The 54,382-nt window shown below is 67.9% G+C and carries 37 protein-coding genes (1 of these 37 cut by a window edge); 19 read left to right on the top strand and 18 right to left on the bottom strand.

Features of this window, described 5'->3' with window-relative positions; translation table 11 throughout:
• The 4 genes in view from HNP55_RS15240 to HNP55_RS15255 are tightly spaced (at most 22 nt apart) and all read left to right on the top strand, a layout consistent with a single transcriptional unit that may run on beyond the window.
• A protein-coding gene (locus HNP55_RS15240) for an efflux transporter outer membrane subunit (protein ID WP_281385259.1) crosses the window boundary here: on the top strand, positions 1 to 687 show its 3' end. The gene continues 771 nt to the left of window position 1, outside the view; only the last 687 of its 1,458 coding nucleotides appear in the window; its start codon lies beyond the left edge, outside the window; its stop codon occupies positions 685 to 687.
• 22 nt (positions 688 to 709) lie between these two features.
• Positions 710 to 1,828 carry an efflux RND transporter periplasmic adaptor subunit gene (locus HNP55_RS15245; protein ID WP_184301056.1) on the top strand — a complete coding sequence of 373 codons (1,119 nt, stop codon included), beginning with the start codon at positions 710 to 712 and terminating at the stop codon, positions 1,826 to 1,828.
• Positions 1,829 to 1,842: 14 nt separating this feature from the next.
• A complete protein-coding gene (locus tag HNP55_RS15250; RefSeq protein ID WP_246448442.1) occupies positions 1,843 to 4,941 on the top strand; it encodes an efflux RND transporter permease subunit in 3,099 nt (1,032 codons plus the stop codon).
• Complete coding sequence (locus HNP55_RS15255; protein WP_184301058.1) at positions 4,938 to 5,360, top strand: FKBP-type peptidyl-prolyl cis-trans isomerase; 423 nt, start codon at positions 4,938 to 4,940, stop codon at positions 5,358 to 5,360. The genes HNP55_RS15250 and HNP55_RS15255 overlap by 4 nt, the downstream gene beginning before the upstream one ends.
• A 934-nt stretch (positions 5,361 to 6,294) precedes the next feature.
• Here HNP55_RS15255 and HNP55_RS15260 read toward each other — a convergent pair.
• The 5 genes from HNP55_RS15260 to HNP55_RS15280 all read right to left on the bottom strand — a co-directional run bounded on the left by HNP55_RS15260 (position 6,295) and on the right by HNP55_RS15280 (position 15,712).
• Positions 6,295 to 6,618 carry a zf-TFIIB domain-containing protein gene (locus tag HNP55_RS15260; RefSeq protein WP_184301060.1) on the bottom strand — a complete coding sequence of 108 codons (324 nt, stop codon included), beginning with the start codon at positions 6,616 to 6,618 and terminating at the stop codon, positions 6,295 to 6,297.
• Between the two features lie 461 nt (positions 6,619 to 7,079).
• Positions 7,080 to 10,691, bottom strand: coding sequence for an ABC transporter permease/M1 family aminopeptidase (locus HNP55_RS15265; RefSeq protein WP_184301062.1), 3,612 nt, complete (start codon positions 10,689 to 10,691; stop codon positions 7,080 to 7,082).
• Positions 10,692 to 10,701: 10 nt separating this feature from the next.
• Complete coding sequence (locus tag HNP55_RS15270; protein ID WP_184301064.1) at positions 10,702 to 11,601, bottom strand: ABC transporter ATP-binding protein; 900 nt, start codon at positions 11,599 to 11,601, stop codon at positions 10,702 to 10,704.
• 112 nt (positions 11,602 to 11,713) lie between these two features.
• Entirely contained in the window at positions 11,714 to 13,906 is a 2,193-nt protein-coding gene (locus HNP55_RS24690; RefSeq protein WP_184301065.1) for a tetratricopeptide repeat protein, read from the bottom strand.
• A 9-nt stretch (positions 13,907 to 13,915) separates the two neighbouring features.
• Positions 13,916 to 15,712, bottom strand: a complete 1,797-nt coding sequence (locus HNP55_RS15280) for a DUF885 domain-containing protein (RefSeq protein WP_184301067.1) — start codon at positions 15,710 to 15,712, stop codon at positions 13,916 to 13,918.
• A 422-nt stretch (positions 15,713 to 16,134) separates the two neighbouring features.
• Between HNP55_RS15280 and HNP55_RS15285 the strand changes: the two genes are divergently transcribed.
• Genes HNP55_RS15285 through HNP55_RS15295 form a run of 3 tightly spaced genes read left to right on the top strand, consistent with a single transcriptional unit; the run spans position 16,135 to position 18,364 of the window.
• Entirely contained in the window at positions 16,135 to 16,548 is a 414-nt protein-coding gene (locus HNP55_RS15285; protein ID WP_409993748.1) for a DoxX-like family protein, read from the top strand.
• 12 nt (positions 16,549 to 16,560) lie between these two features.
• Positions 16,561 to 16,707 carry a hypothetical protein gene (locus tag HNP55_RS15290; RefSeq protein ID WP_184301069.1) on the top strand — a complete coding sequence of 49 codons (147 nt, stop codon included), beginning with the start codon at positions 16,561 to 16,563 and terminating at the stop codon, positions 16,705 to 16,707.
• Positions 16,691 to 18,364: a SulP family inorganic anion transporter gene (locus HNP55_RS15295; RefSeq protein WP_184301071.1), complete on the top strand. Its 1,674-nt coding sequence runs from the start codon at positions 16,691 to 16,693 to the stop codon at positions 18,362 to 18,364. Before HNP55_RS15290 ends, HNP55_RS15295 begins: the two co-directional genes overlap by 17 nt.
• Here HNP55_RS15295 and HNP55_RS15300 read toward each other — a convergent pair.
• Positions 18,361 to 20,139 carry a methyl-accepting chemotaxis protein gene (locus tag HNP55_RS15300; protein ID WP_184301072.1) on the bottom strand — a complete coding sequence of 593 codons (1,779 nt, stop codon included), beginning with the start codon at positions 20,137 to 20,139 and terminating at the stop codon, positions 18,361 to 18,363. The two genes, HNP55_RS15295 and HNP55_RS15300, sit on opposite strands and share 4 nt — an antisense overlap.
• Before the next feature lie 219 nt (positions 20,140 to 20,358).
• Here HNP55_RS15300 and HNP55_RS15305 point away from each other — a divergent pair, with 219 nt between their 5' ends.
• Positions 20,359 to 21,144 (top strand): type III pantothenate kinase, encoded by a 786-nt coding sequence (locus HNP55_RS15305; protein ID WP_184301075.1) that lies wholly within the window; start codon positions 20,359 to 20,361, stop codon positions 21,142 to 21,144.
• A gap of 2 nt (positions 21,145 to 21,146) precedes the next feature.
• Here the strand turns inward: HNP55_RS15305 and HNP55_RS15310 are convergent, their stop codons facing one another.
• The 8 genes from HNP55_RS15310 to HNP55_RS15345 form a co-directional block, all read right to left on the bottom strand.
• Complete coding sequence (locus HNP55_RS15310; protein WP_184301077.1) at positions 21,147 to 24,455, bottom strand: ATP-binding protein; 3,309 nt, start codon at positions 24,453 to 24,455, stop codon at positions 21,147 to 21,149.
• A 39-nt stretch (positions 24,456 to 24,494) separates the two neighbouring features.
• Positions 24,495 to 25,499: a PEP-CTERM sorting domain-containing protein gene (locus tag HNP55_RS15315; RefSeq protein ID WP_184301079.1), complete on the bottom strand. Its 1,005-nt coding sequence runs from the start codon at positions 25,497 to 25,499 to the stop codon at positions 24,495 to 24,497.
• Positions 25,500 to 25,596: 97 nt separating this feature from the next.
• The gene (locus HNP55_RS15320; RefSeq protein WP_184301081.1) at positions 25,597 to 26,409 is read right to left on the bottom strand and encodes a potassium channel family protein; all 813 of its coding nucleotides are present in this window, start codon (positions 26,407 to 26,409) and stop codon (positions 25,597 to 25,599) included.
• A 72-nt stretch (positions 26,410 to 26,481) separates the two neighbouring features.
• Positions 26,482 to 27,783, bottom strand: a complete 1,302-nt coding sequence (hslU, locus tag HNP55_RS15325; protein ID WP_184301084.1) for an ATP-dependent protease ATPase subunit HslU — start codon at positions 27,781 to 27,783, stop codon at positions 26,482 to 26,484.
• A complete protein-coding gene (gene hslV / locus HNP55_RS15330) occupies positions 27,780 to 28,352 on the bottom strand; it encodes an ATP-dependent protease subunit HslV (RefSeq protein ID WP_184301087.1) in 573 nt (190 codons plus the stop codon). Before hslV ends, hslU begins: the two co-directional genes overlap by 4 nt.
• A gap of 58 nt (positions 28,353 to 28,410) precedes the next feature.
• Positions 28,411 to 30,207 carry a hypothetical protein gene (locus tag HNP55_RS15335; RefSeq protein WP_184301090.1) on the bottom strand — a complete coding sequence of 599 codons (1,797 nt, stop codon included), beginning with the start codon at positions 30,205 to 30,207 and terminating at the stop codon, positions 28,411 to 28,413.
• A gap of 147 nt (positions 30,208 to 30,354) precedes the next feature.
• Positions 30,355 to 31,146, bottom strand: a complete 792-nt coding sequence (gene dksA / locus HNP55_RS24865; RefSeq protein WP_184301092.1) for an RNA polymerase-binding protein DksA — start codon at positions 31,144 to 31,146, stop codon at positions 30,355 to 30,357.
• A 142-nt stretch (positions 31,147 to 31,288) separates the two neighbouring features.
• The gene (locus tag HNP55_RS15345) at positions 31,289 to 32,344 is read right to left on the bottom strand and encodes a CobW family GTP-binding protein (RefSeq protein ID WP_184301095.1); all 1,056 of its coding nucleotides are present in this window, start codon (positions 32,342 to 32,344) and stop codon (positions 31,289 to 31,291) included.
• A 128-nt stretch (positions 32,345 to 32,472) separates the two neighbouring features.
• Here HNP55_RS15345 and HNP55_RS15350 point away from each other — a divergent pair, with 128 nt between their 5' ends.
• From HNP55_RS15350 to HNP55_RS15380, 7 genes are all read left to right on the top strand, one after another.
• On the top strand, positions 32,473 to 33,360 hold the full coding sequence (locus tag HNP55_RS15350) for an HlyC/CorC family transporter (protein WP_409993749.1): 888 nt from the start codon (positions 32,473 to 32,475) through the stop codon (positions 33,358 to 33,360).
• Positions 33,360 to 34,853 (top strand): apolipoprotein N-acyltransferase, encoded by a 1,494-nt coding sequence (lnt, locus tag HNP55_RS15355; RefSeq protein WP_184301101.1) that lies wholly within the window; start codon positions 33,360 to 33,362, stop codon positions 34,851 to 34,853. Before HNP55_RS15350 ends, lnt begins: the two co-directional genes overlap by 1 nt.
• Positions 34,854 to 34,929: 76 nt before the next feature.
• Positions 34,930 to 35,871, top strand: a complete 942-nt coding sequence (gene glyQ, locus HNP55_RS15360) for a glycine--tRNA ligase subunit alpha (RefSeq protein WP_184301104.1) — start codon at positions 34,930 to 34,932, stop codon at positions 35,869 to 35,871.
• A gap of 5 nt (positions 35,872 to 35,876) precedes the next feature.
• Positions 35,877 to 37,985: a glycine--tRNA ligase subunit beta gene (gene glyS, locus HNP55_RS15365; protein WP_184301107.1), complete on the top strand. Its 2,109-nt coding sequence runs from the start codon at positions 35,877 to 35,879 to the stop codon at positions 37,983 to 37,985.
• 37 nt (positions 37,986 to 38,022) lie between these two features.
• Positions 38,023 to 38,679, top strand: a complete 657-nt coding sequence (gene gmhB, locus HNP55_RS15370; RefSeq protein ID WP_246448443.1) for a D-glycero-beta-D-manno-heptose 1,7-bisphosphate 7-phosphatase — start codon at positions 38,023 to 38,025, stop codon at positions 38,677 to 38,679.
• Entirely contained in the window at positions 38,679 to 39,449 is a 771-nt protein-coding gene (locus tag HNP55_RS15375) for a 1-acyl-sn-glycerol-3-phosphate acyltransferase (protein WP_184301847.1), read from the top strand. Before gmhB ends, HNP55_RS15375 begins: the two co-directional genes overlap by 1 nt.
• 27 nt (positions 39,450 to 39,476) lie before the next feature.
• Entirely contained in the window at positions 39,477 to 40,361 is an 885-nt protein-coding gene (locus HNP55_RS15380) for a M48 family metallopeptidase (RefSeq protein ID WP_184301849.1), read from the top strand.
• A gap of 284 nt (positions 40,362 to 40,645) precedes the next feature.
• On the opposite strand, the gene HNP55_RS15385 is transcribed toward HNP55_RS15380, so the two are convergent.
• Positions 40,646 to 41,497, bottom strand: a complete 852-nt coding sequence (locus tag HNP55_RS15385) for a DMT family transporter (protein ID WP_184301110.1) — start codon at positions 41,495 to 41,497, stop codon at positions 40,646 to 40,648.
• Positions 41,498 to 41,667: 170 nt separating this feature from the next.
• Between HNP55_RS15385 and HNP55_RS15390 the strand changes: the two genes are divergently transcribed.
• On the top strand, positions 41,668 to 42,588 hold the full coding sequence (locus tag HNP55_RS15390) for a LysR substrate-binding domain-containing protein (protein WP_184301112.1): 921 nt from the start codon (positions 41,668 to 41,670) through the stop codon (positions 42,586 to 42,588).
• A gap of 4 nt (positions 42,589 to 42,592) precedes the next feature.
• Here the strand turns inward: HNP55_RS15390 and HNP55_RS15395 are convergent, their stop codons facing one another.
• Positions 42,593 to 43,663 carry an MBL fold metallo-hydrolase gene (locus HNP55_RS15395; protein WP_184301115.1) on the bottom strand — a complete coding sequence of 357 codons (1,071 nt, stop codon included), beginning with the start codon at positions 43,661 to 43,663 and terminating at the stop codon, positions 42,593 to 42,595.
• A gap of 75 nt (positions 43,664 to 43,738) precedes the next feature.
• On the opposite strand from HNP55_RS15395, the gene HNP55_RS15400 reads away from it, so the two are divergent.
• Entirely contained in the window at positions 43,739 to 44,164 is a 426-nt protein-coding gene (locus tag HNP55_RS15400) for a MerR family transcriptional regulator (protein ID WP_184301118.1), read from the top strand.
• Here the strand turns inward: HNP55_RS15400 and HNP55_RS15405 are convergent, their stop codons facing one another.
• Both HNP55_RS15405 and HNP55_RS15410 read right to left on the bottom strand, forming a co-directional pair.
• Positions 44,165 to 46,498, bottom strand: coding sequence for an ATP-binding protein (locus HNP55_RS15405; RefSeq protein WP_184301121.1), 2,334 nt, complete (start codon positions 46,496 to 46,498; stop codon positions 44,165 to 44,167).
• Positions 46,495 to 47,358 (bottom strand): DNA-binding response regulator, encoded by an 864-nt coding sequence (locus HNP55_RS15410; RefSeq protein WP_246448444.1) that lies wholly within the window; start codon positions 47,356 to 47,358, stop codon positions 46,495 to 46,497. Before HNP55_RS15410 ends, HNP55_RS15405 begins: the two co-directional genes overlap by 4 nt.
• Positions 47,359 to 47,552: 194 nt before the next feature.
• On the opposite strand from HNP55_RS15410, the gene HNP55_RS15415 reads away from it, so the two are divergent.
• Together HNP55_RS15415 and HNP55_RS15420 are read left to right on the top strand one after the other, a co-directional pair.
• Positions 47,553 to 49,325: a ShlB/FhaC/HecB family hemolysin secretion/activation protein gene (locus tag HNP55_RS15415; RefSeq protein WP_184301124.1), complete on the top strand. Its 1,773-nt coding sequence runs from the start codon at positions 47,553 to 47,555 to the stop codon at positions 49,323 to 49,325.
• A gap of 56 nt (positions 49,326 to 49,381) precedes the next feature.
• Positions 49,382 to 54,382: YDG domain-containing protein (locus tag HNP55_RS15420; RefSeq protein ID WP_184301128.1), on the top strand; the 5,001-nt coding region annotated here is incomplete at its 3' end.

Below are 54,382 nucleotides of genomic sequence, written 5' to 3' on the forward strand. Positions count from 1 at the left end.
GCCCTGAGCGATCGGCCCGAGCCGGCGCTGCGCGCCCTGCTGGCCGCTGGTCATGCGCGCCTGCCGGTGCTCAGCGGCGGCGGCCTGAGCGTCCACGCCCTGCCGGCCCAGACCCTGGCCCAGCGCCCCGACCTGGCCGCCGGCGAGGCCCAGCTGCGTGCCGCCTGGGCCGAGCGTGGTGCCGCCGAGGCTGGGCGTTACCCCCAGCTGCGCCTGGGCGGCTCCATCACCCTGGCGGCCTTGCAGCTGGCGGGTGGCCCGCGCGCGGAGGGCAGCGGCTGGAGCTTTGGCCCCAGCCTGACGCTGCCGCTGTTTGACGGCGGCGCCCGCCGCGCCGAGGCCCAGGCCGCCCAAGCCCGTTTCGACGAGGCCCAGGCCGGCTATCGAGGCCTGGTCTTGCAGGCCGTGCGCGAGGTGGAGGAGGCGCTGGTGCGCCTGGACGCCGCCGGGGCGCGCAGCCAGCACGCCCAGGCCAGCGCGGCCGGCTACACGGCCGCCGCCCAGGCCAGCCAGGAAAGCTGGCGCGCCGGCCTGAGCGGCGCGCCCGAGCTGGAACAGTTGCGCCGCCAGGCCTTGGCCGCCCAGGCCGCCCTGGTGGCCCTACAGGCCGAGCGCCTGAGTGCCTGGATCGCCCTCTACAAGGCCGCGGGCGGCGGCTGGCAAGCCGACGCCGCCGCCATCGATTGAACCCATTCATCTGAGACTCACCATGACGCTAACTGTTTATCAACGCGGCATAGCACTCTTTGCCGCAAGCCTGCTCGTCGGCCCAGCCGCCGCCGACCCCGCGCCCAAGGCCAAGCCGGCCCTGACGGTGCAAGTCATCAGCCCGCAGAGCGCCGAGTGGGCGCAGACCCTGGCCGCCAAGGGTTCGGTGGCGGCCTGGGCCGAGGCGCAGGTGGGGGCCGAGCTGGCCGGCCTGCGCCTGGCCGAGCTGCGCGCCCAGGTGGGCGATGCGGTCAAGCGCGGCCAGCTGCTGGCGCGCCTGAACAGCGAGAGCGTGCAGGCCGAGCTGGCCCAGTCGCAAGCCGCCCTGGCCGAGGCTCGCGCGCAGCTGGCCGGTGCGGCCAGCGATGCCACGGCCGCGCGAGCCCTGCAGGCCAGCGGCAGCACGGCGCTGAGCGCCCAGCAGCTGCAGCAGCTGCTGACCCAGGAGGCGACGGCGCAAGCCCGCTTGGCGGCCGCCAAGGCCCGGGTGGATAACGATCAACTCAGGCTGAGCCAGACCCGCATCCTGGCGCCGGATGACGGCGTCATCACGGCGCGCGCGGCCCAGCTGGGCATGGTGGTGCAGCCGGGCCAGGAGCTGTTCCGCTTGCAGCGCCAGAACCGCCTGGAGTGGCGCGCCGAACTGCCGGCCGAGAGCCTGGGCCAGCTGCGCCCCGGCCAGCCGGTGCTGGTGCAGGGCGCCCAGGGTCAGAGCATTGCGGCCCGGCTGCGCGTGGTGGCGCCCAGCGTGGACCCGCAGACCCGGCTGGGCCTGGTCTATGTGGACCTGCCGCCCAGCGCTGCCGCTGCCGGCCTGCGCGCGGGCAGCTTTGCGCGCGGCGAGTTCAAGCTGGGGGCCAGCGCGGCTTTGAGCCTGCCGCAGAGCGCGGTGCTGCAGCGCGATGGCTTCAGCTATGTGTTCCGCGTCGGCGCCGACCAGCGGGTGCAGCAGCTCAAGGTCAGCACCGGCCGCCGCCTGGGCGAGCGCATCGAGCTGGCCGCCGGCTTGGGTGCCGACGCCCGCGTGGTCGCCAGCGGCGTGGGTTTTTTGCGTGATGGCGACAGCGTCAAGGTGGTGGCTGCTGCGGCCGCTCCGGCCACCGCGCCTGCCAAGCCCTGAGCCGAGGTGATGCCATGCTGAACGTCTCGTCCGCCTCCATCCGCAACCCCATCCCCGCCATCCTGCTCTTCATGCTGCTGAGCCTGGGGGGCTTGCTGGGCTTTCACTGGATGAAGATCCAAAACTTCCCCGACATCGACCTGCCCACCATCGTCGTCACCGCGACCCTGCCCGGTGCCGGCCCGGCCCAGCTGGAAAGCCAGGTGGCGCGCAAGATCGAGAATCAGATCGCCACGCTGCAAGGCGTCAAGCATGTCTACACCACGCTGCAGGACGGCGTGGTCAGCATGATGGTGGAGTTCCGCCTGGAAAAAACCACCCAGCAGGCGCTGGACGAGGTGCGCGATGCCGTGGCCCGCGTGCGCTCCGACCTGCCCGCCGAGCTGCGCGACCCGGTGATCGCCAAGCTGGAGCTGGCCGGCTTGCCCATGCTGACCTATACCGTCGCGTCTGCACGTTTGGATGAGGAGGCCTTGAGCTGGCAGGTGGATAACAAGATAGCCAAGCGCATGCTGGCCGTGCAGGGCGTGGGCGCCGTGACCCGGGTGGGCGGCGTCAGCCGCGAGCTGCGGGTGGAGCTGGACCCGGCCCGCCTGCTGGCCCTGAACATCAGTGCCGCCGCCGTGTCCCAGCAGCTGCGCCTGGTGCAGCAGGAGGCTTCGGGCGGCCGGTCCGATATCGGCGGCGCCGAGCAGTCGCTGCGCATCCTGGCCACCGTGCAGACGGCGCAGGAGCTGGCCGCCATGGACGTGGCCCTGCCCGACGGCCGCAGCGTGCGCCTGGACCAGCTCGCCAGCGTGCAGGACACGGTGGCCGAGCCGCGCTCCGCCGCCTTGCTGAATGGTCGGCCGGTGGTGGGCTTCGAGATCAGCCGTACCCGCGGTGCCGGCGAGGTGGAGGTGGCCCGTGGCGTGCGCGCCGCGCTGGAAGAGCTGCGCGCCAGCCACCCCGAGCTGCAGTTCGAGGAGGCCTTCAGTTTCGTTGAGCCGGTGCAGGAGAACTACGACGGCTCGATGATCCTGCTCTACGAGGGCGCCGTGCTGGCCATCATCGTCGTGTGGTTCTTTCTGCGCGACTGGCGCGCCACGCTGGTGGCGGCCACGGCCCTGCCGCTGTCCGTCATCCCGACCTTTGGCCTGATGTATCTGCTGGGCTTCTCGCTCAATATCGTCACCCTGCTGTCGCTGTCCCTGGTGGTGGGCATTCTGGTGGACGATGCCATCGTCGAGATCGAGAACATCATGCGCCATCTGGCCATGGGCAAGACGCCTTACCAGGCCGCCATGGAGGCGGCCGACGAGATCGGCCTGGCCGTCATCGCCACCACCTTCACGCTGATCGCCGTCTTCCTGCCCACCGCTTTTATGAGTGGGGTGCCGGGCAAGTTCTTCGTGCAATTCGGCTGGACGGCGGCGTTGGCCGTGTTCTTCTCCCTGGTGGTGGCGCGCATGCTCACGCCCATGATGGCCGCCTATATTTTGAAGCCCTCCGCCAAGCCCCATGCCGAGCCGCGCTGGTTGGGCGTCTATATGGGCTGGGCGCGCTGGTGCCTGCGCCACCGGCTGGCCACGCTGGCCGCGACGGCGGCCTTCACCGCAGGCTCGCTGGGCCTGGTGGGCCTGCTGCCCACCGGCTTTTTGCCGCCCGATGATTTGAGCCAGACCCAGGTCACCGTCACCCTGGCGCCCGGCGCCACCTTGCAGGAGAGCAGCGCCTTGGCCGAGCAGGCGCGCCGCATCGTGGCCGCCCACCCCCATGTCAAACGGGTTTACACGACGATAGGCGGTGGCAACTCGGGCGGCGACCCCTTCGCCCTGGGCGGCGGCGCCTCGGTGGGCACGGCCACGCTGACGCTGGCCATGACGCCCAGGACCGAGCGCAGCGGCATCAGCAAGCAGCGCATCGAGAGCGAGCTGCGCGAGGCGCTGGAGCAATTGCCAGGTGCCCGCGTCAAGGTGGGCTTCGGCGGCTCGGCCGAGAAATATGTGCTGGTGCTGGCCGGCGAGGACGGCGAGGTGCTGGCCCAGCACGCGACCCTGGTGGAGCGCGAGCTGCGCGCCATCCCGGGCATAGGCGGTGTGTCATCCAGCGCCGCGCTGACTCGGCCCGAGCTGATCGTGCGGCCCGATTTCGCCCGCGCCGCCGACCTGGGCGTCAGCGCCGCGGCCATCGCCGAGACCTTGCGCGTGGCCACGGCCGGCGACTATGAGCAAGGCCTGGCCAAGCTCAATCTGAGCCAGCGCCAGGTGCCCATCGTCGTGCGCCTGCCGGCCGCCGCGCGTGCCGACCTGGCCCTGCTCGGCCAACTGCCGGTGCCGGGCCGCGCCGGGTTGGTGCCGCTGGCCAGCGTGGCAAGCCTGGAAATCAATAACGGGCCTGCGCAGATCAACCGTTATGACCGCCTGCGCAACGTCAACTTCGAGATCGAGCTGAACCAGCAGCCCCTGGGCGAGGTGGCCAAACAGGCCCAAGCCCTGCCCAGTCTGCAAAACCTGCCGCCCGGCGTGATCCAGACGGCGGTGGGCGATGCCGAGGCCATGGCCGAGCTGTCCGCCAGCTTCGGCCTGGCCATGCTGACCGGCGTGCTCTGCATCTACATCGTGCTGGTGCTGCTGTTCAAGGACTTTGTGCAGCCGGTGACCATCCTGGCGGCCCTGGTGCTGTCGGTGCCCGGCGCCTTTGTGGCGCTCTACATCACGCAGACGGCGCTCTCCATGCCTTCGATGATAGGCCTCATCATGCTGATGGGCATCGCCACCAAGAACTCCATCCTGCTGGTCGATTACGTGGTGATGGCGCGGCGCGACCATGGCATGGGCCGCTTTGACGCCATCCTCGACGCCTGCCACAAGCGCGCCCGCCCCATCGTCATGACCACCATCGCCATGGGCGCTGGCATGTTGCCCATCGCGCTGGGCATAGGCGTGGACCCGAGCTTCCGCGCCCCCATGGCCATCGTCGTCATCGGCGGCCTGATCACCTCCACCTTTTTGAGCCTGCTGGTGATCCCGGTGTTGTTCAGCTATGTGGACGATGCGATTGCCTGGGTCGCGCGCCGCGGCCGTGCTGCGATGATGGGCGGCGATCAACCAGAGACCACGAGCCCATCATGAGCAAACTCACACGCGGCGCCGCCGCCCTTCTCAGCTACCTGGCCCTGCTGGGCGCGGCCCCGGCCTTGCAGGCCGCGCCTCTCACCACGGCTTCCGGCCTGGTCTACGAGGAGCTGAAGGCCGGCAAGGGTGCCCACCCGACGGCGGCCGACAAGGTCAAGGTCCATTACGTGGGCCGTTTCCTCGACGGGCGCGAGTTCGACAGCTCGCTCAAGCGCGGCCAGCCGGCCGAGTTCCCGCTGGGCAAAGTCATCAAATGCTGGACCGAGGGCGTGCAGCTGATGCAGGTCGGCAGCAAGGCCCGCCTGCATTGCCCGGCCGCCCTGGCCTATGGCGAGCGCGGCGCGGGTGGCGGCGAGATCCCGCCCAACACGCCTCTTGTGTTCGAGGTGGAACTGCTGGGCATCAGCAAGCCTTGAGGCATGGAGCGGCTAACAAAGCTCAGCGCAGCTGATCCTGGCTTGTGCAGTGTTCGACGCTGTTTGAAACTTAAGAGCATGTTGCTGAATTCGGTCGGACGGCGAATGTCAGTTAGGTTTAACGCCCTGTCGAGGCGGTGCGTAGCGCCATCACCTAATTTTCTTTCTCGACGGCCCAGCCGGGAGTTCGCCCCGGCAGGCGACCTCCTTTCTTTGCTTCGCCAAAGAAAGGAGGCAAAGAAAGGCGACCCGAAGCCTGGCCCCTGACGGGGTGCGTTGCGGTGCTCAGCTTCGCTGGGCCGCGCCCAACTCACTGCGCTACGCTCCGTTCAGACAAGGGGCGCGAGTCAGACAACGAAGTCGCTGCGCGACGCCCAGCGAAGCTTGCGCTCCTCACCCAGGCTCAACGGGACCGAGCCCCGTCACGCCTCGCTACGCATCGGCTTGAGGGGCTGCGCGCGCCAAGCGCCTGCAGCGTTAGCTGCGGCGCTTGTCGAGGCGACGCGCAGCGAGCCGTGTGGCCTCCGAGTTCCCCGTGTTGCCTGGGCTGCGGTGCTTGGCTTTGTCGGGCGGCGCGAAGCGCCATCGTGCACTGACTTCGCGCCCCCTGTTTGAACGGAGCGTAGCGGAGAGAGTTGGGCGCGGCCCGGCAAAGACGAGTGCCGCAGCGGACCCCGCAGGGGCCAGGCATTCGGGGCGGTTTCTTTGCCTCCTTTCTTGGGCGCCCAAGAAAGGAGGTCGCCTGCCGGGGCGAACTCCCGGCTGGGCCTAGGCAGAGGGTGAGGCTGCAAACAATCAGCACCACCTACTCCAAGAACGAGGCACTGATAAGTTCACACAAGAATCAAACACTGCACTAGGCGCGCCGTCGAAGACAGTACAGCTGGTGCGGCGAGACGGCGTAACGACGCCAGGAGAGTTTTGTTAGTCGCGCTTATTTGAAGAGCCTGCTCAGCCAGGACTTCTTGCGTTTGTAGTGGCCGCGCTGGGAAGCGTAGGGCCGCTGCAGCTTGTTCAAGGCCAGCTTGAGCAAGCGCTCCAGCACCCATCCGGCCAGGCCTTTGCCGGCGCTGCCCTGCCGGCCTTGGCCTGGGTAGGGGCCATAGCCGCCCGGCCCCGCTTGCGGCCGGCCCGCCAGCAAGCGTTCCAACTCCCCCTTGGCCAGCCAATGGCCACCGCATTGGATGCATGAGTTCAGGCGGGCGCCTTGGCGTTCGAAGAAGCGCAGGGAGACGTGGTAGCAGTTGGGGCAGTTCATGGGCAGGCGTGATGGGTCTGGGCTTGAGGGTTTTGGCCTTGCATAGCTTGGCAGGGCGCAGATGGGGTTTGGCTCGGGCCCTGCAAGTGCCGCAGCGCCAGGGCTGGGCGAGCAGCGTGCGGTGAGCGTTTTTGGCTGCGCTCCTTGGCGGACTCAATGGTTTTGCACCAGCGTTTTGCGGCATTGCCCGGCCCGCGTTTGGCCGGTATTTGGGGGTCTCAATGGTTTTGCCGGCGTTTTTGGGCCCGGCCTCGTTTTTTCAGGGACGGTCTCGATGGTTTTGAACGCGTTTTTGGGCCTGTTCTGCCCTGTTTTTGAGCCGGTTTTTCCAATGCCAAAGGCCCACCGGATTTGCAGCCGGCGGGCCTTTGTTTGCGGGCATTTGTCGCGCAGTCGGAAAGCCGCTTTTTCTGAAAGTCAGCAGCCCTTACTTTCCGCCTGCCTTGTTGTCTGCCAAGTCGTCAGCGCAGCTCGACCTTGACCAGGTTGTCGTCCGAGTTGCGGTCCAGCACCAGGTTGTAGGGGTCGGCGCCGACAAAGGCCGGGGCCCGGTCCAGCAGCAGGCGGATCTCCTGCCGGCCGGTCTTCAGCGCCTGCCTTTCCATGCGCAGCACGGCGGCCTGGCTGAAGCCCTTCTTGCCCGGCTCCGCGCTGAAGGCGCCGATGTCCAGGGCCTCGCTTTGCAGCGGCACTTCGGTCTCGTGGCCCTTGCCATCGGCGTAGAACTTTTTTGCCTCGACCGTGAAGCCCACCTCGAACCTGCCGTCGGCACGCTTCTGGGCCCAGGCCTGGCTGGCCTTGATGTCGTAGAGCGTGATGCGCTCGAACAGGTCGGCGATCAGCTGCTCATGCTGGGGGCCGGCCTCGGCGCGCAGCAGGCGCAGGAAGTCGCGGCTGTCGGCATAGGGCGCGGGCTTGAAGGCGAACTCGGCCAGCAGCTTGCGCAGGGCGCGGTTGACGACGTCTTCACCCACCGCCTCCTTCAGCGCATACATGGCCACGGCGCCCTTGCGGTAGTGGATATAGGGCTGGTTCTCCACCCGGGCCAGGGGCAGCTCCTCCACCAGTTCGCTGGCGCGCGAGCGCAGATAGCTGTCCAGCTCGTACTTCAGGAATTTGCGGATCTGCGCACGGCCGTAAAGCTTCTCCATCACCAGCAGGGCGGAGTACTGGGCAAAGGTTTCGCTGAGCAGGGTCATGCCCTGCTTGTTGGCGCCGTTGATCTGGTGGGCCCACCACTGGTGCGCGATCTCGTGGGCCGTCACCATCGTGACGAGATCCACTTTTTCCTCGCTGTCCTCGTCCTTGAAGTCCTGGATGAAGCCGATGGCCTCGGAGTAAGGCATGGTGCCGGAGAAGGCCTGGGCAAAGCGCTCGTAGGCGGGGAACTCCAGGATGCGCGCATGGCTGAATTGGTAGGGGCCGAAGGCGCGGCTATAGACCTCCAGAGAAGCCTTCATCGCAGCCAGCATGCGGCCCACATTGTGCGCATGCGGCGGGTGGTAGAAGACCTGCAGGGCCACGGGCTTGCCCTGCGGGCTTACCCAGTTTTCCTGTTGGATCTGGTAGCGCGCCGATTGCAGGGAGAAGAAGTTGGCCACCGGCGCCTCGCTGCGCGTTTCCAGCGTGCGGCGTGCGCCCGGGCCGCTGCCGCTGATGCGGTCGCTGATGATGCGGCCGGGCGCCACCGGGGTCTGGTCGGCATCGGTCGTCAGAGTGATGTGGGCGCTGACCCAGTCGCTGTCGCGGCGCAGATAGTTGTGGGCGCGAGCGCTCTCGTCCTCCAGCTTGGCCACCCGCTGTTCGGGCGGCAGGCCGTACTTTCTGCGCTTGGCCCGGTCGTCCAAAAAGTAGCGGCGCTGCACGCCCAGACCTGGGGTGAGCATGGCGTGATTGACGAAGCTGCCATTGGCCACGATCTGCGTCAGTGGGCGGTCGTTCACAAAGCCCTTTTCTTCCAGCAGGGTGCGAAAGCGCAGGCTGCGGCGTTCGCCCGGCTGCATGGGCGTGGCCAGGCGGTAGATGCGGTAGTCAAAGCGCTTCAGGTCTTGCTCCAGCCTGGCACCGTCCAGTTCCAGGGCCTGCATCTGCAGGCCCCGCATCCAGGCGATATGCACCTGGCTGATGGGCTGGCCGCTGCGGTTCTCCAGCACATAGCTGCCCTGGGTCTCGGCACGGGTCTGGCGGGGGAAGAGATCCACCTGCAACTCCAGCTCGGCGATGGTGGGCTGGGGCAGCTCGGCGTAGGGCAGCAGGGTTTTTTCGTAATCGGCCTGTCTTTGTTCGGCGGCCGGGGCGGGCTCGTACTCGTTCAGCACATGGGTGTTGTAGAACACCCAGGCGCCGCAGCCCAGCCAGGCCAGGCTGCTCGCCCCCAGCAGCAGGCCGGCGCGGCCCCTGAGGCGGTGGCGCAGGGCTTGCAGGCGGGGGCGCAAGCGGGTCTCCGCACCGCGCCGCCACAGCAGATGCGTCAGCGCCAGCAGCACGGCGCCAAAGGCCAGCCAATAGGCTTGCAGCCAGGCGCGGCCTATCCAGAAGCGGCCCATGGCATTCATGTCCGACAAGGGCACGGCGGGCGCTTCGCCAAAGGTGTAGAGCTTGTCTTCAAAACCCAGCGTGGCCATCACCATGGTGGCGACCGTGAAGACCAGCATCAGGGCCCAGCCCACATATTTGTGGGGTGACAGGGCTTGAACAAAGACCGACAGAATCGCCAGCAACAAGGCCGCGATCAGGCCCGGCAGCACAAGCCATAGCAGATAGCCCAGGGGCTGCAGATCGAAGTAGCCTTTGGCCAATTGCAAAGCCATGCCGGCGGCCGAGGCCACCAGATAGCAGCCCAGCAGCACGCCGCTGATGGCCAGGACCTTGGGCGCCAGAAAAGCCCAGTTGGGCGCGGCGCTGGCGTCGACGATCTCGTGCATGCGGCGCTCGCGGTCACGCCAGACCAACTCGCCCGCATAGTAGACGGCGATCAGTACGAGGATGAAGCTGAAGCCGCCTTCCAGCACCGTCACCACCGAGCGGGTGACGGGGAAGTAGCTGACGCCACGCTCCGTGGCGCTGATCAGCAAGGAAGCCAGCGCATTGAAAAGGCCTATGGCCAGCAAGACGAAGAAGGCCGGGCTGCGAAACACAAAAGCCATGTCGAAGCGAGCCAGGGCCAGGAATTGGGCCAGGCCGGTGCCGCGCCCTCGCTTGGGTGCTGCCAGGGGCTTGAGTTGAGGCGGCGGCTCGTTCGTGGTCTTTGCCTTCTTTGGGTGAGACCGCGTACGTTTGGGCTCGAAGCTGAACAGGCGGTAGGCCAGGGCAAAGAGGGCCGCGGCGGCGGCCAGCCAGATCAATCGGTTTTGCAGCAGCAGGCCTTGCAGCGGGGGCAGCAGGCTGTTGCGCTCGACCGTGGTCCAGTACTTGGTGGCCTGGCCCAGGGCACCGATGCCGAAGGGGTCGCTGAGCGCCGCCAAGGTGTTGAAGGCCGGGTCGCGCAGCAGGGCGCGCGAGGCGCCGAACAGCACCAAAAAGGCCACGGTGCCCACATAGCTCCACATCATCGAACGGGTCACGGTGGCCAGGGCGAAAAAGCCTGCGCCCAGCACCAAGAGCGTGGGCAAGCCCATCACCAGGCTGGCGTAGAGGTAGTGGCTGAGCACCAGGGGGCCGATCTGCTCGGCATCCTGCCAAGGCATCAGGGAGCCGATGGCAAAAGCCAGGGGCACGGCCAAGGTCACGAGAAAGGCCACGGCCATGGCGCCGATGAAGCGGCCCAAAAGATAGTCGAACTTGCGGATGCGGGTGGCACGCAAGAGCGGGGCGAAGCCGCTTTCTTCATCGCGCAGCACCACATTGGCGACAAAGGCGGTGACGATGAAGATGGCCATCACATGCATGGTGGCCATGGTCTGCAGCAAGGCGTAGGGTGCGTTCAGATGGGTGCTGCCCCTGGGGCCGCCGATCTGGATATTGGGCGAGGTGACGGCGCCAAAAGTCAGCAGGAAAAAGATCAGAAAGCTCAATACAAAGAGTGGCGAGCGCAGTTGGTAGCGCGCCTCGAAGGCGGCGATTTTCCTCAGCATGTTTCGCTCCTCAGGCCTGGGCTGGTGCCTGCGCCCTGGCCTTGCGTGCCTGGGTCAGGGTGGCGAAGTAGAGGTCCTCCAGATCAGCGCTCACGGCTTCGAAACCGTCGCCGGGCGACTGATCGGCCAGCACATGGATGCGGGTCTGGCCGCCGCGCAGGCGGTTGGAAATCACCTGGTGATCTTGCTGATAACGCGGCAAGTCAGCGCTGCGAATATTGCGCCGCCAGACGCGCCCGGCCAGGCCGAGGGTCAGGTCTTGCGGGGCGCCGGTCTGCAGAATGCGGCCGCCGGCCAGGATGGCCATGCGCGGGCAGAGGTCGGCCACGTCCTCGACGATATGGGTGGACAGAATCACCACCACCTGCTCGCCGATGGCGACCAGCAGATTGTTGAAGCGGTTGCGCTCCTCGGGGTCCAGGCCGGCGGTGGGCTCATCGACGATGATGAGCTGGGGCTGGCCGATCAAGGCCTGGGCCACGCCAAAGCGCTGGCGCATGCCGCCCGAGTAGCCGGCCACGGCCTTGTTGCGCACCTCCCAGAGATTGACCTGGGCCAGCAAGGTCTCCACCGTGTCCTTCCGCACACCCCGGTCGACCACGCCCTTGAGCACGGCCAGATGGTCCAGCAACTCATAGGCCGAGACGCGCGGGTAGACGCCGAAGTCCTGCGGCAGATAGCCCAGCGTGGCGCGCAGGCGCTCGGGGGCTTTCAGCACATCGATATCGCCAAACTGGATGCTGCCCTGGCTGGGCGTCTGCAGGCTGGCGATGCAGCGCATCAGGCTGGACTTGCCCGCGCCGTTCGGCCCCAAGAGGCCGAACATGCCTTTGGGGATTTGCAGATTGACGTCGGCGAGGGCTTGGGTGCCGTTGGCATAGGTGTGGCTCAGGGCCTGGATGGTGAGCATGGCGTCCGTTTCTTTGGGTGCAGAAGACGGGGCGCAGTGTGCTCAGCCAGCCGCCGCCAGGCCAGGCGCATGCGAGCAACGGTAGAAAGGCTGGGATGAGCTGCAGCGGGGGCTAGCGCAAGACCCTGTTTTGCAGCCCTTGCCGCAGCGCCTGCTCAAAGGCCCGCACCACGGCCACATCCTGGTCGGCCCGAGGCGCTGCCGCGGCCAGGGCCTGGCGGCGGGCTTGGCTGGCCGCGGCCGGCTCCTGGGCCAGGGCCAGGGCCTTGGCGATGTAGTCGGCCCGGCTGTTCACCACGCCGTCCGCCATGTCCACCTTGCGCAGCAGGCCGGCGGCCAGGCGCTGGCGCATCTGGGGGCCTTCCCAAGTGACGATGGGAATGCCTTCGCGCAAGGCCTTCCAGGCCGTGGTGTAGCCAGAGAAGGCGGGGCAGTCGAGGAAGACGTTGCAGCGCTGCAAGGCCAGCCTGAACTGGCCCTCGTCCAGCCGGGGCAGGAAGCGCACAAAGTCCTGCGCATCCAGGCCTTGCTGGGCAAAGGCGGCGGCCAGGCGCTCGCGCAAGATTTCGGTGGCTTCGTCCTGCCCGGCGTCCACCGGAATCGCGAAGCGGCAGGCGCCCAGGCGGCGGGCGATCTCGGGGTAGAGCGTGTCGTGCTCCGGGTCGAACTTGAGCAGGCTTTGCGGGATCAGAAAAACCGGCGCGCCCGCGGCATCGGCCAGCAGCGCGTCCAGGGCCGCGCTGGGCCGGGCCTGCACCTCGTAGGCCTGGGTGCAGCAGCCGCTGCCGGGCAGCTGGATCAGGGTCTCGCTGTAATGGCTTTGGGCGTCCGCGGGCTCGATCAGCTCACCCGAGAAGAACAGGTCGATTGCGGCGATGCCGGTCGTGATGGGGTGGCCCCAGCCGGCCGCCTGCAGCGGCGCCAGCCTTTGCTGGGCCAGGCGGTAGCAGAGCGTGTCCATGCCCAGCTCGGGGTAGAAAAGAACGTCTTGCGCGTCCTGCGCGATCAGGCCGGCCCAGCCGGCGCCCTCGGTCAGCGAGGCGGCATCGCGCCAATGCGGAACGGCGGCTTTGGCGAAGCGGGTTTCGGCATCCTCAAGAGCGCCGAGGTGGTAGATCGTGACTTCAAACATCTGCGGGTCCAGATGCTGGATCAAGCTCTTGAGCACGATGTCCCAGACGGAGTGGCGGCGGATATGGGCCGAAACAATGCCCAGGCGCAGGGGGGCGCTTGGATTGCGGGGCGGCAGGGCCCTGGCCTCGGGGGCGCTCAGCGCGGCAAAGCGCTGTAGGCGCTCCCGGTGATTGCCCGGCCGGTAGGCCAGGGCAAAGGGCAGGGTGAGCAGGTTGAACGGCCCCGGCCTGGCCGCGCGCCAGGGTTCTAGCATGGCCAGGCCGGCGTCGAAATTTGTCAGTGCTTGTGCGGCGTCAGCAGCGCTGCCCACCATTTTGGGCAGGGCGAACACCAGCTCGGCCAGGCGGTAGGCGGCGCTGTTCGGGGCCGCGGCGCTGCAGCGGCCCAGCAGGGGCTGCATCGCCTTGAACTTGCTTTGCCTGTGCAGCACCAGCAGCAGATTGCACAAGGCGTCGGCCGACTGGGGTTGTAGTGTGAGGGCGCGCTCGAAGGCTTGCTCGGCCTCGGCCAGGCGCTGCTGGCTGTGCAGCAGGCTGCCCAGGGCGTTGTGGGCCTCGGCCAGCTTGGGGGCCCGCTGCAGCAGCTGGCGCAGCAACTGCTCGGCCTGCGCCAACTGGCCCAGATCGCTGAGGGCGAGGGCGTAGTTGTAGAGCACGTCCAAACGCTGCGGTTCAGCGGCAAGAACTTCCTGGTAGAGCGGTATGGCCTCCTTCAAGCGCCCCAGCTCGCGCCAGACATTGGCCAGATTGCTGCGGGTGGAGAGGCTGGCCGGGCGCAGGCGCAGCGAGGTTTGCAGCGCGGCCGCCGCCTCTTCCAGGCGGCCGGCGCGCCGCAGGGCCACGCCGAGGAAATCGTGGGCGCCGGGTTTTTGGGGGGCCAGATCCACGCAGCGCTGGCAGGCGGCCAGGGCGTCTTTTTGCTGGATCAGCAGCACCCGGGCCAGCGAGAGCCAGGCCGGCAGAAAGCGCGGTAGCTTCTCGATCTGCGCGCGCGCCGCCGCTTCCAGCTCGGCCTGCGCGCCGCCGGCCTCCAGCGCGCCCAGCAGGCCGCGGTTGGCATCCTCGCGCAGCGGGAACTGCTGCAGCAGTTCGCGGTAGAGGGCGGCGGCTTCGGTGGGCCGACCTTGTTGTTCCAGTTGGGCGGCTTTGCGCAGCAGGGAGGCGGGGTTCATGCGGGCATGCTAACCCGCAGCTAGCCACCTCTCGATCTTGGCCTCCAGCAGGTCCAGCGGCAGGGCGCCGTCCTCCAGCAGCTGGGCATGGAAGTCGGCGTGGCTGAAGCGCTCGCCCAGGCGTTTCTGGGCCTGTTCGCGCAGCGCCAGCATCTTCAGCTGACCGATCTTGTAGGCCAGGGCCTGGCCGGGCCAGGCCATATAGCGCTCGGTGGCGCGGCGCGCCTCGGCCGCGTCTATGCCTTCGGTCTGCTGCATGTACTGCATGCTTTGCTCGCGCGTCCAGCCCAGGGCATGCAGGCCGGTGTCGGTGACCAGGCGCACGGCGCGGTGCAGATCGGCGCTCAGATGGCCCAGCCGCGTCATCGGGTCTTCGTACAAGCCCATCTGATAACCCAGGGTCTCGGCGTACAGGGCCCAGCCCTCGACAAAGGCGTCGTTATAGATGTAGCGGCGCCAGTCGGGCAGGGGCAGCTCCTGCTGCAGCGCGATCTGGAAGTGGTGGCCGGGCTGGCCCTCGTGCAGGAACAAGCTCGTCATGCCCGGGGTGGCGATCTCGCGCGGGTCCATGATGACCTCGAAGAAGACGCCGGGGCGCGAGCCGTCGACGGCCGGGCTCATATAGTGCGCGCTGGCCGTGGCCTTGCTGATTTCGGGCTCGGCCCGTATCTCCAGCGCGGCCTTGGGGCCGCGGTGGAACAGCCGGGGCAGGGCGGCCACGACTTGCTCGTTGATGCGGGCGTAAGCGTCCAGCACCTCCTGCTCGGTCCTGAAGGGGCGGTACTCGGGCCGCATGGGCTGCTCGCGCAGAAACTCGCTCAGCGAGCCCTGGCCGCCGAAGAGCGCGTGGATCTTGGCCATCTCGGCGTGGATGCGCGCCACCTCGCTGAGGCCCAGCGCATGGATGCTGTGCGCGTCCATGCGGGTGCTGGTGGCTTCATGGATGCGCTGGGCATACCAGGCCGCGCCATTGGGCAGGCCGCTCAGGCCGGCGCTGGCGCGTGTGTGGGGCAGATAGTCCTGGTGCAGAAAGCGCAGCAGGGCCTGCATCGAGGGCAGCAGGCGGCTGCGGATTTCCTGCTCGTAGCGGCGGCTCAGGTCCGCCCGCTCGGCCGGGCTGAAGCTGGCCGGGAACTGGCGCAGCGGTTGGGCGTAAGGGTGTTGATCCAGCGCCGCGGAGGCCAGCGGCTGCAGGGTCAGCAAGGCCTGTTCGATCAAGGCGCGCGGCTGCACGATGCCGCTGCGCAAGCCCTGCCGCATATTGGCCATGGCCTGGCGGTTCCATTCCGGCAGGCGGGCCAGGCGCCGCAGAAAGTGCCGGTACTGGCGGGGCGTGTCCAAGGCCTGTGTGCCCTGGCCCGAGGCCATCTGCGCCAGCGTGACGGGCATGCCGCCGTAGTGGTCGATGGGCAGCAGGGCGGCGGGGAAGGCCAAGTCCTCCAGCCTCAGCTGGGCCTGGCGCCGCAGCAGCTGCAGCGAGAGCTGTTGCCGGGGATCGAGCTGGGCCTGGGGCAGGCTGGCCAGCTCGCGCAGCAGGCGTTGCTGCAAGGCTTTTTGCTGGCGCTGGTGGGCCGGGGCGATGGCGATTTCCAGCTTGTCCTCGAAGCGCTCGCCGCCCATCAGCTCGCTGCCCATCAAGGGGCTGAGCGCGAGGCTGTTCGCCAGATAGCGGGCGCCGATCGCGTCGAGGCGGGCGCCTGCGGCCTTGTCGTCCTGCGGCTTGGCCGGGGCGGCCCAGGCTTGGGTGCCCAGGCCAAGGCCACCAGCGGCCTGCAGCAAGCGGCGGCGTGAGAGGGGTTTGTGCATGGCTGGGATCTCCCTGTCGTTCTTGGTGGCGGCACCGCGGTGTCGGTTTGCGCGCGCTCGGGCGGGCAGCCAATGTAGGGCGCCGCTCCGCCGCCCCGTCCTAGGATTTACCCAGCAGCCGGCGGCCCATAATGGCGCAGCTTCGCGCGAGCGAGCCGGTGTTTGATTGAACCTAGATTCGGCAGTTGGCCGCTCGCTCTGACCTGGAAATATCGATGTCTACTGTGTTCTTGCCTGTTAACAGCGATCAAATTTTGGGTGACAGCGCTACACGCCCGCCTGTCTCGCCAAACGGCGCGCTGGCTGCGTTGCTTCTCCTTGTGGGCAAGAGCCCACCGCGTCGGCGCGCCTTGCCAACACACCGCCTGGCGAGCCCTTCGGGCGCGCCCAACCGCCGAATCTAGGTTGAAGGGACGGAGGCCATGGCATTGGGTGAGGACATGGCAAGCCAGGCGCCTGGCTTGCCGGCAGGCATGCAGCAGGGCTTGCGCTTGCTGCGCTGGAGCTTGGTTTCGGTGTGGTTGCTGACTTCGGTGTTCAGCGTGCTGGAGCTGAACGGGCAGAGCAGCGCCTTGCTGGTGCAGGCCGGCGTGCGGGACGCGCAGCTGCGCACCGTGCTGGTCCTGGGCGGCGCCGGCGTGGACCTCTTGCTGGGCCTGGCCATGCTGCTCTTCCCGGGCCGCCGCAGCTATGCCGCGGCCTTTGCCGGCATGGTTTTGATGACCGTGCTGGCCGGCGTCTTGCTGCCCGATCTCTGGCTCCATCCCCTGGGGCCCTTGATGAAAAACCTGCCCATTGCCGCGGCCCTGTGGCTGTTGTGGCGGCAGGGTGCTTAGGCAAACACAGGCATGGATGCGGTCGAGGCCCTTCTTCAATTCAACAAGGGGCGCGAACCCGAGCGCCTGGCGCTCAAATACCAGCGCATGCGGGCCGACGCCCACGCCTTCGATGCCGCGTTTGACGCCGGAGCATTCGCCCATGTTCGGTCTGTTTGACAACTTGCCGCAGCGCGCCGTCGTGCCGCGCCCGGTGCGCGCGGGCGACTGGGTGGCCGGCCTGTGCGTGGCCGGCATCCTGCTGCCCGAGGCCGTGGCCTATGCGGGCCTGGCCCGCCTGCCGGTCGGCTATGCCTTGACGGCGATGCTGGTCGGCCTGGCGGTCTATGCCTTGTTCGGCGGCAGCCGCTTCGCGATTGTTTCGCCCACCTCGTCCACCGCCACCCTGTCGGCGGCGGCGGTGCTGAGCCTGCCGGGGGCCGGTGCCGGGCTGTTCTACGGCCAGGCCTTGCTGGCCCTGGTGCTGCTGGCCGGCGCCCTGCTGTGCCTGCTGGCCTGGGGCCGGCAAGGGGCTTTGTCGGCCTTTGTCTCGCGGCCGGTGCTGCGCGGCTTTGCCTTTGCCCTGGCCCTGTCCATCGTCATCAAGCAGCTGCCCGATGCCCTGGGCCTGGCCTTGCCGCCCGAGGTGGCGCACGAGCCCCTGCCCCTGCTGCTCTACGCCCTCGGCCACCCCCAGCTCTGGCATGGGCCCAGCGTGGCCGTGGCGTTGCTGGCGGGGCTGTGCATCGGCTGCTTGCGGCGCTGGCCGCGGGTGCCGGCGGCCATGGTGGCGATCGTCTTGGCCATCGCGGCGGCGGCGCTGCTGGACCTGGCCGGGCATGGCGTGGCCGAGGTCGGGGCCTTGCCGCCGCTGCGCTTCGCGCCGGGCTGGCCCCAGCTGCCCCTGGCCGATTGGCTGCAGCTGGCCGAGCTGGCTTTTGGCCTGGTGGTGCTGATCTTTGCTGAGTCCTGGGGCAGCATGCGCACCCTGGCCCTGGCCCATGGCGACCGCCTCGACCCCAATCGCGAGCTGCTGGTGCTGGGCGCCTGCAATCTGGCCTCAGGGCTTTTGCAAGGCATGCCGGTGGGGGCGGGCTTCTCGGCCAGCGCGGCCAATGCGGCGGCGGGTGCGCTCAGCCGGGCCGCCGGTGCGGTGGCCCTGGGCGTGATCGTGCTGGTCCTGCTGCTGGCCCTGCCGGCCCTGCATCTGCTGCCGCGGCCGGTGCTGGCCGTGGCCGTCATCGGCGCCCTGGCCCATGCCCTGCACCCCAAACCCCTGTTGGCGCTGTGGCGCATGAACCGGGACCGCCTGCTCTTGCTGGGGGCCATCGCGGCCGTGCTCTTGCTTGGCGTGCTGCACGGCATGCTGGCGGCGATTGCGCTGTCCCTGGTGGCCGCCCTCAAGCGCTTCAGCCAGCCGGTGGTGCATGAGCTGGGCGAGCTGGGCCAGAGCCGCAACTTCGTCGTCATCAACAACGGCAATGGCGCCCAGGCGGTGCCGGGCCTGCTGGTGCTGCGGCCCGAGGAGCCCTTGTTCTTTGCCAGTGCCGAGCGGGTGGTGGCCGATGTGCTGGCCCAGGTGGCCCAGCGGCCGGGCCTGCAATGCCTGGTGCTGAGCCTGGAGGAAAGCTCGGACCTGGACAGCACGGCCGTGGAATGCCTGCAGGAGCTGGCCCAGCGCCTGCGCGAATCCGGCCAGACCCTGCTGCTTTCGCGGGTCAAGGAGCGGGTGCGGGAGCTGCTGCAGGCCTGGGACCCGCAAGGCCTGGGCGCGCCGGAGCGCATGTTCTGGAGCGTGGCGGATGCCGTGCAAGCCAGCCGTTCGCTCCGGACTTAGAAGGTCTCCCAATCGCCATCGTCGGCCGCCGGCTTGGGGGCTGGGGCGGGCTTGGCCGCGGCGGGGGCTTTGGCCGTAACGGGCGCAGCCAGCGGGATGGGCGCGCTGCTGGCGGCCTTGCTCGGTGGGCTGGCCTTGTTGAGCTTGGGCCGGCTGGCAGGGCTGGGCGCCGCGCCGGGCTTGACGCTGGCGGGAGCCCGAGCCGGCGCGGCCGGGCGGCTCGCGCGGGCCTCGCCGCCTTGCAGCTTGAAGCCGCTGACCAGCTCGGCCAGCTTGCCGGCCTGCTCGCGCAGGGACTCGGCCGCGGCGGCGCTTTGCTCCACCAGGGCGGCGTTCTGCTGGGTCATATGGTCCAGCTGGCCGACCGAGCCGTTGACGGCGCCTATGCCCTCGCTCTGCTCCACCGTGCTGGCGCGGATCTCGCCGATGATGTCGCTGACCTTGCCCACGCTGCTGACGATCTCGGTCATGGTGCTGCCCGCGTCCTGCACCAGGCGGGCGCCGGCCTCGACCCGGTCCACGCTGGCGCCGATCAGGGTCTTGATCTCGCGCGCGGCCTCGGCGCTGCGCTGGGCCAGGCTGCGCACCTCGCTGGCCACGACGGCAAAGCCGCGGCCCTGCTCACCGGCCCGGGCGGCTTCCACGGCCGCGTTCAGGGCCAGGATATTGGTCTGGAAGGCGATGCCGTCGATGACGCCGATGATGTCGTTGATGCGCTTGGAGCTGCTATTGATCTCGTCCATGGTGGAGACCACCTGGCCCACCACCTCGCCGCCGCGCTGGGCCACCTGGGCGGCGCTGCCGGCCAGCTGGTTGGCGGTGGCGGCGCTGTCGGCGCTTTGCTTGACCGTGCCGGTCAGCTCGCTCATGGCGGTGGCGGCCTGCTGCAGATTGGAGGCGGTCTGCTCGGTGCGCTGGCTCAGGTCCAGATTGCCGCTGGCGATCTCGCTGCTGGCGGTCTGGATGCTGTCGGCGCTGTGACGCACCTCGCTGACGATGCGGTTGAGCGAGTCCTGCATGGCGCTGAGGGCGCGCTGCACCTCGCCGATCTCGTCGCCGCGGTCCACCTCGATCACACCGCTCAGATCATTGCGGCCTATGCGCTCGGCCTGCCGCACCAGGCGGGCCAGCGGGCTGGTGATGGAGCGGGTCAGGAAAAAGGTCGAGATCGCCAGGCAGCCGACGATGCCGAACATCACGCCGGCCGCCGCCCAGACGGTGCGCATGCGTTCGGCACCGGCGGCCTCGCGGGCCGCCTGGGCCCGCTCATGCTCGAGATTGACGAAGTCCTGCTGGGCGACCAGATAAGCCTTCAGGGCCGGCTGGGCCTGCTCTTTCAGCGCCGTCACCGCGGCGGCCGAATTGCCGGCTTCCTTCAGCTTGATGGCCGCGCTGCGCGCCGCGATATAGGCTTCGCGCAGTCCGGCGATCTTGGCCATGGTGTTCTTCTCGCCCTCGCTGAGGGCCAGGGTCTCCAGGCGCTGCTGGATCTCGGCCACCTGGGCCGAGGCGGCCGCGATCTCCGGCTTGAAGGTCTCGGCCACCACCGGGTCGCTGCTGAGCACGCCGGCGATGGCGCGGGCCGCATTGGCCTCGGTCAGGCCGCGCCAGCGCAGGGCCAGCTCGTAGATGTCTTGCTGCCCTTGCTGGGCCACCATGCTCTTGGCCAGCAAGGCCTGGGTGCGGAAGTAGGTGCCCCCCGCCATCAGGATGACAAAAAATGCCAGCACGATGATGGGGAGCCATAGCTTGGTCGCGATGGAGATGGATTTCATGGGGGCTCCTGCCGTGTTTTTGAGGGGGGCTGCCCGCGCCGAGTGGAGGGGGAATTCCAAGCATAACGAGCCAAGTGCACGCCTTTGGTCCGAAAACCGCTGCATTTAGCCACCGCTTCGCGCCTTTGCCCCTGCCGCGCCTGTCCCTGCTTCTCGGCTTGGGCAGGCCTGCCGAGCTGTTAGGCTAGGTGACTTTTGCCAAATTTTTGCCGCCGCACCATGAGCTTCTTGGCCATAGACATCGGAAACACCCGCCTGAAATGGGCGCTTTATGCCTCGCCGCAACCCGGCTCGGCCCTGTTGGCCCACGGGGCGGTGTTTCTGGAAAACATTGAAACCCTGGCCGATGGGGATTGGCGCGCCCTGCCCGTGCCGCACAGCGTGCTGGGTTGCAATGTGGCGGGGGACGCGATGCGCCGCCGGGTCGAGGAGCAGCTGGAGATCTGGGAGGTGGAGCCGCGCTGGGTGGTGGCGAGCAGCCATGCCGGAGGGGTCACCAACGGTTATGACGTGCCCGGCCGCCTGGGCGTGGACCGCTTTGTGGCCCAGATCGGGGCGCGCTGGCATGTGCTGAACCGCTTTGGCGCCAAGGCCGGGGCCGCCCCCTGCGCCGCCCTGGTGGTGATGGTGGGCACGGCGGTGACGGTGGACGCGCTGGACGCCGGCGGGCGCTTTCTGGGCGGCCTGATCCTGCCCGGCCACGGCATCATGCTGCGCGCCCTGGAGGGCGGCACGGCCGGCCTGCGCGTGCCCACCGGCGAGGTCAGCGAGTTCCCCACCAATACCTCGGACGCGCTGACCAGCGGCGGCACCTATGCCATCACCGGCGCCATCGAACGCATGCACCGCCACCTGGAGAAGCGCGCCGGCCACAGGCCGCTAACGCTGATGACGGGCGGTGCGGGCTGGAAGGTGTCACCGACGCTGGAGATCCCGCACGAGCTGGTCGAGTCCTTGATCTTCGACGGCATGCTGGCCCTGCAGTCGCACCGGCTGGCGCTGTAGCGCTAGCGAGACTCCCTTCGCAGCGCGCGATTGACCGGGTTGCGCTGCACAAAGCTGTCCAGAAAGGCCTCGGGCACCTGCTCGGCGGCGCAGTGGGCCAGCCAGGCCCGGCCATCGTTGTGCAGGGCCCGGGCGGCCTCCGCCTGGCCGCTCAGGGCCAGGGCCTGGGCGCAGGCCAGCCAGTACTCGCCCTTGTAGATGATCTCGGTGTCGAATTGCTGGGCCAGGCTGCGTGCCGCCTCGACATGGCCCAGCGCTCGCGCGGGCTGGCCGGCGCGTACCGCGCAATCGGCGCCCCGCACATGGGCGGCCAGCGCCAGGCCGAAGCGCTCATGCGCGGCCGCCCAGGCCGCCAGGCCGCTGGCCATGGCCTCGCCCGCCTCGGCGGGCAGCAGCGGGCAGGCTTGCAGGCAAACCACGCGGTAGGGGATGTCCTCGCGCTGCGGTGCCAGCAGGGCCAGGGCCTCGTCCGCCTGCCGCCGGGCCAGCGCCAGCTCGCCGGCCAGGCGGGCCAGCTCGGCGCTGTGCGATAGCCACAGCCCGCGCCGCGCCGGCAAGCCGACGGGAGGCGGCTCGTGCCGCTGCAGCAGCTGGCGCGCCCGCCCATGCTGGCCCAACTGGGCGTAGGCCAGCGCCAGGCGGTGCGAGACGCTGAAGGCCGCCGCTGCATCGGGCCCGACATCGGCCATGCCGGCCAGCGCATCCTCCATCAAGGCCAGCGCGGCCCGGTACTCGCCCAGGTCGCGGCGGCGCCAGCCCAGCGTGGCCTGGCGATGCAGCAGCAGGCCGGCCAGCGCTTGCTGCGAGCGCATCAGCTGCAGGCCGCGGTCCATGGATTCGGCGGCGCGGCGCAGCCAGCCGCGCTTGGCCTGGGTCTGGCCCAGGCTGAACAAGGCCGTGGCGGTGGCCTCGTGCAGGCCCTGGGTGCGTGCCAGCTCGCATTGGCGCTCATGCACCTGGGCGGCCTCGACCAGGCGGTTGCCGTAGTCCAGCGCCAGGCCCAGGCTGTTGTAGTAGGCGCATAGCAGGGTCGGTGGCGCCGCTTGCTGAGCCCAGTCGCGCAGCGGCTCCAGCAGGGCCAGCGCGGCGCCGATTTCGCGTGCGTTCAGCAAGCCCTCGGCCAGCGGCAAGGCCAGGCCCAGGGCCAGCTCGGGGCGGCCCTCGCGCTGTGCCAGTGCAATGCCTTGTTCGCAGGCGGCGCGGCGCGGCCCGAAGTCGTCCACCCGCTGCGCCAGCGCATGGGCCAGCACGGCCAGCGCGCGCAGTTGCTGGCCATCGTCGCGGGCCAGCTGCAGGGCTTGCTGGGCCAGCTCCAGCACCTGGGGCCCCAGGCTTTCGCACAGGGCCGCCTGGGCCAGGGCCAGGCCGGCTTCGAACTGGGCCTGGCCGTCGCCGGCCGCGCGCGCGCATTCGGCGGCCTGGCGCAGCAGCTGGCCTTCTTCCAGCCGGCGCAGGGTCTGGCGGGCCTGCACGGCGGCCTGGCTATAGGCGGCGGCCGCGCGCGGCCAGTCCTGGGCGGCGCGCCAATGCCCGGCCAGGCGCACCGCCGGCGTGCGGCCCTGGCGCTCCAGAAAGGCCGCGACCTGGCCATGCAGGGCGCGCGCCACCGGCAGCGGCACCGAGGCGCGCGCGGCCTCGAAGATCAGGTCGTGGGCAAAGCCGCCCTCGCGCAGCAGCTGGGCTGCCTCCAGCTCGGCCCAGGGTTCGGCCAGTTCAAGCAAACGCAGGCCCAGGACCTCGGCGGCCAGCTCGGCCGAGAAGTCCTGGCCGGCGATGGCGGCGCAACGCGTCAGTTGCACGGCCGGCGCCGAGAGCCGGCCGATGCGGCGCATGATCAGCTCGCCAATCCGCGGCGGCGCGGCCAGTGCCAGGCCGGGCTGGCTCAGCCAGGCTTTCACGCTTTCCAGCACGAATAGCGGGTTGCCGCCGCTGTGGCGGTACAGCGCCTGGGCGTCGATCGCGCCGGGTTCGGCCAGGCCCAGCGAGGCCAGCAGTTCAGCCACCTGGGCCAGGCTCAGCGGCGCCAGCGGCATTTGCGCCAGCGTGCCGCCCAGCTCTTGCAGCAAGGCCAGCGTGGCCGGCGCCAGCTCGGCCGGCCGGGCCGCGGCCAGCCAGCGCAGGCCCGCGCTTTGGGCCAGCACGGGCAGGGCGGCCAGGCTGGCTGCATCGGCATGGTGCAGATCGTCCAGCAGCAGGGCGCTGAGGCCTGTGTCGCGGCTCTGCTCGATCAGGGCCAGCACGGCGTTGAGAAAGCGCGCACGCTGGGCTTCGTTGGCCAGGGGCCTGGCCTCGCCCAGCTCGGGCAGCAGGCGCGCCAGCTCATGCCGCAGGGCCGGCGGCGGCGGCTCGGGCCGGCGCGCCAGCAGGGCCCGCAGCAGGCGGCTCAGCAAGGCATAGGGCAGCTGTTCATCGCCGGCGCGGGCCGCCAGCGGCAGGCAGCCCTCGCGCACCAGCGCCAGGTCGGCCAGCAGCCGGCTCTTGCCCAGCCCGGCCTCGCCCAGCAATAGCAGGGCCTCGCCCTGGTCCCAGGCCTGCAGCAGGCGGGCCCACTCGGCGTCGCGGCCGATCAGGCGGGGCGGGCGCAGCACGCTGGCCGGCACCGGCCGTGGCCCGGGCGGCAGCGGCTCGGTTTGTTGCTCGATCTGGTGCAGCAAGGCCAGGGTTTCGGCCCCGGGGCGTACGCTCAGCTCGTCTTTCAGCAGGCGTTCGCAGTCGTCAAAGGCGGCCAGGGCGGCGGCCCGATCGCCGCGCAGATAGTGCAGGCGCATCAGGCGGCGATGCGCATGTTCTGAGCCGGGTTGCAGCGCGAGCAGGCGCTGGGCCAGTTGCAGCGCTTGGGCCAGATGGCCTTCCCGCTCGGCCAAGCTGGCGGTTTGGGCCAGGGTTTCGGCCTGCTGTTGGCCCAGTTGCTGGCGTTGTAGCTGCAGCCATTGCTGCAGCGCCGGCTGTTTGTCAAAGCGCTGCGTGCCCAGCAGCGGCGCTGGCGCCGGCCCGTGCAACACGTCCACCCACACGGCCGCATGCAGCGCCAGATCATCCGGCCCATTGCTCTGCAGCAGCGGGGCCAGCAGCGCGCGTTGCGCCCACAGCAGCTGGCGCAGATTGCGGCGGGCGGCGGCTTCGTCCTGGGCGGGGTAGAGCAGGGCGGCAGCCTGGCCCCGTGTTTGCGTACCTTCCAAGGCCAGCAAGGCCAGCAGCACGGCGATGCGCGGCCCCAGGGCTTGCGGCATTGCGTTGGCCACGGCCAGACGCGGGGCGCCGCACAGGTGCAGGCGCACAGCGGGTTCGGCGCAGGCGGGAGCGTCGGGCATGGCTCAGTGTCGCATGCGCCCCAAGCGCAGTGCCGGTGCTCAGTGCCGCCGCCGCAGGCCCGCCAGCAAGGCCAGCCCGCCCAGCAGCAGCAGGCCGCTGGCGGGCTCGGGTACCACCGCAGCCACGCCGTAGTTCAGGCCCGAGTCGGCGCTGAGGCTGTAGTCGCCGACGGCGCGGCCGTCTTGCAGATAGACCCCGCTCATGCCGCCCCATAGCAGGGTGTGGGACATATCGGCCGTGCCGGCAGACTGGCCGCTGCCCGCCATCTTGTAGTAGGCGATGGTGGCGTTGGCACTGCTGAAGCTGCGCAAATGGTAGGCCATCGTGGTGGCGTTGCCGAAGATGAAGTCCACCCGGATCGGCAGCGCGGTGATCGCGCCGGCCTGGTAGTTGCGGTTGCTGCCGGGGTCGGAGCTGGCGGCGGCGCAGGCCAGGTGGCCGGCCATGCCGACCGCCGTGCAGGCATCGTCCCAGGACTGGGTGGTCCAGTTCAGTCCCGTGCCAGCGACGACGACCGAGGCCGTGCTGCTCATCTGCATGTACAGCGAGGAGCCGTCGGGGTTGCGGATATTGACGGAGGGGCCGCTGACCATCGCGCCGACATTGCCCGTGAGCTGCAGGCTGGCCTCGAAATAGCCGCGCTGGCCGGCCAGGCCGGCGGCGTTGAGAGTCAGCCGGTCCTGCCAACTGGCATTGGCCTCGGCGCTGAGTCCGGCGGTAGCGATGCGTTCGTAGAGATTGCCCTGGCTGTCATGGTTGTGGGCATAGACCTGGGTGGCGCTGGAGGCGCTGACCGCCAGGTGGCCGGCGCTGGCGTAACCCGACACGCTCAGTGCGCCGGCCGCCGAGGGTCCGGTGACATGACCATCGGCGCTGCCGGACGAACTGGTGTGGCCCGGCTTGATGTCGTTGAAGTTGATGGTTTGCTGGGCGTCCAGGCCGCGGCCATACAGCGTTACCGAGGTGCTGGCCATCGCGGGGGCGGCCAGCAGCGAGGCCAGCAGGCCCAGCAGCGGGGTGAGGGGGGTGCGAGAGGGGTGCATGTGGGGCTCCTGACAAAGGGAGCCTCATGCTGGCAGGCCTGGCGTTAGTTGGGCGTTAGGCCACAAGCGCGTTCAGCGCATGAGGCGCGACAGGTCTTCATTCCCGGCCAGCTTTGCGCACGGCCGCCAGCTCCTCTTTGATGCTGGCCAGTTCCTCGTGCACGCTGCGCAGCTGGGTGTGCATATCGCGCAGGATGTCCTGCTCCAGATGGCGCTCGGCGCTCTCCACCCACATGGCGGCGATGGCCGCCGTGACCAGGGACAGCACGGCATAACCGAGCAGCACGACGAATACGGCAAAGATCTTGGCCGCCGGCGTGGTGGGCACGATATCGCCATAACCCACGGTGGCCGCGGTGGTGAAGGCCAGCCAGAGCCCGTCGCTCAGGCTGTGGGCGCGCGGCTCCAGGGCCCAGAAGCCCACGCCGCAGAAACCCAGCACTAGCAAGGCCAGCGTGAGCAGATAGCCCAGGCCGCCGCGCGTCACCCAGGACTTGATGGCCCAGACCATGCGCAGCAGGGTCAGCATGGACACGAACAGGCGAATCGCCAGCGAGGCCGGCGAGGCGGCGCTGGGCGGGATCAAGGCCGCCGTCAACAAGCCCAGCACCAGGATCAGGTCCAGCGCATTGCTGCGCAGGTATTGGCGCGGGTGGCTGAGCTTGCGGGCCACCCGCCACAGCGAGGCCGCCGTCATGGCCGCGGCGATCAGGTAGATGGCGACCGCCAGCGGCGTGGGCAGGTTCTCCAGCAGCTCGATATAAAAGGCCGGGATGGTGCACAGCAGGGCGATCAGCACCGGCCAGCGCCAGGCTTTCTCGGCCCGGCCGGCCGCGCTATTCAGCGCCGGCGGCAGGGCCAGCCCCCAGCTGCGGGTGGTGAGGTGGGGGGCTTTGCGTTGCTGCGGCATGAGGCCCAGCTTAAGCGCTCGGCGGCCTTGCGCTCTTGAGATGAATCAAGCGCGCGAGACCGCCCTCGGCAATCAAAGAATGAAGCGCGACAGGTCTTCGTTCCTGGCCAGCTCGCCCAGCTTGGCATTGACCTCTGCGGCGCCGAGCTTGACGGTCTGGCCGCTCAGCTTGGGGGCGTCGAAGCTGATCTCGTCCAGCAATCGCTCCATCACCGTGGCCAGGCGGCGGGCGCCGATGTTCTCGGTGCGCTCGTTCACCTCGTAGGCGATCTCGGCCAGGCGGCGGATGCCGGATGCGTCCAGTTCCAGCGTCACGCCCTCGGTGGCCAGCAAGGCCTGGTACTGCTTGACCAGGCTGGCATGGGTGCTGCTGAGTATGGCCTCGAAGTCGTCCACCGACAGCGAGCCCAGCTCGACCCGGATCGGGAAGCGGCCCTGCAGCTCGGGGATCAGATCGCTGGGCTTGCTGAGGTGGAAGGCGCCGGAGGCGATGAAGAGGATGTGGTCGGTCTTCACCAGGCCGTACTTGGTGCTGACCGTCGTGCCCTCCACCAGGGGCAGCAGATCGCGCTGCACGCCCTGACGCGACACTTCAGCGGAGCCGGTGTCGCTGCGCGAGCAGACCTTGTCGATCTCGTCGATGAAGACGATGCCCATCTCCTGCGCGGCGGCGAGGGCGGCGGTCTTGATCTCGTCCTCGTTGAGCAGCTTGGCGGCTTCTTCCTCCACCAGATGCGTCAAGGCTTCCTGGATCTTGAGCTTGCGGGCCTTGCGTTTGCCGGCACCGAGCTGGGAGAACATGCTCTTGAGTTGCTCGGCCATCTCCTCCATGCCTTGCGGGCCCAGGATCTCCATGCTGGGCTTGGCTTCCAGCAGTTCGACCTCGATTTCCTTGTCGTTCAGCGCGCCCTCGCGCAGGCGCTTGCGCATGATCTGGCGGGTGCTGTTGTCGGCCTCGCTGCCGGGCAGCAGGATGTCCAGCACCCGGTCCTCGGCGGCGTCCTCGGCGCGCAGGCGCTGGCGCTTCAGCTGTGTTTCGCGCTCCTGCTTGATGGCCATCTCGACCAGGTCGCGGATGATGGAGTCCACGTCCTTGCCCACATAACCCACCTCGGTGAATTTGGTGGCCTCGACCTTGATGAAGGGGGCGCCGGCCAGCCGGGCCAGGCGGCGCGCGATCTCGGTCTTGCCCACGCCGGTGGGGCCAATCATCAGGATGTTCTTGGGCGTGATCTCGCCGCGTAACTTCTCATCCACCTGGCTGCGGCGCCAGCGGTTGCGCATGGCGATGGCGACGGCGCGCTTGGCCGGGTGCTGGCCGACGATGTGGCGGTCCAGCTCGGACACGATCTCCTGCGGTGTCATGGCACTCATTCCAAAATCTCGAGGGTGTGGTTTTGATTGGTGTAGATGCACAGATCGCCGGCAATCTCCAGCGACTGCTTGACGATGTCGGCCGCGCTCAGCTCGCTGTGCTTGAGCAGGGCGCGCGCGGCGGCTTGCGCGTAGGCACCGCCCGAGCCGATGGCGATGATGCCTTGCTCGGGTTCCAGCACATCGCCGTTGCCGGTGATGATGAGGGAGGCCGTGCGGTCGGCCACGGCCAGCATGGCCTCCAGGTGGCGCAAGACGCGGTCGGTACGCCAATCGCGCGTCAGCTCGACGGCGGCGCGCACCAGATGGCCCTGGTGCTTCTCCAGCTTGGCTTCAAAGCGTTCGAACAGGGTGAAGGCGTCGGCGGTGGCGCCGGCAAAACCGGCCAGCACCTGGTCGCGGTGCAGCTTGCGCACCTTGCGCGCGCTGGCCTTGACGACGATATGGCCCAGGGTCACCTGGCCGTCGCCGCCGATGGCGACCTGCATGCGGCCGTCTGGCAGGGCACGGCGCACGCTGACGATGGTGGTGCCGTGGAAGAGGGGGGAGGATTGTTGGGCTGAGTCCATGGCTGCACAGATGGATGTGGAAGCCATATTTTCAAGCACCCGCCAGGGCCGGCTGACTTCAGGTCTGCCGCACCTTGATCTTGGCGTGTTCGTTGATGCCCATGGCGGCGAAGAACAGGGCGACCAGGCGGTGGGTGTCGGTGAAGCTGACGCTGCGGTTCTCGCTCTGGCGGGCCAGCACCCAGTTGAGCAGGTCGCCGGCGGCCATGAAGTCCAGACGGATCAGCTTGCCGCAGATCACCTTGGCCTGGGGCGCGCTGCCCAGGGCTTCGGTCATCTGGTTCAGCAGGACGGAGATGTCGCCGCTGAGTTGGCCGCACAGTTCCAGCTCGACATTGCCGGGTTGGCCGCCCAGCTCGGAGACCTGGGAATCCAGGAAGCTGCTGGCGACCTCGCTGGGCGCGATATGGGTGGCCGGCCCCTGGGTGCTGGCGCTGCCGCCGCTGACGCGCACGCGGCAGCTGCAGCGCTCCCAGGATGGGGGCGAGACTTCGTAGGTGACGCAGTAGTCGATGGCGGCTTCGTCGAACTGGTCGGGCCGGTTGGCCAGGCGCAAGGCTTCCAGGCGCAGCATCCACAGCGAGCTGTCGACCTCGCGGGCCGAGACCGGGGTCAGGCTGCGCAGCAGCTGCAGCAGGTGGTCGCCGGAGCGCCAGCGCATGTCCAGGGCCTGGTTCGCCCATTCGCGGAACAGCTCGCGCAAAGCCTGGCAGGCATCGAGGTCCAGGCGGTTCAGGGCGGCCCAGTCCATCACCCAGGGCATGGGCATCAGCAGGCTGCGGCTGCGCAGCGCTTGCACAGCCTCCAGCGTCAGCAGCTCGGGCGCGGTCCAGCTGCCGCCGCCGGCCTTGGCCATGGGGGGGCGCACCTTGCGCTGGGTCTCGGCCACCAGCTTGGGCAGGGAGAACCACTGCGGTGCGGAGCGGCCGAAGATGTGTGCAAACTCCAGCGCCAGGGTCTCGAACTTGGCTTGCTGGCCGGTGGCGCGGTAGAGGTCGAACAGCACCAGCCAGGTATTGCCCTGCAGATTGCGGGCGCCACCCGGGCGGATCAGCTCGGCCAGGATGCGTTCGCAGCTTTCGTTGTCGGCGTTGGCAAAGGCGATGACGGCCTCGTCCAGCTCGGCATCGTGGGCCAGCTCCTGGGACTCGGCCGGGGCGGCTTCGCTGAAGGAGAGGTTCAGCGGCAGGTCCAGCAGGGGCAGTTCGGGCAGGCCGGTCAGCGGGCTGGACTTGGCGTCCGACAGCGGCGAGAGCGCCGCACCCATGACCACGGCCGCGTGAGGCGGCTGCAGCTCCAGGCGTTCTTTCTCGTCCGCGCTGGCGTGTTCACTGACCCGGGCAAAGCCAGGCGCCAGGCCCAGGGCGGCATGGGCTTGCTCGGCGGCCGCGGCGACGGTGGGGGCGAATTGCAGCGGCCGGGTGGCGGTCTCCATATAAGCCGGTGGCTGGATCACCGTGGCCTGCAGCGGTTGGTTCAGGGTGGGGGCGAAGTTCTCGCCCACCATCTGTTGTTCGATCTGGTCGATCTTGGCCTTGACGCCCAGATCGATCTTGGAATTGATCTCGCTATTGCGATCGATCTCGTCGATGCGCGAGGAGGAGGCTGAGCCCAGGGCCGCCAGTTGTTCGGGGCTCAAGCCCTCGCGGCGGATGCGGCGCAGCATGTCCAGCTCGCGCTTGCGCACAAAGTCATTGCGGCGCTTGCGATCCACCATGGCCCGCAACTCGGCCTTGGCCTGGTCGCCCTCGGGGTCGTCCTGGCGTGAGTTGATCTCGGCCCAGTCCGTGGCGGGGTGGGCCACAAAGCGCGCAACCTTGCGGAAGAAGCTCTCGCCGTCTTTCGGTTCTGTCATGCGCCTTGGACCTATTCTTTTCGGTGGCTGGGGCGGCCGGTGGGCCGCCACATAACGGGGGATTCGTTCTACGCGATGCCGGTAAGAAATTCGCGTGGCCTTGTCATCTTTTTTACAAGCCTGTGGACTGCTTGCTCTTGCCCTGGGTCAATCTCCGAACATCTTCTGCTTCATCTCGCGGCGCTGCTGGGCCTCCAGCGACAGCGAGGCGGTGGGGCGGGCGATCAAGCGGCCCAAACCGATAGGCTCACCGGTCTCGTCGCAGTAGCCGTACTCGCCGGTGTCCAGGCGGGCCAGGGACTGGATGATCTTCTTCAGCAGCTTGCGCTCGCGGTCGCGGGTGCGCAGTTCCAGGGCATGCTCTTCCTCGATGGTGGCGCGGTCGGCCGGATCGGGGACGATGGAGGTGTCTTCACGCAGATGCTCGGTGGTCTCGCCGGCATTGGACAGCACGCCGTCCTTCAGCGCGGTCAGCTTGGCGCGGAAGAACTCGATTTGCTTGGCCCCCATGTACTCGTCTTCGGGCATGGCCAGCACTTCGGCGTCGCTCAGCTCGGCGCCGGATTTGGTCTTCCAGGCATTGGCCAGCTTGGGGTCGGCCTTGGCGTTGCGGTTGGTGTTCAGGGGGCTTTCGATCACAGGTGAACTCATTTGTCGCGTGGGCGGCTTGGGTGGGGCGAATCGGTCGGCGAAACGGCTGTTGCCGGTCGGCGGCGGGCTGGGTTCTAGCAAGGCCACAGCGGGCGAGCCCGTGCCCTCGGATGCAGCGGCCTTGGCCTGCGCCTTGCTGGGCGGCTTGGTTGTGGCCGACTTGGCTGTTTTGGCAGCGGGTCGGCTGGCAGCTTCTGCGACCGCGGCCCTTGCGCTGGCAAGGGGGGCGGTGGTTTTCGGGGCCTGGGTCTTGCTCACGTTTCTCTCCTCGCTCTGACAAGCATCCATGCGCTGTCAGGCTAGATATCAATCGGGACCAGCTTTGCTTTCTTCTTGGCGCTCAATCTTCAGCATTTTGGGCGCCGCGGATTGTAGCCATGCTAAGGCGGCGTTCGAAATGCGGAATTTTTCGTTGATTTCGCTCCGTGCATCAGACCAGGCAACCCTCCATGCCCTGCAAGAGGATTTCCTTGGGCAGATCGATGCCGATGAAAACCATTTTGCTCGCCTTTTTCTCGCCCGGCATCCATTTCGGGCCCAGGTCCGAACCCATCAGCTGGTGCACGCCCTGGAAGATGACTTTCTTGTCCGAACCCTTCATATAGAGCACGCCCTTGTAACGCAGCATTTTGGGGCCATAAACCTGCACGATGGCGCCCAGAAAGTCTTCCAGCTTGGCGGGGTTGAAGGCGCGTTCCGAGCGGAACACAAAGGACTTCACATCGTCGTCGTGCGAGTGGTGATGGGGGTGATCGCAGTGCTCACCATGCTCATGGTCATGATCGTGGTGGTGATCGTGATGCTCATGTTCATCGGCCTTCAGGAAGTCGGGGTCGATTTCCAGCTTGGCATTCAGGTTGAAGCCGCGCAGGTCGAAGATCTGGCTCAGTGGCGCCTCGCCGAAATGGGCTTTTTGCACCGGCGCGCGGGGGTTCATATGCTTGATGCGGTGCGTCAGGGCCTCGACCGCGGCGGCATCCACCAGATCGCTCTTGCTGATGAAGATCTGGTCGGCAAAGCCGATCTGGCGGCGCGCTTCCTGGCGGCTGTCCAGCTGCGTTTCGGCGTGCTTGGCGTCGACCAGGGTCAGGATGGAGTCCAGCAGATAGCTCTCGGCGATCTCGTCGTCCATGAAGAAGGTCTGCGCCACCGGGCCGGGGTCGGCCAGGCCGGTGGTCTCGATGATGACGCGGTCGAACTGCAGTTCGCCCTTGCGGCGCTTGGCGGCCAGTTCGGACAAGGTGGTGCGCAGGTCTTCACGGATGGTGCAGCAGACGCAGCCGTTATTCATCTGGATGATTTGCTCTTCGGAATCGACCCGCAGGATGTCGGTGTCTATGGTTTCCTCGCCGAACTCGTTCTCGATCACGGCGATCTTCTGGCCATGGGCCTCGGACAGCACGCGCTTGAGCAGCGTGGTTTTTCCGGAACCCAAAAAGCCGGTCAGGATGGTGGCGGGGATCAGCCCCTTGCTGGTAGTCGTCATGGTGGCGGGCGCTTGTCTTTAAAAAAATTCCAGGCCGGAATATGGGGGCGAGCGACTGTGTTGCAAGTGCCTCGTCATGTCAATGGGTTATTCTGTGAGCCCATTGCAAAACGGCACACAGTCATCCAGTGTCTGATCCCCAGTCTAGTCGGCCCTCTCATCGAGGGGGCCAAAAAAACATCGCCGAGCCCCGTGGCGTCCTCGAACGCCTGCTGGAATTCCTCCACCCGGGCCCCGACTCCAAGAGCGAGCTCATGGCGTCCCTGGCTGACGCCGAGAAGCGCGAGCTGATCGAGCCCGAGTCGCGCCAGATGCTGGAAGGCGTGCTGCGCATGGCCGAGCTGAGCGCCGGCGATGTGCTGGTGGCTTCGCCGCATATGGACTTGCTGGATATTGACGCGCCCTACGACGATTTGCTGCGTGTGGTGATCTCCACCGGCCATTCGCGCTTCCCGGTATTCGAGGACAGCCGCGACAACATCATCGGCATCCTGCTGGCCAAGGACTTGCTGAAGATCCAGCGCGCGCCCGAGCTGAGCCTGCGCGCCTTGCTGCGCCCCTGCGTCTTCGTGCCCGAGAGCAAGGGCCTGAACGAGTTGCTGCGCGACTTCCGTTCCAACCGCAACCATCTGGCCATCGTGATCGACGAGTTCGGCAATACCGCCGGCCTGATCACCATCGAGGATGTGCTGGAGGAAATCGTCGGCGAGATCGAGGACGAGTTCGACGACAAGAACGGCGAGTCCAGCATCTACACCCTGGCCGATGGCAGCCAGCGGGTGGCGGGTGATACCGAGATCGCGGCCGTCAACGCCTCCTTCGGCCTGGACCTGCCCGAGGACGATTTCGACACCATAGGCGGCCTGGTGGCGCAGGCGCATGGCCGGGTGCCGCGCCGCGGTGAATCGGTGGAACTGGGCGGCTTGCTGTTCTCGGTGATGCTGACCCGTGGCGGCTCGGTGCGCTGGTTCAAGGTGACCCGCCTGACCGAGGCCGCCAAGCCCGCCAAAGCCTGATGCAGGGTCGCGGCTCCAGGTTTTTTGCCCTGCTGGCCGCCCTGGCCCTGGGCCTGGCGCACACGGCCTCGTTCGCGCCGAGCTATGCCTGGTGGCTGCAAATCCTGGCCCTGGCCGGCCTGGCCCGTCTGAGCTGGGCCGCCACGCCGCGCCGCGCCGCCGCCCTGGGCGCCGCCTTCGGCATCGCCTGGCTGAGTTCGGGCCTGTGGTGGTTGCACATCAGCATGCATCAGTTCGGCCACATCCCCTGGTTGCTGGCCGCCCTGGCCGTGCTGCTGCTGGCCGCTTTTCTGGCCAGTTACTACGCCGCTGCCCTGGCCCTGGCCGCCTGCTTGAGCCGAGGGGCGGGCTGGGCCTGGCGCGGCCTGATCTGGAGCGCCTGCTGGGCCCTGGCCGAGCTGGCGCGGGCGACTTTATTTGGCGGCTTCCCCTGGATCGCCAGCGGCTACGCCCACAGCAGCGGGCCCTTGGCCGCCTGGGCGCCCTGGATCGGCGTCTACGGCATCGGCGCCTTGGCGGCCGCCGCCGCCTTCGCCCTGGCCGCCGCCAGCCGCCGGCATTGGCAGCCCGCTCTGGCTTTGAGTTTGCTGCTAGGTCTGGCGGCTATCGGCCTGCCGCAGGACTTCAGCCGCAGCACGGGGGCTATCAGCGTTAGCCTGTTGCAGCCCAATGTGCCGCAGGATCAGAAATTCGACCGCAGCTTGATAGACGCCAATCTGGACGGGCTGGCCCAGCAGATCGAGTCCGCGCGGGGGCAGCTGGTGCTGACGCCGGAATCGGTGGCGCCTGTGCCGCTGGCCTATCTGGACGGCGACTATCTGCAGCGCCTGCAGGCAGCCGCCGCCGAGCGCCCGCTGCTGCTGGGCACGTTTCTGGGCGATGAGGAGCGGGGCTATACCAACTCTCTGCTGAGCTTCGGCGCGCACCCGCGCTACGACTACGGCAAGCGCCATCTGCTGCCGTTTGGCGAGTTCATCCCCTTTGGCTTTCGCTGGTTCGTCAAGCTGATGGGCATCCCCATGGACGACCAGCAGCGCGGCCAGCACCAGCGTGCCTTCGAGGTGGCGGGCCAGCGGCTGCGCCCGCTGATCTGTTACGAGGATTTGTTCGGCGAGGACTTTGTGGACAGCATGGTGGGCGAGGGCGCGGCCACGGTGCTGGCCAATGTCAGCAATCTGGCCTGGTTCGGCACGCTGATGGTGCAGGACCAGCATCTGCAGTTCTCGCAGATGCGGGCGCTGGAGTTTCAGCGCCCGTTTGTGCGCGCCACCAATACCGGCGCCACCGCCGCGCTGAACCACCGCGGCGAGGTGATCGCCCGCCTGCCCGCCGCCCAGCGCGGCGTGCTGGAGGTGAGGGTCGAGGGCCGCAGCGGCAGCACGCCGTATGCGCGCTGGCTCAAGGCCTGGGGCCTGGCGCCTTTGTGGCTGCTGTGCACGGCGATTCTCGGCCTGGCCGCCTGGCGGCTGAAGAGGCGCGGACCGGCCTCGTAGAATCGGCTCCAATTTCGAGCGCCGGACGGCGCTCGCCATCTTTTGTTTCTTAACCGGCCCCGCGCCACGACAACACATGCTGAGCTTCCAGCAAATCATTCTGACCCTGCAGGACTACTGGTCCAAACAGGGTTGCGCGCTACTCCAGCCCTATGACATGGAAGTCGGCGCCGGCACCAGCCACACCGCCACCTTTCTGCGTGCCTTAGGGCCCGAGCCCTGGAAGGCCGCCTACGTCCAGCCCAGCCGCCGCCCCAAGGACGGCCGCTACGGCGAGAACCCCAACCGCCTGCAGCATTACTACCAGTACCAGGTCGTGCTCAAGCCGGCGCCGGCCAATATCCTGGAGCTCTACCTCGGTTCGCTGGAGGCCCTGGGCTTCGACCTGAAGAAGAACGATGTGCGCTTCGTCGAGGACGATTGGGAAAACCCCACGCTGGGCTGCTGGGGCCTGGGCTGGGAGGTCTGGCTGAACGGCATGGAAGTGACCCAGTTCACCTATTTCCAGCAGGTCGGCGGCATCGACTGCAAGCCCATCACCGGCGAGATCACCTACGGCCTGGAGCGCCTGGCCATGTATCTGCAGGGCGTGGAGTCGGTCTACGACCTGGTCTATGTCGAAGGCCGGGACGGCGCGCCCGACATCAAGTACGGCGATGTCTTCCACCAGAACGAGGTCGAACAGTCGACCTATAACTTCGAGCACAGTGACGTCGAATTCCTGCTGACCGCATTCGCGGCCCATGAGAAGCAGAGCAAGCATCTGATGGAGCAGGCCCTGGCCCTGCCGGCCTACGAGCAATTGCTCAAGGCCGGCCACAGCTTCAATCTGCTGGACGCGCGCGGCGCCATCAGCGTCACCGAGCGCGCCGCCTATATCGGCCGCATCCGCAACCTGGCCCGCGCCGTGGCGCAGAGCTATCTGGACAGCCGCGCCCGCCTGGGCTTCCCCATGGCCCCCAAGGCCTGGGGTGAGGAAGTGCTGGCCCAGATCGAAAAGAAAACCAAGGCCGCCTGAACACCATGACCGCCAATCACAAAAACCTGCTGATCGAACTCTTTGTCGAAGAGCTGCCGCCCAAGGCCTTGAAGAAGCTGGGCGAGGCCTTTGCCGAAGCGCTGGTGGACAGCCTCAAGGCGCAAGGCCTGGCCGCTGCCGATGCGGCCGCCACCGCTTTTGCCTCGCCGCGCCGCCTGGGCCTGCACCTGACGGAGGTGGCGCCCAAGGCCGCCGACCGCGCCCTGCAGCAAAAGCTGATGCCCGTGACCGTCGCCCTGGACAAGGAGGGCAATGCCACGCCGGCCCTGCTGAAGAAGCTGGCCGCCCTGGGTTTCGACGCCAGCGCCGTGGCCCAGCTCAAGCGCGCCCCGGACGGCAAGGCCGAGGCCTTGTTCCTGGACACCGTGCAGGCCGGCGCCACGCTGGAGCAGGGCTTGCAAAAAGCCCTGGACGAGGCCCTGGCCAAGCTGCCCATCCCCAAGCTCATGACTTACCAACTGGCCGACGGCTGGAGCGATGTGAAGTTTGTGCGCCCCGCCCATGGCCTGCTGGCCTTGCATGGCCATGAGCTCGTGCCCCTGCGCGCCCTGGGCCTGACGGCCGGCCGCGAGACCCGCGGCCATCGCTTTGAAGCGCAGGTCGAGCGCATTGCCATCGACAGCGCCGACAGCTACGCCAGCCAGCTGCGCGAGCAGGGCGCCGTGATCGCCAGTTTTGACGAGCGCCGCGCCGAGATCCTGCGCCAGCTGGAGGCGGCCGCCGCCAAGCTGGGCCTCAAGCCCATTGAGGACGCGGCCTTGCTGGACGAGGTGACGGCCCTGGTGGAGCGGCCCAATGTGCTGAGCTGCCAGTTCGAGCCCGAGTTCCTGGCCGTGCCGCAGGAATGCCTGATCCTGACCATGAAGGCCAACCAGAAGTACTTCCCCCTGCTGGATGGCGACGGAAAACTAACGCATCACTTCCTGGTGGTCAGCAATATCAGTCCCATCGACGCCTCGGCCGTCATCGGCGGCAATGAGCGGGTGGTGCGCCCGCGTTTGTCGGACGCCAAATTCTTCTTCGACCAGGACCGCAAGAAGAGCCTGGCCGAGCGGGTGTCAGGTCTTGCCAAGGTGGTTTACCACGGCAAGCTGGGCACGCAGGGCGAGCGGGTGGAGCGGGTGCGGGCAATCGCGCGTGCCATCGCCGGCCTGCTGGGCGGGCCTGAGCTGAGCGCCCAGGTGGATCAGGCGGCCCATTTGGCCAAGGCCGATCTGCTGACCGATATGGTGGGCGAGTTCCCCGAACTGCAAGGCGTCATGGGCGGCTATTACGCCCGCCACGATGGCTTGTCCGACGATGTGGCCGTCGCCATCGAAGACCATTACAAGCCCCGCTTTGCCGGTGACGAGTTGCCACGCAACGAGGTCGGCCTGGTCGTGGCCATGGCCGACAAGCTGGAGACCCTGGTGGGCCTGTTCGGCATCGGCCAGCTGCCCACCGGCGACAAAGACCCCTTCGCCCTGCGCCGCCATGCCCTGGGCCTGGTGCGCATGCTCAGCGAACGCGCCGGCACGCTGAGCCTGGACGCCTTGATCGCCGCGGCCGTGCCGGCCTTCGGCGACCTGATCCAGAACCCGGCCGCGCCGCTGGCCGATTTCGTCTACGACCGCCTCTCCGGCGCCCTGCGCGAACAAGGCTTCAGCGCCCAGGAAGTGGATGCCGTGCTGGCCCTGCGCCCGCAGCGCCTGGGCGATGTCGGCCAGCGCCTGGCAGCGGTGCGCGCCTTTGCAAGCCTGCCCGAAGCCGCCTCGCTGGCCGCCGCCAACAAGCGCATCGCCAATATCTTGAAGAAGAGCGAGGCAGCGGTGCAGGCCGGTGTCAACCAGGCTTTGCTGCAAGAGCCCGCCGAACAGCAGCTGGCCGCCGCGCTGCAAGCGGTGCAGCCGCTGGCCGACGGCCTGTTCGCCCGCGGCGAGTACGCCGCCTCGCTGCGCGAGCTGGCCTCGCTGAAGAGCCCGGTCGATGCCTTCTTCGACGGCGTGATGGTCAATGCCGAGGATCCGGCCCTGCGCGCCAACCGCCTGGGCCTGCTGAAGAGCTTGTACGAGGCGATGAACCGGGTGGCCGAGCTGGCCCGCCTGGCCTCCTAACAGCGAACGCCCACTCACCAGCGAGCCTCCAGCCACCATGCCCATCCGTAGTGATCACAACACCGGCCATCCGATGAAGCTGGTCATCCTCGGCCGGGATGGCACGCTGAACCAGTACCGCGACGACCACGTCAAGTCCATCGACGAGCTGCAGCCCCTGCCCGGTGCGCTGGAGGCCGTCGCACGGCTCAACCATGCAGGCTGGAGCACGGTGATGGCCACCAACCAGCCCGGCATCGGCCGCGGCTTGCTGGACATGGCCTCGCTGAACGCCATCCACATCCGGCTCAACCAGATGCTGGCCGAGAAGGGTGGGCGCCTGGCCGCCGCCTTCTTCTGCCCGCACACGCCGGACGAGGGCTGCGACTGCCGCAAACCCCTGCCCGGCCTGGTGCACCAGATCGGCGAGCGCTTTGGCGTGGACCTGTCCACCGTGCATATGGTGGGCGCCAGCCTGGGGGATTTGCAGACGGCGCAGGCGGCAGGCTGCATCCCGCATCTGGTGCGTAGCGAGCGCCTGGGCCATCTGGACGAGGCGCAGCTGGCGGCGGTGGCGGCCCAGGTGCCGGGCAGCAAAGTGCATGCCAGCCTGAGCGCTTTTGCCGAAACCCTGATTCAAAAAGACCGCCGCGTCAAAGCGGACGCGCGCGGTGAAAACCTGGGCCCCGACTCCGGGGCTGGAGACCTGACTTGATTGCCACTCTTTTTGCCGCCCTGCGATCCTTTCTCTACGTGCTGTTCCTGATCGTCACCGTCATCCCCTGGGGCATTGCGGTGCAGCTGATCGGCCTGGTGGCGCGCGGCAACCCGGTCTACTGGGCTTGCGCCAACTGGTTGCATGTGTCCATCCTGGGTGCGCGTTATATCTGCGGCGTGCGCTGGCGTATCCAGGGCATGGAAAACCTGCCCAAGAACGAGCAGGGCAAGTATGTCGGCGCCGTGCTGCTGTCCAAGCACCAGAGCACCTGGGAGGCCCTGGCCTACCCGGCCCTGATGCCCAACCCGCTGGCCTATGTGTTCAAGCGCGAGCTGCTCTACATCCCCTTCTTCGGCTGGTCCATGGCCCGCATGGACATGATCCACATCAACCGCGCCAAGCGCAGCGAGGCCTGGCGCCAGGTGGCGGCCCAGGGCAAGCGCCTGGCCGAACAAGGCCACTGGATCATCATGTTCCCCGAGGGCACCCGCGTGGCGCGCGGCGCCAAGGGCGAGTACAAGACCGGCGGCACCCGTCTGGCGATTGGCAGCGGCGTGCCCGTCGTGCCCATCGCCGCCACGGCGGCGCGCTGCTGGCCGCGCAAGAGCTTTTTGCTGCGCCCCGGCGTGGTGGACATCTCCATCGGCAAGCCCATCCCCTCGGTCGGCCGCGAGCCGGGCGAGCTGATGAGCGAGGTCGAGGCCTGGATCGAGGCCGAGATGCGCCGCCTGGACCCGCAAGCCTATCCGCCGGCCGCCGGGGCCTGAGGCGCACCGGTTTTGGCCAAGACACCCATGGGCAAGCGGCTCGCCAATCTGTTGCAGGAGGCGCAGCTGTCCTTGTTCGGGCCCGAGCAGTCCTTGCTGCAAAGCGTGGCGGGCGCTGCCCTGCCGCTGCCGCCGCCCGCGGCCAGCCCTGTGGTTCAGCCGCCGCCCGCGCAGCCACTCGCGCCGCTGGCCAATCCACGCGCCCAGCGCGAGATGAGCTTGGGTGGCCATGCGGTCGCCTATGAATTGAAGCGGGCGCGGCGGCGCAGCATAGGCTTTGTCGTGGGCGCCGAGGGCCTGCGGGTCAGCGCGCCGCGCTGGCTGCCGCAAGCCGATATCGAGCGCGCCCTGCAGCAGAAGTCCGACTGGATATTGCGCAAGCTGGTGGAGCAGACCGAGCGCGCCCGCCGCGTGCAAGCCGCCCGCATCGAGTGGCGCGACGGTGCCAGCCTGGCCTTTCTGGGTCAGCCTCTGCGCCTGCGCCTGGACCCGGCGCTGGCCGGCCTGCACTGGGACGAGGCGGGCCGCGTGCTGAGCCTGGGCCTGCCCAGCGATGCCGAGGAAGAGCAGGTGCGCGAGCCGGTGCAGCTCTGGCTGCAGCAACAGGCGCGGGCCTTTTTCGAGCCGCGCTGCCAGCACTTTGCCGCCGCCCTGGGCGTGCAGATGAAGCAGCTGCGCCTGAGCTCGGCCCAGACCCGCTGGGGCAGCGCCAGTGCCGATGGCAGCATCCGCCTGAACTGGCGCCTGATCCATTTCGGCCCCGCCATCATCGACTATGTGGTGGCTCATGAGCTGGCCCATCTGCGCGAGATGAACCACAGCCCACGCTTCTGGGCCGTGGTGCGCTCGGTGCTGCCCGAGTTCGAGGCCGCCCGCGAGCAGCTGCGGGCCGAATCCATCATCGCCCAGTGAGCGGCCCCGGCAGGGCTGGCACGAAATTCCTTGATCCGTGTTGATTAAAGGTTATGTGTGTGCGCAAACCCCGTCCTACCAAAGAGGGGTTTGCCCCGGAGCCGCAAGACGGGCAGACTATGCGTCGACGCTGTCATCGCGCAGATTCCGAGATTGCCCGGCCTGGCCGGCTGTTTCACTCAAGGATTTTCAGGCCCGGCAGTCAAGCCTGCTTTGAGATGGATCCCAAAAGAAAGGCTGCAATGCCACCGTCCGCATCTTGCGGCGGTGGCATTTTTTGGGACTCATCGTCTTGGACGAGTCACCCACCAGGCCGAGAACGTGATGAGCAATCCACCCGCCCAACCCAGCGGCGTCAGACTGTCACCCATCCACAGGACGGCGATGAGCGCACCCCACAGCGGCTCACTACCCATGAGCAGCGCGACCCGCGAAGGACTGGCGCGAGAGCCTACATGGTTCTGCACAAAAAAAGCCAGCAAGGTACACGCGAGCACCAGGTAAGCCATGGCGCCCCAGAATGATTCGCTGGTGGGCAGCGATTGCCAAGCCGGTCCCGGCATGGTGAGCGTCAATGTAAGCGCGCCCAGGGTCATGACTCCCATTTGCACGGCCGTCATCGTCAGGGCAGGCAAGCCATGGCGTTGACCATGGCTCCGAGTCAAGCAGACCATCACTCCGCGCAGGAACGCTGCGATCAGCATCAGACCATCGCCCAAGGCCAGCGACGAGACCGACCCACCATGCTGGAAGGCAAGCAAACCTGCCCCCAGCAATGAAAGGCAGGCGGCCCCGACCACGGCATTGCTCGGCTTTTCACCCAGCAGCCACCATTCGCAAAGAGGCGTGAATGCCACGCACAGGCTGATCAAGAAGGCCGCATTGGATGCCGTGGTCAGGGAGACCCCAAACGTCTCGCAAATGAAGATGGCCAGCAGGTTGGCACCCAGCACAGAGGCGCCTGACAGTGCAGCCGGCCATGCCGGTATGGCAAGGCCGCGCAAGGCGGGCAATAGCAATAAAAAGGTCAAGCCAAATCGCAGTACCAAGAATTGCAGCACCGGCATCTGCGCCGTCGCCAGCTTGGCAGCGCTGTAACTACCGCCCCAAACGATGGCGACCAAAAGCAGCAGCATCTCGTCCGTTCCGAAAGACCTGTGGGAATCAAGGTGACTTGCAGCTGGGCTTGTGCTGGGCTTGAGTGTTGGCGTTGTCAAGGTGAGGCTTTTGTCAATGCGATCATCCGCATTGTCTGGAGACCATCACTTGCCGACTAGCTTGGCCCGCAGAACAGGAACTTTGCACCGTGAGAACAAATGACTTTCTTGATGTGATGCATGAGCTGGTCACTTTTGTTCGGGTTGCCGAGTTGGGCAGTTTCTCCGCCGCAGGTCGCCAGCAGGGTGTCACACCCTCTGCCCTCAGCCGCCAAGTGACGAGGCTGGAAAAATACATGGGTGTGACCTTGCTGCAGCGATCAACGCGCCAGCACCGCCTCACCGATGCAGGATTGGCCGTTCTTGAACATGGGCGCTCCATGGTTGCCGCTGCGCAAGCAACATTGCCGGTTGCGGAGGCTTATGTTGGCATGCCCAAGGGCCGGGTTAGGATCAGTGCGCCAAAGGCTTTTTCGCGCCATGTCTTGCAGCCTGTTTTGCTGGACTTCCTCGCCAAGTACCCCGCCGTGGACGTACACCTGCTGGTGGCTGACCGCTGGGTTGATCCCTTCCGGGAAGGTGTGGACCTGGTGATCCGCCTCACCGACGACCCTCCGCAAGGATTGGTCGCCAGGGCCTTGATGCCGGTGCGGCAAATTGTGCTTGCCAGTCCCGCGTATCTAACGGCCCATTCGCCCGTCTACATGCCCCAGGATTTATTGGGGCACAGCTGTCTGGCTATCGGTGAACAAGAGCGGGACAGCCGCTGGCGCTTTGTACGGGGCGACGACAACGTTGAAGTCGCAGTCACCGGCCGGTACACCGTGAACCACAGTGAAATGCGCTTGGCGGCCGTTGAAGCCGGTCTGGGCATTGGCTGCGTTCCAGATTTCGTTGCCGGAGAAGCATTGGCCGCCGGCCGCGTTGTGCGGCTCCTGTCTGACTGGTCCGTTGACACCAATTACCAGGGTATGGCCTATTTGCTGTTTGCTGGCTCCCGCTATACCGCACCCAAGGTTCGCATCCTCATCGATCACCTGGTGGCAGGCTGCATGCCGACAGCAGCCTGACCGTTTAAGCCAGGGGGTCAAGCGTACTAAAGCGGTAAACGCCGTCCGCATCCCGCTTGCGGCTCAGCCGGCCGGCCAGCCACAAGGCGTTCAGATGGGCGACCGATTCGCCCATGGCGAAGGTGGTCTGGTGCAGGTCCAGCTTGCGCTTGAACAGCAGCTCCAGCAGCTCAGCCGCGTGGCAGGGCTTGGCGCGGCAGGCGGCCAGCACCTCGGCCAGGCGCTCGCGGTGGTGTTCTTGCAGCTGATCGACCCGGGCGTGCAGGCCGCTGAAGGGCTTGCCATGTGAGGGCAGGACCAGGGTCTCGGCCGGCAAGGCCAGCAGCCGGGCGATGGAGTCCAGGTATAGCGTTAGCGGGTCGGCCTCGGGCTCCACATCGACCACACTGACATTGGTGGAGATGCGCGGCAGCAGCATATCGCCGGAGATCAAGACGCCCAGGCCGGCGCAGTGCAAGCTCATATGTTCGGGCGCATGGCCGTAGCCGGCGATGCAGGCCCAGTCCCGCCCGCCTATGCGCAGCTTGCCGCCCTCCATCAGGCGCTGAAAACTGGCGGGCACGGCCGGCACCATGCTGGGGTAATAGCTGCTGCGGGCGCGGATCTTGGCCAGTGATTCCTCGTCGCTCAGGCCATGGCTGGCGAAGAAGGCTGCCGCCGTCTGCCCGCCCATGCCCACGGTGGAGGTGCTGGCCAGGCGGGCCAGATGGAAGTCGGTGGCGCTGATGGCAAAGCGGCATTGCCATTTGTCCACCAGCCAGGCGGCCAGGCCGATATGGTCGGGGTGGAAATGGGTGACGATGACGCGCAGCACCGGCAGGCCGTCCAGATGCTGTGCAAACACCTGCTCCCACAGCGCCCGGGTGGCCTCGTTGGCGACGCCGCAGTCGACGATGCTCCAACCGGGCCGGCCGTCGATTTCATCGCGCAATAGCCAGAGGTTGATGTGGTCCAGCGCAAACGGCAGGCCCATGCGAACCCAGCGCAGGCCGGGGGCGATCTCCAGCACGCCGCCGGGGGCGGGCAGGGCGTCGCCCAGGGGGTAGTGAAGTTCGTGTTCGCGCAGATTGGCCATGGTCGTGAGAGCGGGTGCGGCAGGTAAACTGCCGTTTACGTTAACGTCAGTCCAGCCAGTTTAGCCATCCTCCTCATGAGCGCCAAAGCTTCCCCCCTCGCAGCAGCTGCCGAAAGCCAGGCGCGCCTGTTCACGATCACCGAGTTGGCGGCCGAGTTTGACATCACCCCGCGCGCCATCCGCTTCTACGAGGACATGGGCTTGCTGGAGCCGGCCCGGGCCGGCCGCAACCGGGTCTACACCCACCGCGACCGCACCCGGCTGAAGCTGACCCTGCGCGGCAAGCGCCTGGGCCTGACGCTGCAGGAGATCAAGCAGCTGGTCGATATGTACGACGCCAAGACCGGCGCCGCGCCTCAGCTGAAGGCCTTTCTGGAGGTGCTGCGCCAGCACCGCCGCCAGCTGGAGCAGCAGCTCGACGACATCGAGGTCACGCTGGCCGAGATCGCCCAGCATGAGGAGCGCTGCGTGGGGCTGTTGAAGGACGGCGAAGCTGGCTGATTAAGCCAGTGCCGCCCACCAATCCTGCTCCTGCACCGGCTTGCACAGCCAGAAGGGGGCGGGGTAGGGCGGCAGGCGGCGGCTGCAGCAGAGGATGCGCATGCGGCCATGGCGGCCGCGCAGCTCGCCCAGGGCCTGTAGCGAGGCGCCGGGCAGGGCCTCGGGCTCGACGATCAGCAGGTCCAGCGGCGCCTCGATGGCCAGGGCCTCTGGCAGGTCGGCCGCCTGCAGGCAGTCGTAGCCGCTCAGGCTCAGACGCTCCATCAGGGCCTCGCGGGCGCTCGCGCAGGGGTCGAGCACCAGGGCGAGCCGCGCCTCCCCGAGCTGGGGCTGGCGCAGCAGCGGCGGCCACAGCACCTCGTCCTCGCTGGCCAGCTGCAGCGGCATGTCAAAGCTGAACTCGCTGCCTTCGCCTAACTGGCTGCGCACGCGGATGTCGCCGCCCATGGCCTGCACCATCTGGCGCGCGATGCTCAGGCCCAGGCCCAGGCCGGGCAGATGGGCGCTGCTGCTGGCGCGCACAAAGGGTTCGAACAGCCAGGGCAGCTCGTCCGGCGCGATGCCGCGGCCCTGGTCGCTGACGCGGATCTGCAGTCGCGCCGGCGCCCGGCACTCGGCCTGCAGGACGATCGTGCCCTCGCGGCTGAATTTGGCGGCATTGGACAGCAGATTGAACAAGACCTGGCGCAGGCGTTTGGCATCCAGCTCGACCACGCAGGGCAGATCCGCGGCCAGGCGCAGCTCGATGCGGCAGCCGGCGCTGCGCGCCAGGCCCTGGGCCTGCTCCACCGTCTCGTGCAAAAGCCCATGCAGGTAGACGGGGGCCGGCAGGATCTCCAGCGCGGCGCTGCTCTCCGGCGCCTTGGCGAAGCGCTGCAGCTCGTCGATCATGTCCAGCAGCAGCAGGCCGCTGCGCTCGATGGCGCGGCGGTCGGCCTCCAGGCTCTCGCCGGCCCGCAGCTCGCGTGCCACATGCACCACCGAGGCCAGGGGCGCGCGCAAATCGTGCCCGATATAGCCCAGCAGCCGGCCCTTGGCGGCGTCGCTGGCCTGGGCGTGGCGGGTGGCCTGGGCCAGGGCCTGGGTGCGCTCGGCCACGGCGGCTTCGAGGCCGCGCTCGTAGCGCTGGTGCTGGGCGTGGAAGCGGCGCATCAGCGCGATCAGCACCAGCAGGCAGCCCAGCTCCGTCATCAGCGGCGGCGCGTAGTCGCTCAACAGCCCATGCGGCGTCAGGCCCAGCAGGCCCAGATAGCGAGGCAGCATCCCCAAGGCCTGGGCACCCAAGGCCGCCAGCCAGGCCCAGGCCAGGCGCTGGCCGGAGCGGGCCGCCCGCACGCAGGCCAGCAGCATGCCCAGCAAGAGGGCGCTGTTGAGCAGGGAGTTGCCGAGCGTGCCCAGGCGGTAGTCGCCGAACAGGCACAGACCCAGGCTGAGCAGGCCCAAGCCGGCGAGCAGGCTCAGGCTCCGGTGCAGGCGCGGCTGGCGCCGGCGCAGGCGCAGCAGGCGGCGCACCGCCAGCCATTGGCCGAGCACGGCCAGGCCGCCCAGGATGGCCAGGCTGCGGGTGGCCCAGTCGGTGGCGTTCGGCCACAGAATCATGAAGCTGGTGCCGCGCATGCCGGACTCGTACAGGATGGCCAGCAGCAGATGCGCGGCGATGTAGAGGGCGGCCGGCTCGCGCAGCACCCGGCTCATCATCAAGCTCAGCAGCATCAGGATCAGGGCGATGCCGACCAGCAGCCCGTCCAGCCACAGGCCGCCGGGTTGCCGGTTTTGCAGCGTGCGCGGCTCCCAGAGCGTGGCCTCCAACGCCACCGAGCTGCGGCTGGCCACGCGCAGCAGCAGGGTCTGCGTCTGGCCCGGGGCCAGCTCGATGATGAAGGCACTTTCCCGCAAGGCCAGCTCGCGTTCGCCAAAGGGGCGGCTGGTGCCGGCGCGGGCCGGCTGCCAGCGGCCGTCGGCCAGCGGGCGGTAGAGCGCCACCTCCTCCAGCCGGGCCGGCTCCATCAGCAGATGGCGGTAGACGGTCTGGCTGCCGGGGTTGTGCAGGCGCAGGCGCAGCCAGAAGGCCGCGGCGCTATAGCCCGGGCGCTTGTCGGCCACTTGCATGGGCCGAAAGGCCTGGCGTTCGGCCTCTTGCGGGCCCTGGCGCGCGCCGGCGTCCACCCAGATCTGCAGATAGGGCAGCAGGTCCAGGCGCTCCTGCCCCGGGGCTTGCAGCGGCAGCGGGGCTTGGGCTGCTGCTTGCGCCTGGGCCTTGCCGCCGAACAGCGTCGCGATCGGCAGCAGGCCGAGGGCGAGGATCAGGAGGAGGTAGCGAAAAAGGCCGCTCAAGGTTGAGTCGCTTCGCGCAGGCCTTGCCGATAGGCCTGGGGGCTCATGCCGGTGCGCTCACGAAACGAGGTGGCGAAGTTGCCGGGGTTGCCAAAGCCCACGGTGAAGGCGATGTCCTGTACCGACATGGCGGTGTCGGCCAGCAGGCGTTGGCCGGTGCTGACCCGTTCGTCGCGGATAAAGCCCGAGACGGTCTGGCCCAGATGTTCGCGGAACAGGGCCAGCAGGCGTTTCTCGTGCAGGCCGACCTGGCGGGCGATCTGGGCCACCGTGGGGGTTGTGCTCAGATGGGCGCGTATGTATTGGGTGGCCGCCTGCACCAGCAACTCGTCCGGGTTGCGGTCGGGCGGGGGGGCGGCCGTTGCGCTGGCCCTGGGCTGGCGAATCTGCTCGGCCAGGCGCAGATGCACATGCACCCGGGCCAGCACCTCCTCGGGGTGGAAGGGCTTGGCGATGAAGTCCACCGCACCCAGCGCCAGGCCCTGGATGCGGCGCTCCGGCGTGTTGTGCGCGCTCAGAAACAGCAGCGGGATGTCGCAGGTCAGCGGATCGGACTTGAGCAGGCGGCACAGGGCGTAGCCGTCCATATCCGGCAGGCCGATGTCCAGCAGCACCAGATCCGGCTGCAGGGCCTGGGCGCGTTGCAGGCCGGCCTGGCCGTTATGGGCCAGGCTGAGGCGGAAGTCGGGCTGCAGCAGCTGGTTGAGCCAGCGCAGCTCGTCGGGCTTGTCGTCCACCAGCAGGATCAGGGGCGGCAAGGGGGTCGGGGCGACCCGATCGGCGGCCTGCGCGGCATGCGGAGGCTCGGGCGTGCTGGCGGTGCTGATGGGCTCGTACATATGGGTCGGATTGTCCGGCAAGGGGTCAGGTCTTGCCAGCCCGCGAGCAGGTGGTATGGCCTGTGGTTTGTGCGCTAGGCGGATTGATTCCTTGCTTGAGAGCCGCTTTCCCGCCGCTATTCCTTTTGCCAAGGGCGATGGGCAATTTGCCAAAGGTCGGGACAGAAGCTCGCGCCGATAAAGCGGACTGCTAACACCGCGATGGAGGAAATCCGATGAAGACCACGAAGACCCAAAAACGCTGGAACGCCAGCCTGGGCGCCACTTTGGGCGCCACCCTGGGGTTGTTGGCCGCAGCGCCGCTGGCGCTGGCCGCGCCCGACGCCGGCCAGCTGCTGAACGAGCAGCAACGCCTGAACAAGCCCGGCCAGCAGCCCGTCAACAAGCCGGCGTTGCTGGACGCCGAGGCCGCCCAGGCGGCCCAGTCCGGCGGTTTCAAGGCGCAAATCAAGCAGGTGCGCTTCACCGGCGCCGAGGGCCTGGCCAGCGAGACCGAGCTGCAAGCCTGGGTGGCGGACCGCCTGGGCCGCTCCCTCAACCATGCCGAGCTGCAGGCGCTTGCCGCTCGGGTAACGGCCCAGTTGCAGGCCCGCGGCTATATGCTGGCGCGGGCCTATCTGCCGCCGCAAGACCTGAGCGAAGGTGTGCTGGAGGTGGCCGTGCTGGTGGGGCGTTTGGAATCGGGCGCTGGCCGGGTGCAGCTGCTGGGCAAGGATGGCGGCCTGAACACCCGCTTGAATACTAGGTTGGCGGCGATTGCCAACGCCGCCCTGCCGCCCGGCGCGGTGCGCGGCGAGCAGATCGAGCGCGCCATTTTGCTGATCAACGATGTGCCCGGCGTCAGCGCCCGTGCCAGCCTGGACAAGGGGGCCGAGCCCGGCAGCAGCCGGATCATCGTCACGGCCGAAGAGCTGCCGGCCCTGGGCGGCAGCGTGTTTGCCGACAATTTCAGCAACCGCTACACCGGCGCCCTGCGCGTGGGTGCGCAAGGCTTCTGGAATCGCCCCCTGGGCCTGGAAGACGTGGCGGGCCTGAGCCTGAGCGCCAGCGAGGGCACGAAGCAAGCGGCCCTCAGCTATGCCTTCGCCCTCAATCCGGCCGGCCTGCGCGCCAATCTGGCGGCCTCCTATCTGCGCTACGAGGTCGGCCAGGAGCTCAAGCGCCTGGACCTGAGTGGCTCCGCCCAATCCCTGGTGGCCGGCCTGAGCTACCCCTTGCTGCGCGGCCGTGAACAGAATCTGTGGCTGAGCCTGGACGCCGAGCGCAAGCAGCTGAGCGACCAGGCCCTGGGCCTGTCGCTGCGCGAGCGCCGCCTGCACCGCCTGGGCGCGGGCCTGAGCGGCTCGGGCTGGGACACGCTGCTGGGCGGTGGCCTGAATGAGTTCAGCGCCGGCCTCAGCGTCGGCCAGCTCAATCTGGCCGGCAATGCCGGTGACCAGGCGGCCGACGCTCTGAGCGCCCGCACCCAGGGTGGCTTCCACAAGCTGAGCTGGCGCCTGGCGCGCAGCCAGAGCGTGGCGGCGGATTGGGCGCCCAACGGCCTGAGCCTGTATCTGGCCGCCAATGGCCAGCAGGCTTCGCGCAATCTGGACTCCTCGGAGAAGTTCATGCTGGGCGGCCCCAACGGTGTGCGCTCCTATGCCGTGGGCGAGGCGGTGGGCGATAGCGGCTGGGTCTTCAACGGCGAGTTGCGCCAGGACTTCATGCTGGGCGGCGGCCTGCGTGCCCAGGCCCTGGGCTTTGTGGACAGCGGCTCGGTCACCCAGCATGCCAGCCCCTGGGCCGGCGCCCTGCAAGGCCAGCCCAATCGCTACACCCTGCACGGCGTGGGCCTGGGCCTGAATCTGTTTGCGCAGTCCTGGAGCGTGCGCAGCGGCGTGGCCCGTGCCCTGGGCGAGAACGAGGGTCGCAACCCCGCCACCGGCCTGGAAGCCGACGGACGCCAAGACCGCTACCGCCTGTGGCTGCAGCTGCAGGCCCGCTTCTGAATTTGGACGCTCACGTCAAAGCCAATCAAAACAAAGAATTCTGAGGAAACCAAGCAATGAAAAAAGCCTCCATGAACCACGCCTATCGCCTGGTTTGGAATGAAGTCACCGGCACTTATGTGGCCGTCGCCGAAACCTGCAAGGGCCGCGGCAAGCGCGCCAGCACCGGCTTGCTGGCCAGCGTTCTGCTGGCCGGTGCCGCCCATCTTGCACACGCCGCCGGCGGGGCCTTGATAGCGCCCGACCCGAGCCTGCTGTCCAGCGCCCTGCCCAAGGGTGCGCAAGTGGCCGGTGGCCAGGCCACGGTGACGCAGAACGGCAATCAGCTGACGGTGCAGCAGCAAAGCCAGCGCGCCATCCTGAACTGGCAGGAGTTCAATATCGGTGACAAGTCCAAGGTCACGTTCGCCCAGCCGAATGCCGAGGCCATCGCGCTGAACCGCATCACCGGCGGCGCGCCGACGCAGATCCAGGGCGAGCTGACGGCCAACGGCCAGGTCTGGCTGATCAATGCCAGCGGCGTGGTCTTTGGCAAGGGCGCCCAAGTCAATGTGGGTGGCCTGGTGGCCAGCACGCTGAACATCAAGGATGCCGACTTCATGGGCGGCAAGGCCAACTTTGCCGCCGACGGCGCGGCGGGCGGCGTGCTCAACCAGGGCCAGATCCGGGCCCAGGGCGGCGTGGTCGCCCTGCTGGCGCCGGTGGTGCATAACGAAGGCAGCATCAGGGCCGGCCAGGTCCTGCTGGGTGCCGGTGACAAGCTGGCGCTGGACTTCGGCCGCGACGGCCTGGTGTCGCTGAACATTGACCGTGCCGCCCTGGATGCCTTGGTGGACAACAGCGGCCAGATCGAGGCCGGTGCCGTGGTCTTGAGCGCCCGCAGCGCCAACGCCTTGCAGGCCAGCGTGGTCAATCACAGCGGCGTGATCGAGGCGAACAGCCTGGTCGAGCGTGGCGGCCGCATTCTGCTGGACGGTGGCACGCAGGGCGAGGTGCATGTGAGCGGCAAGTTAGATGCCGGTTCGGCCACGGCCCAGGGCGGCAAGATCACGGTGCAGGGCGAGCAGATCCGCCTGGACGGCGGTGCCCGGCTGGATGCCAGCGGCGCCACCGGCGGTGGCCAGATCCAGGTCGGCGGCGGCTGGCAGGGTCAGGACGCCGGTGTGCACAACGCAAAGATCTTGAAGGCCGATGCCAGCGTGCAGGCCAGGGCCGATGCCGGCGCGCAGGGCAAGGGCGGCGAGGTGGTGTTCTGGTCCGACGACAAGACCCAGTTCGCCGGCCAGATCTCGGTGCGCGGCGGCGCGCAGGGCGGCGACGGTGGCCGGGCCGAGGTCTCGGGCAAGCAGCAGCTGCAGTACAGCGGTGTGACCGATGCGCGGGCGCCCAAGGGTCGGACGGGGGATTTGCTGCTGGATCCGGCTACGCTGGAGATTAGCGGAGGCGGCAGTGGCTCGGGCTCGCTGACGGGCTCGCAGGTGTTCGAGAAGGACATCGAGGCGCAGAACGCCAATGTGCTGCTGCAGGCCACCGGGGATATCCGTGTCAATGACCTGTCACTCAACGGCGGTGACGGCAAGATCACCATGCAGCCGAATGTCAGCCTGCGCATCGAGGCCGGCACCAGCAGTGGCGGGAATTTGAGCGCGCCGGCCGGAATGGCGGGCGGTTCGGACGCGGCGCAGTATTTTGATCTGATGTTTGCCAATGCGGGCAATACCCTGGAGGTCTCGGGTACGGGCAGCCTGATGTTGGTGGCGGGCGGGACCAATAGCGGCCGCGTCTTGAATACGCCCAATCTGATTGCCCATGGCCCGGGCAGCAATGTGGCCAGCTTGCCCAACCACAATGTGTCGCTGCCCGGCAGTGGCGCACCGGCCGATGCCTCGGTCACCATCTACGGTGCCGATGGGGCCACGGTGGGGGGAACCATCCAGACTCAGGGCGGCTATGTCCGCATCTGGGCCGACTCCGACAATATGGGCGGCGGCTTTTTCACCTTGAACGCACCCGTCAGCACTCAAGGCGGCAACCTTTACGTTTCCACCGGCAGCGGCGATGTCACGCTGAACTCCAGCATGGTGCTGGGTTCTGGGCGCATCGTCTTCAGGGGTGATGGCAGCTATACCAGTGGCAATAAGATCTTGGGCGGTTTGCTCTCGGTCAGTGGGGATGTCAATGTAGACACGCCCTTCATCTTCCGCGGCGGCGCCAGCATCCATACCGACGGAGATATCAAGTTCGGCGCGGTGAACGTCAATCTGGACACCGGCACCGGCGTGCTGACCCTGCGCGCCAACAAGATCGACTGGGGCACGGCCACGCTGAGCAATCTCAGCACCGCCTCGCTGCGCCTGGAGCCGGCCACGGCCAGCACCAATATGGTCTTGGGCGATGCCAATGGTTTTGCCTCCTCGGCCACCCTGGCCAAGCTGCCCGGCATCAAGAACCTGACCATAGGCCGCGAGGACGGCACCGGCACCATCAGCGTGCCCAGCGATTTCGACGGCAAGGCCAGCGGCCACTTCGAGATGGTCAATAAAACGGTGGAAGTGACCGCGGGCAAGCTGATCAACTCGATGGGCGACATCACGCTCACCGGCGACACCATCAATATCAGCCAGACGGTGGATGCCAAGGCCGGCGCGGGCAAGGTCACCATCCGCCAGATGACGGCCTCCAACGAGCTGCATCTGGGCACGGGCCTGAACAACGCAACGATTGGTCAGGTGCGTGCGGCCACCCTGGCCGTGGGCCGCGAGGACGGTGGCAATCTGGTGTTCGACAGCGATATCAGCACCACGGCCACCAGTGTTCATCTGCTCAGCGGCCAGCAGGTGATCGGGCGCGACGGCGGCGTGGCGGCGGCCAATCTGGCCGTCACGGCCGGTGACGGCGTGGAGCTGAGCAATAGCCGCTTCAATTTCAGCAAGCTGGCGCTGAAGGTCGGTGGCGATAGCGAGGTTCGCAGCAGCACGGCCGATTGGGGCCTGGGCACGGTCGACGGCCTGCAGGGCCTGAGCATCAATGCGGGCAAGAACGTCACGGTCATCTTGAATGCCAATGGCCAGCTGGATATGAAGGCGCCTATCGCCTTCAACGACAGTGCCAGCACCCTCAAGCTGCAGGCGTCCAATGGCGTCAGCGCGGCGGATCCCCTGGCTCCGGCCAACAAGGCCACGCTCAGCGGGCAGTCCAAAGCGACGGTGGAGTTCAGCTTGCCGGGCGCGGACCAGCATTTTGGTTTGGGTGGCACTGGGGCTGAGCTCAGCGAGAAGAGCGCACAGGCTTTCAACGGGGTCAAGGTGATGCGCGTCAATGCCGCGGACGACGCGGTGGAGATGGGCAGCCTGGCTGTGACTGTGGGCGAGCGTCTGGAGGTGAGCGGCCGTACGGTGGAGCAAACCGGCGCGCAGCGCGTCAATACCGGTAGCTTCTACCTGACGGCCGAGCAAGGCGGTTTGTTGCTGAACGAGGCGGTGAGCGCCAGCGCCACCGTGTCCTTGCATGACAAGGCCAGCGCGGGCATCTCGGGCAACACCTTGATCAGCGCCAGCCAACTGGCCCTGCGCAGCGGTGGCGACGTCGTCTTGGGCGGCAGTGCGCACCAGGTGGGCGAGCTCGCTGCCGCGGTGGGCAATCTGCAGTTCAAGACCGAGCGCAGCCTGACCGTGGGCAGTGTCGATGGCTTGGACGGCATTCACGCGGCGGGCACGGTGGATGTGCGGGCCCAGGGCGCCGGCTCTGACCTCCTGCTCAAGCAGGTGGTGAAGGCGGACAACGTCGACGCGGAGCTCACGCCCCTGCTGCTGGCGGCCGGCCGCAACTTCCGCAACGAGGCGGGGGCCCAGGCCTTGGAGGCACGGGCAGGCGACTGGCAGGTTTACTCCAGCACGCCCGGCGCCGACGAGCGCGGCGGCCTGGTCTCTCAGTTCAAGCAGTACCAGGCCACGCCCGGTACGGTGGTGCAGGGCGACGGCAATGGCTTCCTCTATTCGGTGGCACCCAAGATCAGCGTCAGCCTGCAGGGTCAGGTGAGCAAGGTCTACGACGGCAAGACCGACGCAAGTCTGGGGGCGAACAACTTTGTCGCCAGCGGAGCCATCGACGGTGACCAGGTCCAGTTCAGCGTGGGGGGCCAGGCGCACTACGCCGACAAGAATGCGGGGCGTGGCAAGCAGGTCAGCGCGGACGGCATTGTGCTGGACTCGGCCAGCAAGGGCGCGGTCGCCGTGTATGGCTACAGCTTGCAGAACGACACGGCCACGGGCGCCATCGGCGAGATCACGCCCAAGAGCGTGGGCGCCGCGCTCGGCTCGGTCAAGGACAAGGTCTATGACGGCAAGCTGTCGGCCGAGCTGGCCAGCGTGAGCCTGGCAGGCCTGGTGGCAGGCGACGAGGTCCAAGCCAGCGGCGGCAGCGCCAGCTTTGCCGACAAGAATGTGGGCAAGGACAAGTCGGTCAGCATCAGCGGCCTGAGCCTGAGTGGTGCCGACGCCGGTAACTACAGCTTTGACGGCACGGCCCAGGCCAGCATCACGCCCAAAACCTTGTCGGTGGCCGAGCTGTCGGTGGCCAGCAAGGTCTATGACGGCAAGACGGATGCACAGGTCAGCGGAGCCAAGCTGCAAGGCGGCGTGGCCGGTGAGGAGCTGGGCCTGAGCCTGAGCGCTGCGTTTGTCGACAAGAACGCCGGCAAGGCCAAGGACGTCAAGGTCAATCTGGTCTTGGGGGGGGCCGATGCTGGCAACTACCAACTGGCCAGCGATTCCTTGATCGCCAAGGGCGATATCACGCCCAAGACCGTGACGGCCGGTGAGGTGGCCGTGGTGGCCAAGGTCTACGACGGCAATCGCAAGGCCGAGGTGTCGGGCGGCAAGGTCCAAGGTTTGATCGAAGGCGACCAGGTCGACACCACCCGCGCAGGCGAGTTCGCCGACAAGAACGCCGGCAAGGCCAAGGACGTGGCGGTGACGCTGGGTCTGAGCGGCGCCGATGCGGGCAACTACCAGCTGGATGCGACCCAGCGCCAGGCCAAGGGCGATATCACGCCCAAG

The sequence above is a fragment of the Roseateles oligotrophus genome, assembly GCF_014204525.1.
Lineage (GTDB): Bacteria > Pseudomonadota > Gammaproteobacteria > Burkholderiales > Burkholderiaceae_C > Paucibacter_A > Paucibacter_A oligotrophus_A.

What these genes read in the sequence shown, in the direction of transcription:
- HNP55_RS15400 (WP_184301118.1), top strand. Translation starts at nt 43,739, where the DNA reads ATGAGCGCCAAAGCTTCCCCCCTCGCAGCAGCTGCCGAAAGCCAGGCG.
- lnt (WP_184301101.1), top strand. Translation starts at nt 33,360, where the DNA reads ATGCAGGGTCGCGGCTCCAGGTTTTTTGCCCTGCTGGCCGCCCTGGCC.
- HNP55_RS15300 (WP_184301072.1), bottom strand. Translation starts at nt 20,139, where the DNA reads ATGAAATCCATCTCCATCGCGACCAAGCTATGGCTCCCCATCATCGTG.
- HNP55_RS15285 (WP_409993748.1), top strand. Translation starts at nt 16,135, where the DNA reads ATGGCATTGGGTGAGGACATGGCAAGCCAGGCGCCTGGCTTGCCGGCA.
- HNP55_RS15270 (WP_184301064.1), bottom strand. Translation starts at nt 11,601, where the DNA reads ATGCTCACCATCCAGGCCCTGAGCCACACCTATGCCAACGGCACCCAA.
- HNP55_RS15295 (WP_184301071.1), top strand. Translation starts at nt 16,691, where the DNA reads ATGTTCGGTCTGTTTGACAACTTGCCGCAGCGCGCCGTCGTGCCGCGC.
- glyS (WP_184301107.1), top strand. Translation starts at nt 35,877, where the DNA reads ATGACCGCCAATCACAAAAACCTGCTGATCGAACTCTTTGTCGAAGAG.
- HNP55_RS15380 (WP_184301849.1), top strand. Translation starts at nt 39,477, where the DNA reads ATGGGCAAGCGGCTCGCCAATCTGTTGCAGGAGGCGCAGCTGTCCTTG.
- HNP55_RS15335 (WP_184301090.1), bottom strand. Translation starts at nt 30,207, where the DNA reads ATGACAGAACCGAAAGACGGCGAGAGCTTCTTCCGCAAGGTTGCGCGC.
- HNP55_RS15310 (WP_184301077.1), bottom strand. Translation starts at nt 24,455, where the DNA reads ATGCCCGACGCTCCCGCCTGCGCCGAACCCGCTGTGCGCCTGCACCTG.
- glyQ (WP_184301104.1), top strand. Translation starts at nt 34,930, where the DNA reads ATGCTGAGCTTCCAGCAAATCATTCTGACCCTGCAGGACTACTGGTCC.
- HNP55_RS15250 (WP_246448442.1), top strand. Translation starts at nt 1,843, where the DNA reads ATGCTGAACGTCTCGTCCGCCTCCATCCGCAACCCCATCCCCGCCATC.
- gmhB (WP_246448443.1), top strand. Translation starts at nt 38,023, where the DNA reads ATGCCCATCCGTAGTGATCACAACACCGGCCATCCGATGAAGCTGGTC.
- HNP55_RS15320 (WP_184301081.1), bottom strand. Translation starts at nt 26,409, where the DNA reads ATGCCGCAGCAACGCAAAGCCCCCCACCTCACCACCCGCAGCTGGGGG.
- HNP55_RS15395 (WP_184301115.1), bottom strand. Translation starts at nt 43,663, where the DNA reads ATGGCCAATCTGCGCGAACACGAACTTCACTACCCCCTGGGCGACGCC.
- HNP55_RS15265 (WP_184301062.1), bottom strand. Translation starts at nt 10,691, where the DNA reads ATGCTGAGGAAAATCGCCGCCTTCGAGGCGCGCTACCAACTGCGCTCG.
- hslV (WP_184301087.1), bottom strand. Translation starts at nt 28,352, where the DNA reads ATGGACTCAGCCCAACAATCCTCCCCCCTCTTCCACGGCACCACCATC.
- HNP55_RS15245 (WP_184301056.1), top strand. Translation starts at nt 710, where the DNA reads ATGACGCTAACTGTTTATCAACGCGGCATAGCACTCTTTGCCGCAAGC.
- HNP55_RS24690 (WP_184301065.1), bottom strand. Translation starts at nt 13,906, where the DNA reads ATGAACCCCGCCTCCCTGCTGCGCAAAGCCGCCCAACTGGAACAACAA.
- HNP55_RS15305 (WP_184301075.1), top strand. Translation starts at nt 20,359, where the DNA reads ATGAGCTTCTTGGCCATAGACATCGGAAACACCCGCCTGAAATGGGCG.
- HNP55_RS15290 (WP_184301069.1), top strand. Translation starts at nt 16,561, where the DNA reads ATGGATGCGGTCGAGGCCCTTCTTCAATTCAACAAGGGGCGCGAACCC.
- HNP55_RS15345 (WP_184301095.1), bottom strand. Translation starts at nt 32,344, where the DNA reads ATGACGACTACCAGCAAGGGGCTGATCCCCGCCACCATCCTGACCGGC.
- HNP55_RS15315 (WP_184301079.1), bottom strand. Translation starts at nt 25,499, where the DNA reads ATGCACCCCTCTCGCACCCCCCTCACCCCGCTGCTGGGCCTGCTGGCC.
- HNP55_RS15385 (WP_184301110.1), bottom strand. Translation starts at nt 41,497, where the DNA reads ATGCTGCTGCTTTTGGTCGCCATCGTTTGGGGCGGTAGTTACAGCGCT.
- HNP55_RS15415 (WP_184301124.1), top strand. Translation starts at nt 47,553, where the DNA reads ATGAAGACCACGAAGACCCAAAAACGCTGGAACGCCAGCCTGGGCGCC.
- HNP55_RS15255 (WP_184301058.1), top strand. Translation starts at nt 4,938, where the DNA reads ATGAGCAAACTCACACGCGGCGCCGCCGCCCTTCTCAGCTACCTGGCC.
- HNP55_RS15280 (WP_184301067.1), bottom strand. Translation starts at nt 15,712, where the DNA reads ATGCACAAACCCCTCTCACGCCGCCGCTTGCTGCAGGCCGCTGGTGGC.
- HNP55_RS15260 (WP_184301060.1), bottom strand. Translation starts at nt 6,618, where the DNA reads ATGAACTGCCCCAACTGCTACCACGTCTCCCTGCGCTTCTTCGAACGC.
- dksA (WP_184301092.1), bottom strand. Translation starts at nt 31,146, where the DNA reads ATGGATGCTTGTCAGAGCGAGGAGAGAAACGTGAGCAAGACCCAGGCC.
- hslU (WP_184301084.1), bottom strand. Translation starts at nt 27,783, where the DNA reads ATGAGTGCCATGACACCGCAGGAGATCGTGTCCGAGCTGGACCGCCAC.